Origin of the sequence: Francisella hispaniensis FSC454, assembly GCF_001885235.1 — a bacterium.
Classification (GTDB): Bacteria; Pseudomonadota; Gammaproteobacteria; order Francisellales; family Francisellaceae; genus Francisella; species Francisella hispaniensis.
In genome coordinates, this window is record NZ_CP018093.1 from 807,402 (window position 1) to 865,072 (window position 57,671).

Below are 57,671 nucleotides of genomic sequence, written 5' to 3' on the forward strand. Positions count from 1 at the left end.
AGCCTTGACAGCGATTTTATTACCAAAATTTCTAGTTGTTAGCTGAGGGGAGAAATATGTAAAAGCATTATAAGTTATAAAAACTACAATCTCTATCAAAATAAAAACCAATATAATATTATTGAATACTTTATCCTTTATATTGACTTCGAATAAATAAAATAATGCAGGTAATGTTAGTGACATTATGCACATTAGCCAACCGTATTCTAAATGTGTTGCATATGTTTGTAATATAAAAAAGAATACTAAAGGATATATTCCACACACTACTAAAGGATTAGTTAATTTTTCTAAAAAAGGTTTATTTCTATCAAAATATATTTTTTTACGTAAAACGAGGAAAATTATAAATGCTAATGGTATAGCTATATAACCTAAGCTAGATAAGTTAAACAATTGCGCGTAAAATAAATTTAGAATTATAGTTATATAATTAGTTGCTGAGCTATTTACTTCTCCAATAGCATACCTGATAGGTGCAAAGTGACTATAGAACAAACTACTAAGCAATGGTATAGCTAAAATAACAAAAATACTTAAAGATATTAACAATTTAGCAAAATTTTTTTTGTTTATATTAACTAGTAAAAAGAAGAAAATAATTAATATTAATAGACCTATTTCAAATTTAGAGTACATTCCTAGGGCTGCCACTATAGCAAGAAGTGACCAATCTTTTAGTAAATTATATTTACTTACTAAAATAAAGTAATAACAAGTCATTATCCAAAAAGGTAAAAGTATTACATTTTGGTTGAACTGTACAAAACTATAATCTCCAAATACGCTAGATAACAGCGCTAATATTATTAAAAACAAAGTTGTATTTTGATTGAAATATAGCTTTAAAAGTTTATATAAAAAGAGTATTGCTGTAAGCATACATATACAACTACATATAAGTCCAGCTAACATAGGATTAGAAGTTATATATAGTATAACCTTCATCAGTAAAGAGCCCATGATTGGATGTTTATCATAAACTATACTTAAATGATGTGACCATTTAATATTTTCTAAAACATCAACATATAGCGAATACTTACTGTATAAGGCTAGAGTTCCAAATATCCAGATACAAAAGAAAGAAAAACCACATATAATAGTTTTCTTTGAGTTTGATAACATTACAGTATATTACCTTTGAGTTAATTTCTAAGAGTTACGATACGATTAAATACTAATATGTCTTTAGAACAATCTTTTAAGTCTGCAATAAAATAACCAATTCTATTAAACTGGAAGCGTTCTTCAGGTTTGACATTTTCAAGAGATCTTTCAACTTTAGCATTTTTGATAACTTGTAATGAGTGTGGATTTACAACATCCTCAATGCGATCAGCATTTGCTGGATTTTCATGGTTAAATAGGCGGTCATAAATCCTAATTTCAGCATCAAGGCAATTATTAGCATCAACCCAGTGGATAATACCATTTGGCTTGATACCGTCATTTGGTTTTTTGCCACCTAGTGTTTCTGGTAAATATGAGCACTTTAGTTCTATAACTTCGCCGCTATTATCAGTGATTACCTCTTGACACTCAATTACATAGCCATTTAGTAAACGCACTCTTCCATTTGGACTAAGTTTTTTCATATCTTTTTCTAGTTTGAAAACAAAGTCATCTCTTTCAATGAATATTTGTGATGATATTGTGATCTCGCGGCGCCCAAATTCTGGATCTTGAGGATGGTTTGGTACATCTAAATGATGCTCTGGCATATCTTTTATGCTTACTCTTATTGGATCTAAAACAACATTTTTTCTTAAAACATTTTTATTTAAATCATCTCTAATAGCATCTTCTAAAACGGAAATATCAATAACTGAATCTTGTTTAGATATTCCTATCATTTCACAAAAATTGCGAATAGATTCTGGAGTGTAGCCTCTGCGGCGATAGCCTTTTATAGTAGGCATACGCGGGTCATCCCAACCATTAACAAGTTTATTATCAACTAAATATTTTAGTTTTCGTTTACTTGTAATTGTGTAATTAAGATTAAGTCTCGAAAATTCAATTTGCTGTGGTTTTATCTTAAATTCTGTTTCCTCAATAACCCAGTCATAGAATGGTCTTTGATCTTGAAATTCCAAAGTACATAACGAATGAGTTATTTCTTCGATTGCATCCTCAAGTGGATGAGCAAATGTATACATTGGGTAAATACACCATTTATCACCAGTTTTAGGGTGGTGTGAGAATTTTATTCTGTATAATGCAGGATCTCTGAGGTTGATATTACCAGAAGACATATCAATCTTTGCTCTCAAAGTTTTACTGCCTTCAGCAAATTTACCATTTTTCATTCCCTCAAATAATTTAAGATTCTCACTGATACTGCGTTCTCTGTATGGACTATTTTTACCTGGCTCTTTTAGTGTGCCACGGTACGCGCGTATTTCTTCTGCTGACAAATCGCAGACATAAGCTTTACCTTTTTTTATAAGCAATATAGCTAGCTCATACATTTTATCAAAATATTCAGAGGCAAAACGTGGTTGATTTTCCCATTTAAAACCTAGCCACTCTACATCTTCTTGGATTGCGTTTATATACTCGATATCTTCTTTATCAGGATTAGTATCATCAAAGCGTAGATTGCATTTACCACCAAATTCTTGTGCAATACCGAAATTAAGACATATTGATTTTGCATGACCAATATGAAGGTAACCATTAGGTTCAGGAGGAAAGCGAGTCAGAACACTTATAACTTTGTTTGTTTCAAGGTCTTTCTTGACGATATTTTTTATAAAATTAGTTTTATTTACTTTAATTTCACTAGTCATTTTTGTCTTAGAAATAATTCTTAAATAAATTTTATTTAATAGTTTACTTTATTAAAAAAACAATAACATATTTTTTTGAAAAAAAGTATATACTAGCTATAATTTTTACTTAAAATCTAATTGCTCTATAAGCTAAGGGACTTTTATTAATGGATCCTTCAACCATAGATGAGTATAAGTATCTATATACTTGTGAAAATGTGCATAAAAATCTCTCTCTCGAAGAATTAGCAAAATATGCACATAATAGTGATGGTTTTATTTGTTATGATAATAAAACATTGGTAGTTGATAGTGGTGAAATCAAGGGTCGACTTCCTGATGATAAATACATTGTTGAGACTAAATATGCCAAAAAGAATATTTGGTGGAGTGAAAATGGCTCAGATAATAAAAGATTAAAAAGAAAAAACTGGAAGCTGATTAAACAAAGATTATATCAAGAGGTAGCAACAAAAGATCTTTTTGTTGTCGATGGTTTTTATAATCATGATGAGAGATATACCATAGCAGTTAGACTGATAACTACTCAAGCTTCGGCTGCGTATTTCTTTAAGTTGATATCGATAACTCCTAATGAAAAAGAATTACAGTCATTTGAGCCGCAGTGGGTAATAATGCATTCTCCTCAAACGCAGATAGATGATTACCAAGATCTTGATTTAAATTCGTCAAAAGTAATAGCAACTAACCTTAAGCAGCGAGAAAGTATATTGGTTGGGACTATGTATCTTGCCGAGATAAATAAAGTACTATTGTCGATAATGAGCTATTACCTTTCACTAAACGATATCGGGGTGTTTTATTGTGCTGTCAGTGTTGATGCTGAAGCTAATAGTACGATGTTTTTTGGTTTATCAGGTAGTGGCAAAACAACGCTAGCTTTAGATCAAAATAAAAATCTAGTCACTAATGAGGCAATTGCTTGGACAGAAACGCGTGGAATATATAGCCTAGAATCAGGTTTGACAATTAAATCAGCAAGTTTTAAAAAAGATGATCCGCGTATTAAAGAAGCATTGGCTGGAGATCTTTTGATTGAAAATCCTAACTTTGATGATAGTCAAAATATCATATTTGGTGATAAAAGTAGTTCACAAAACAATACCTATGTAACTTTCCCGCGTGAAAATTTTGATAATGTTGTAAACACTGATAATCCTAATACGATAATCTTTTTAGTTAAAGACGCAAAAGGAGTATTGCCAAGAGTTGCAAAACTTAGTAAAGGTCAAGCAATTTACTATTTTTTATCTGGATATACTTCGACATCTATAGGTGTAGAGGCAGGTGTTACAGAGCCTAAACCAGAGTTTACAAGTTGCTATGCGCAGCCATTTTTGCTACTGAAGCCTACTAGATATTCTAATATATTGCGTCAGCGCTTAAAACATAGTAATGCTAAAATTTATATGATAAACGTTGGTTGGATTGAGGGTGATTATAAGACAGGTAGAAGAGTTCCTGTTGAAGAGACAAAAGCTATTGTCAACTATTTATTGACTAAACCAGAGAATGTTAGTTTTAAATTTACTCGTCAAAAATATTTTAATTTTAAGGCTTTAACTTCAATAAATGATAATGGCCAAGAGCTTCAGCTTACCAATAATTGGAGTGATAACTCGGAATATAAAAAAGAATATAAGTCTTTAGCAAGAGCTTTTATTAAGAATTATGAGCAGTTTGAAAATGATGATTTTGCACTAAAATATAAAAAATTCGAGCCGACTATCTAGATGTTGATTTTGACTCTATTAAAAAAATAACATATCTATTATAATATCTCGACGTAAATAAACATTTTAAACATATGCTAATTTATCTTTTTAATTGGTTAAGCGATTATTATTTCAAAGGCTTGGAAGTTTTTAGTAGTTACGTATCTGTTCGAATAATCATGATTTCGATAACATCTTTACTTATAACTCTTGCATTAGGTAGACCTATGATTAGATGGTTACAAAGAATGCAGATAGGTCAAGTTGTTAGAGATGATGGTCCACAAAGTCATTTTTCAAAAAGAAATACCCCAACAATGGGAGGTGTTTTGATTCTTTCATCGGTTGTTATTTCTTGTTTGCTTTGGGGGGATTTGACAAGTATATATTTATGGATTTTAATTTTAGTGGTTATTTTCTTCGGAGCGATTGGTTTTTTTGATGATTATTTGAAGCTAGTACTTAAGCACCCTAAGGGCTTAAGAGCTAAGCATAAGTTTGCTTTACAATCAATTTTCTCAGTAGTTTTGGCTATAATTTTATTTTATTTATTATCTAAAAATGGTCAGATGAGTTTGTCGATACCTTTCTCAAAGAGTCTATATATTCCAATGGGTATCGTAATATTCGTAGTCTTGGCGTTTTTTATTATTAATGGCAGTAGTAATGCTGTCAATCTTACTGACGGGCTAGATGGTTTGGCTATTGTGCCTGTAGTGCTTGTGGCTGCTGGGTTAGGTATTTATGCATATATTGAAACTAATAGTACTTTAGCGAATTATTTATTATTTGATTATTTAGGTAACCCAGGACTTGCTGAAGTGGCGGTTTTTTGCGCAGCTTTATGTGGTTCTGGATTGGCATTTTTGTGGTTTAATTCTCATCCGGCTGAAGTATTTATGGGTGATGTTGGTTCTTTGACATTAGGTGCTGTTTTAGGAGTAATCGCAGTAATGGTACGTCAAGAGTTGATATTTTTTATCATGGGATTATTATTTGTAGTAGAAGCCTTATCAGTGATTTTGCAAGTAGGTTCATATAAGCTTAGAAATGGTAAGAGAATTTTTAGAATGGCACCTATTCATCATCATTTTGAGTTAAAAGGCTGGCCAGAAACAAAAGTTGTGATACGCTTTTGGATAATTTCTTTGATACTTTTCTTAATTGGTTTAGCTGCTATCAAGGTTAGATAATGTTTAGTTTTTATTTTAATAATAATAAGATAACCAAACTATTAATGGTAGGTTATGGCTCTACAGGTAAGTCTGTTTGTGATTTTCTTGCGAACTTTATAGATATTACAGTTGATATATCGCAGAACGATGATGAGTTTGTTAATTATGATTTAGACAGTTATGACTTAATTACAGTCAGCCCTGGAATTCCTCTTAATAAATCTCCATACAGAATCCTAACTAAATTTAAAGATAAAATAGTTAGTGATATCGATATATTCTATCAGTATATCAAAGATACTAAAGCTAAAACAATTGCTGTTACAGGATCAAATGGTAAAAGTACAGTAGTAACAATGACCGATTTTGTCCTCAAAGATCTTGGTTATAAGAGTATTCTTGTTGGTAATATTGGTACCCCAGCTTTAAACAAAATAGGTGAGAAATTTGATTATTGTATTGTTGAAGTATCAAGTTTTCAGATAGATTTATTTAACTGTGTTAGATTTGATTTAGGTTGTGTTATTAATGTTTCACCAGATCATTTAGATAGATATCAAAATTTTGAGGAATATAAACAGTCTAAACTTAATTTAGCAAAATTTAGTAACGATTTTTTTGTTTATGATGTACATAATAATGGTATTAAGTATGCTGGAGAATATCAAATAATAAGAGGTGCTATCTACCGTAATTCAACAAAGCTATTAGATATTGCTGAGACTAACCTTTATGGTGAACATAATTTAGAAAATATAATTGTTGTATTAAATATCCTTGATAGGCTAGGGTTAGATATTAATCAAGCAATAGACTCTATTAAAAAATTTAAAGGTTTAGAACATCGCTGTAAAATTGTAAAGAAAGTAAATGGTATAACTTATATAAATGATTCAAAAGGTACTAATGTTGGTGCTACAATAGCGGCTCTCAACAGTATAACAAATTCTAAAAATATTATTCTTCTACTAGGTGGAGTAGCAAAGGGCGGTGATTTTAGTTTGATGATAAAATCGCTAGATAAATATGTTAAATATGTCTATCTATACGGAGCTGATAAAGAATATATTGAAAGCTATATCAAAAGCTATTGTAAATATCAATTATGTAATAATATGAAACAAGCTTTTGAACTAGCTAGTCAAAAAGCCGAAGCTAATGAGATAATTTTGTTATCACCAGCTTGTGCAAGTTTTGATGAGTTTACTGGCTATGTACAGCGTGGTGAAGTTTTTCAAAGTCTTGTTGCTCAGCTAGAGCAAAAAAGTTAGGAAGTAGGTAGAAGTGTTATATAGATTAAAACTATTATTAAGTGGGAAAAATTCAAAAAAAGAACGAGTAAGAGCTAAACTAGAGATTGATATTTCAATTGTCTTTATAATGCTTGGTTTGCTTACTTTTGGCTGGGTAATGGTAACTTCTGCATCAATGATTGTTGCTCTAGATGACTACAATAATCCTTATTTTTATTCTATTAGGCAAGGCTTTTTTGCCATTATTGCAATTTTTTTGTTTTTATTAGCTTTATTAGTACCAACTAAGAATTATGAAAAGAACTATAATGCTTTTTTCTTTGTGATGCTGATTGTTTTAGTTGCTGTGCTTGTGCCAGGAGTTGGAAAAAGTGTCAATGGCGCGAGACGTTGGATACCTTTACTAATTATTAATATCCAAGTTGCAGAATTAGCTAAACTTTTAGCGATTATATTCTTCTCAGGATATATTGCTGAAAATCTAAAAAAGATGGCTAATTTTAAAGAAGGAATTCTTACTCCGATTACTTTATTAGGTTGTATTGCAATATTATTGTTGATGCAGCCAGATTTTGGTTCTACAGTTGTTATCTCAATATGTGTTATGGGGATGTTGTTTGTAGCAGGTAACAAAGTGCGCTGGTATGGTTTACTTTTAGGTACTATGGTTATGATGGCAGCAATGTTAGTAATTATATCACCATATCGAATGCATAGAATTACAGGTTTTTTACATCCATGGGAAAATGCTAATGGTTCTGGCTACCAACTTGTTCAAGCGTTGATAGGTTTTGGACGTGGTGGTTGGTTTGGTGATGGTCTTGGCAATGGAATTCAAAAACAATTTTTCTTACCAGAAGCACATACTGATTTTATAACTTCTGTGATTGCTGAGGAACTAGGTGTTGTTGGTTTGATGATCCTACTTGCTGTGTATTTTTTTATTGTATTTAGAGCTATTAGTATTGCTAAAATGGCTTTTGAACTTAAGAGATACTACCAGGCTTTTCTTGCTTATGGTGTAGGTTTTTGGATCGCCTTTCAAGTTTTTGTTAATATTGGTGTTAATACAGGATTATTGCCTACTAAAGGACTTACGTTACCACTGATAAGTTATGGTGGGAGTAGCTTATTAATTATGTGTTATACATTAGGCCTCTTGGTTAGAGTTGATTTTGAGAATAAACTTCTAGCAGATACCATTAATCCACGCTATATTTATAAGAAAGTAAAATAGCAGTTATTTATAGTACAATATTATGATCTTTTTGATCTTGTAGTGCTTGTTTGGAGTTAAAGTAGGCAAACTCTTTAATACGTGAATGTGATATTGGGTCTTTTATATCAATATCTACAGCGGGATGGCACATTATTATACCACCATCTTTAATTTCCGCATAAGCTTCTAGAATAACCTTTCTAAAGTCTTGATTATTACTTTCTAATGAATAGACACCAGCAAAACTTGAATTATGTTTGATATTATTTTTTATTAACATATTGTAGAATTTTTTTGCACCACTACGATAGATTATTAGTGACTTAAAATCTGACTTATCCATTTTATATGTTGAGCGGATATAAGTTTGCTTAGTATACATATTGAACTCTTTATATAGATTTATAACGGCTTTTCTAATTATTGGAAAGTGATGAACATGTTGATGACCATCAATAAAATCAGGTAATTCACCCCAATGTTCGATAAAGTTATTTATCTGGGCTTTCAATTCATTGTAAACATCATCATAACTTATTGCTCTAAGTTTTGATTTAACAAGAAGCTTTGAAAGTGACAAAAAATTTCCATTACTAGTTATAGATTTTGGATTTGTAAAAGCATTACCCTCGGTTAAATTTAAATGTATACCAACATGACTAAAATCATTATATATTTTTTTTAATTGATCAACTCCTAATTTGAATGCAGGCATATTTGGCATACAGCTAGTGGCATTAATAATCTTTTTTTCTAAAAGATTAATAATAGCGCTATTTATATTATCACTCATACCAAAGTCATCTGCACAAATTATTATTTTTTTAACCATAACTTTTATTTGCTAATAGAATTATCACCTTTATTACTAGGTATTTTATACTTTCATAGTTATAATAGCATTAATTAAGGTTAATATATTTTGTATTTGTGATGACAAGTAGAAATGTTGATAACCCGCATATTTATGCGGTAATACCAGTTTATAATGAAGAAGCATTGATAGAATCATTTTTGAGGGAGTTAGCAGATAAGCTTAGCCAAATTAGTATAAACTATAAAATAGTAGTTGTTGATGATGGAAGTTTGGATAATTCTAAGAAAATTATTCAGTCATTAGTTGATCAGTTAAATATTAAATTTATTAGTTTTTCAAGAAACTTTGGTCAAGAGGCAGCTATTACAGCAGGTCTAGAAGCATCTAGAGATGCTGATGCTGCGATAATAATGGATTGTGACTTCCAACATCCTATTGAAGTAATAGATCAGTTTTATAGTAAGTGGTGTGAGGGTTACTCTAATGTCTATGGAGTTAGAACAAGAAATGACCAAAGTGCTACGCGAAGTTTCTTGTCGGAGACATTCTTTAAACTTAGTAATAAACTTATGGGAGTTAAGATTCCTGCTAATGCTGGTTATTTTAGATTGTTGGATAGACAATGTATAAAAGCATTTAATTCACTGCCTGAGAATAGTCGTTTTATTAGGGGACTTTTTGCATGGATTGGCTTTAACTCTTATGCTATACCATTTGAAGTTGCAGATCGTAAGGATGGTACAGCAAGTCGCTGGGGATACAAAAAGCTCTTTAAATTAGCATTTACTGGCATATTCTCTTTTTCATCAGTTCCGCTTAGATTGATATCTGTTTTAGGTATTGTAATTTCAATATTTGCATTAGCATATGGTTTTTATATTTTCGTCCAGAGCTTATTCTTTAATGTTAATGTAACAGGTTGGCCAACTATAGTCGTCAGTATTATGTTTTTTAGTGGTGTCCAGCTTATTTCTTTAGGGGTTTTAGGCGAATATATAAGTCGTATATTTGATGAAGCAAAAAAACGCCCTAGGTATATTATTGATGAGGATGAAAGTAGGAATATCTAAAGTCTTATCTTAAATTAATTAATCTTGTTAATTTAACTAACCATATTTAGCCAAAACTTTCTAAAAAATTATTCTTAGTTATATGACTTACTAGGTATAAAAGAGTAATGCCTTCTATTATGTAAAACAAGATAAGCATAATGTTTTGGTGTAAGGACTCTTATATTTGAAAAAGCTTTAGATAATAATTATTTAGTTTTAGAACGATATTTCGACAATTAGTTATTTTACAACACTAACTACAACATTTTTATTATAATTACCTTTAATTTCAAAATTTACATTAGGGTATGTTTGTTTTAATTTTTCTAACTGTTTTTCTGGAGTAAAGATAATAATGTCCTTATTAGTATTTAGCAGTTTAGTAAACTCAGGATACGTTATCAGATATTTAGGCCATTGACCATTGTGGGCTTGTTTATATTGGTTTATGCCATAGTAAAACTCTCTTGACCAGTTATCGATCTCAGGCTTATAAGTATTCCAGTTGTAAACTATATAAATATTATTATTAAGTAATATTGGTAAGTCTTCCTCGTAGCCTTTTTGTTTTAACTCTTCTTTCAAGATAAAATGCTTTGGTTGTGGTCTATTATAATAAACAAAAATAGTGTCTGAATTAGAATCTTTGAGTACCTTGGCAACTAGAGGTTCAGAAGTTCTCAGATCAAAATAAGGAATTACTAATTGTCCTAAAATATTAAGTAGCATTAGGGCAGAAATTATTAGCGTAATTGCCTTTCTAATTTGGTTCTTTAATGATAGTTTAACACTAAAAGCTATCATTAATGCAGATATTGCTATTAGAGTAGTATATGCCAAAGGCGCCGCTGTATTTAAAAGACGATTTTGTATTAAAGAAAATATGATAACAGCAACAGCGGCTACTAAAAATATAATGCTTGCAATAAGATGCATTTTTTTAAACATACAAACATTGTCATTATTTTTAATTATTTTCTCAAGTGATAATGCCATTAGTAATGATAATGGTGCAAATATGGGCAAAATATAGCTGACGATTTTTGAGCTAGGAATTGAGAAAAATATCAAAATTAATAGACACCAAAGCCCTATTAAGAAAGTAGTCGAGTCTTGCTTTCTATTCTGCCAAATTATTTTTGTACCTTTGAACAATCTATTAAGAAGCAGAATACTAAATGGCAAGAATACAGCAAGGATAATTACAAAATAAAACCAAGGCCCTATCGCATTGTTAAAACCATGACCAACAAAGCGGTAGAATTGTTGAAAATAAAAGAAAAAATACAAAAAGTCAGGATTTTGTTGCTGTGCTAATATTAACCAAGGTGTGATTATAACAATAAATAATACTGTTCCTGTAGGTATATATAATTCTTTTAATCTATACCAATTATTTGTTATGAGCATCCAAACAAAAATAGTCATACATGGAAAAACAATAGCCATAAGCCCTTTAGTTAGAAATGCTAGCGCAGAAACAAAATATGCGGCATACATAAGTATGCGTTTATTCTTATTATTAATTTGTTTTAGACTAGCTAAGCATAGAAAAAATGCGATCCAAAGTAAGTTGGCTACTATAAGATCCATATTTGCATAATGAGCCTCAAAAAAATAAAGGACATTTGCCGCTAGAATAAAACTTGCTAGAACTCCAGCAAAGCGTGAGTAGAAATATCTACCAAAAGTATATATTGAAATACATCCTAATATGCCAAATAAAGCTTGAGGTAGTCTAATTGCCCATGGATTAATACCGAAAAAATGCATTGAAGTTGCTTCAAGCCAATAGTAAAGTGGAGGCTTATCTAAAAAAGGTACACCATTTATAGTCGGAGTAACCCAGTTGCCAGAGCTTAGCATTTCGCGCGCTATTTCTGGATAACGACCTTCATCGGGTATACTAAGATGGCGCCAGCCAAGAAAAATAAAGAAATATACTATATATATACCAAGTAAAATCAATATATCAAAGTAGTAAGAATTTTTGAATTTATTCATGTTAGTAGTATTTGTCTAGCAAAAGCATGGGATTAATTTAGCGATAATTAACTAAAAACTCAAGAAAATATTAGTTTTAAACTGTTGGTAATTATATTTCGCTAAATTGTTCTGGTTTTTCTTCTTTACCTTCAAATAGAAACTTATGCATTTCTTCTTTGAGAAATTCTTTTGCTTTTGGATCAATTAGATTTAAGCGATATTCATTAATCAAAATAGTTTGATGTGCTAACCATGCTTGCCAAGCTCTATTTGAGATTTCACTATGAATCTTTTTACCTAGCTCACCAGGTAATGGCTGAAATGGAATTGCATCTAACTCTTGATGATATTTTTTACAAAAAACTTTTGTCATATGTTGTACTCCTTTAGTATTAATCAAATACATCGTTTAGGTTTTGGTAAGCCAGCTAATTTAGCTGCTTGTACTGCCGGTGAAACTGGAAATAGAGTTTGTAAATATAAACTATTGCCTATTTTTTCGCCATATTTTTCTTTTAAAGCTTTTACAAGCTCTCTAATTGCTGGTGATTTGCCGTTTTGTTGATAGAAATGCCGCAAAAACTCTATAACAACTATATGTTCTTGTGTAAGAGATATATTTTCTTGTGCAGCAGCTAAATTGCAGAAATTCATATCCCAGCTTTTAAAGTCTAATAAAAAGCCGTGCTTGTCTGTGTTGTAGTTATCCACAAATATGGTAAAATTTAATATTAATTCTTATTATTTACAATTATAGCAAACTAGAATAATTGTTTTAATCTATAAAAAGGCATATTTGATGAAAGTTACATTATATACAACAAAGTATTGTCCATATTCTCTTAGAGCAAGAATTGCTTTAGCAGAAAAGAAAATGGCAACTGATATATTAGAAGCTGGGGATTTAGAACCAGCTATGATCAAGAAAATAGCTCCTAATGGTGTTTTCCCTGTTTTGATGGAGAAAGACTATACTATCAATAATAGAAAAGCATTGCTAATTTATATTGATGAGAGATTTCCTGCTCCAAGCTTGTTACCAAATGTAGTTAATGAGCGCATAAAGATACGCTTATCGCTTGATAAGATTGATAATGAGTGGTATCCAGTATTAGATCAAATTCGCAAACACAGGTCAGATCAGAAGATGCTTGAATCAATGTTTAAAGACCTAAAAGAAAGTTTATTGGCAATGGAAAAAGCTTTTACTGGCTCAGAGTTTTTTATATCTTCTGGCTTTACTCTAGCAGATTGTTATATTGCCGCTTTGATTATATGTTTAGAAGCAGAAGGATTTATTATTGATGATGAGTATGGGGCAATTTATGAGTATAAGAAAAGATTATTTGCCAGAGACTCTGTTAAAAAAGCTAACATAAAAGGTGGTGCTGGTGAGTCATTACTCAAAACTCTAAGAGCGCACAGATAAGGTTGTAAAATATGTGGTATCAAGGTTTTATAGGTTTTGTATTTTTTACTCTGAGTACTGTATTAGTTGTTGCTGCTATTGTCATTGTGATTGGGAGTTTTTTCTCATTACTAAGCAGAGCAAAACAAGAAGCTGCAAACCTAGCAAAAGGTAGGCTTGAAATAAATGAAGTAGCAACTGAATATAAGCATACAAAACAACAGCTTTTAGAAAGTCTACTTGAGAAAAAAGAATATAAAAAGTTTTTAAAAGAGCAAAAAAAGTTAGATAAGCAAGATAAGCCAAAACAAAAGGTTTTTGTTATCAATTTTAAGGGTGATATCCATGCCTCTCAAGTTGAAAATCTACGTAATGAAGTTTCAGCTATTCTGGCAGTAGCTAATACAGAAGATGAAATTATTGTTAGGATAGATAGTCCAGGTGGTGTTGTTAATGGCTATGGTTTCGCAGCAGCTCAACTAGAGCGTATTCGTCAGGCTGGAATAAATCTGACTGTTTGTATTGACCAAGTTGCCGCAAGTGGTGGTTATATGATGTCAGCTGTTGCTCATAAAATAATAGCTGCGCCATTCGCTATAGTTGGTTCTATAGGTGTTGTTGGTACTATTCCTAATATTAGAGAACTACTCGAAAAAAATGGTATCAATGTTGAAATGCATACCTCTGGTGAGTACAAGCGAACATTAACGACAGTTGGTATTAATACTGAAGAAGGTCGTAATAAGTTTAAGCAAGATTTAGAGAGTATCCATCAGCTATTTAAAAAACATATTTTAGTCTATAGACCAAGTCTAGATATTAATAAGGTAGCTACTGGTGAATATTGGTTTGGTAAAGATGCACTTGAGCTAGGTTTGGTTGATAAAATTCAGACTTATGATGATTATCTAATAGATTTACTAAACAAACACCACGATGTATATGAAGTAAGTTATGTTATAAAAAAAGAAAAAGGATTCTTAAGGTCTAAACTTAGTATGCTTAAAAGAACAATGACAAACCTCTTGTATGCACGTAAAATAATATAGGATAAAAGTGTTATTTCTAGCCGCACATCAGCAACTTATTGATAATTTTCTCGAGCAAAAAGCTAAGCAGACACTGCATCATGCTTTTATATTTAGGGTAGAAGATGCCGTGTTGCTTGACAGTTTTATTAATTCTTTGTGTCAATTATTGTTAGGAGAGAAAATACTTAGTTATAATGACTCACCATATATCAATATAGCAGCGATTGAAAATGATGAAATTAAAGTCGCAGAAATAAAAAAAATAATCAAAAATTGTGAACTAACCGCACATAATAATTTGGCAAAAATTATCATAATCGAAGAGCTTGATTTATTAAATGAGTCAGCTGCTAATGCGTTATTGAAGACATTAGAAGAACCAACAAAGAATACTTTTTTTTTGATGTTTACAAGAAATTATAGTGATGTTTTGGCAACCGTCAAAAGTAGATCTTTAGTTTATGATATCAAATTTACTCAGAGGGATAAGTATAATTATCTAAGCTATACGTTTGATATGTCAAAAGATGCTATTGAGAAGTCGCTACAAATGACGCGTAATGATATAAATGTAATCGCCAAGATTAAACTTGAACAACATTTTTGGCAACTGCGAAATAATTTAATGAAAGTGCTAGCTAATCAAGTTAATTTAAATGTGTTTCTCAAAGAAGCTAATCCACATTTTAAAGATACTCTTTATTGGCTAACTAGTATAATTATAGATGCTTATTACTATAAACTTGATGAGCAAAACCAAGATATCGCGAACTATGATAAATTAGCAGTGATAAAATATCTTACGGCTAAGTTTGACGCTGATTATATATACAAATTGTATTCTAAGGCTCTAGAAGCACAAAGTTACTTTGTAAAATTTAAAAATGTAGATAAAGAATTAGTTTTAGAAAACTTAATATTAGAAATTATAAAATAGGTAAAGATAAAATGGATGTAAAACAACAACAAAAATTAAAAGCTCAAGCACATAGCTTAAAGCCAGTTGTACTGATGGGTGAGAAAGGACTAACAGAAAATGTAATCTTAGAGATTGATTTAGTCTTAGCGTCACACCAATTAATAAAAGTAAAAGCAGGGCGTCTGCCTAAAGAAGAAAAACAACAAATTGCCAGTGAAATTACTCAAGCTACAAGGTCAGAACTTGTGCAAATTATTGGTAATATTATAGTGTTATACAGAAGAAATCCAAATAAAGAAAAGATATAGGTGAAATATGAGTTTTCCAATATCACGCCCACGTAGACTTAGGGTTACACAAGCTTTTCGCGATATGGTTGCCGAGATAAGTTTAAATATTAATGATTTAATGTATCCAATATTTGTCGTACATGGTCAAGGTATTAAAAAAGAAATTTCAAGTATGCCAAATCAATATCACTGGTCAGTTGATATGCTTGATGAGTTAGTTGAGCAAGTTGTCAAGGCTGGAATAAAAAGTCTAATGATATTTGGTGTGCCAAAAACTAAAGATCTTGTTTCATCAGAGAATTATGATCCTAATGGTATAACACAACAAGCAATTAGAAAGATTAAACAACTTGCTCCAGAGCTTGTGGTAGCTACAGATGTGTGTATGTGTAGTTTTACTCCTCATGGACATTGTGGGATTTTAGATGAGCATGATTATGTTGATAATGATCAAACGTTAGAAATATTACAAAAAACTGCTGTTTCTCATGCTAAAGCTGGAGCAGATATTGTAGCCCCAAGTGGGATGATGGACGGGATGATACTTGCGATGCGCCAAGCACTAGATCAAGCAAGCTTTGAGACTGTAAGTATTATGTCATATTCTGTGAAGTATGCTTCGGCATATTATGGTCCGTTTAGAAGTGCTTGTAGCTCATCACTTAAGGGTGATCGTAAAACTTATCAGATGGATTATCGTAATAAAAAAGAAGCAATCCGCGAAGCGCTTGCAGATATTGAGCAGGGTGCAGATTTTATTATGGTTAAGCCAGCTTTGAGTTATTTGGATATTATTAATGAGTTAAGTCATATTGTAGATTTACCAATAGCAGCTTATCATGTCAGTGGTGAGTATGCGATGATCAAAGCAGCTGCAAATGCTGGCTTGGTAGATGAAAAAGCAATCACTATTGAAACACTTATATCAATGAAAAGAGCAGGAGCTAAAGTAATACTTACATATACTGCTTTAGATGTAGCAAATTGGATTAAGTAAGATGATAAATATAGCTTTATACGAACCAGAAATACCCCCTAACACTGGGAATATTATTCGTCTATGTGCAAATGTAGGAGCAAAGTTACATCTTATAGAACCTTTAGGCTTTGAGTTAGAAGATAAGCAATTAAGAAGAGCAGGACTAGACTACCATGAGTTTGCTGACCTTAAAATTTACAAAAATTTTGCTGAGTTTTATCAAAAAAATGAAGATAAAAAAATTTGGGCATGTACAACCAAAGCAAAGCAATATTATCATCAAGTAGACTTTAGTTGTGATGATATTTTACTTTTTGGTCCTGAAACCCGAGGGCTACCTGTAGATGTGTTAGAGTTACTAAAGCAAACACAGCTTAAAATACCTATGCATAAAAATAGTCGTAGTTTAAATTTATCAAATTCTGTGGCAGTTATCTTATATGGGGCTCTGAATAATATTGGATTTGAGAAACTAGGATTGCTATAGTGTAGCAATAAATCTATAAATTATGCCTCTTAATCTTTTATTATATTTTAGTAGTTTTTTTCTAATCTTGATGTAGAATTATGCTTCAATCAAAGTCTGATTTTAGTTAATAGTAAACATTATGCAATCGATATTTAAAAAAACTATAATTGTTATAGTCATATTTTTATCATCATATTTAGTCGCTCTATCAGCTTTACCAAATGTCTATATTATCGCAACTGGTGGAACTATTGCAGGAGTTGCAAAATCATCAACTTCTGCTGTCTATAAGGCCGGAAGTTTATCAATTAATGATATTTTAGAAAAAGAACCAGCTTTTGGTAAATTAGCGAATATAAAATCTGAACAATTTTATAATATTGATAGTGTAGATATGACAATGGTAATGCGAGTTAAGCTTGCTGAATATGTACAAAAACTAATAGATGATCCAAATGTTGATGCTGTGATTATTACTCACGGTACTGATAGTATGGTACAAACAGCATTTTTCCTTAATCAAGTTTTAGATATCAAAAAACCTGTTATTTTAGTAGGAGCTATGAGAGCTTTTACATCATTAAGTAGTGACGCACTTATGAATTTATATGATGCCTTAGTTACTGCAGTAAACAAACAATCAATTGGTAAGGGCGTCTTAGTTGTGATGAATGAAGAAATTCTAAGTGCAAATGATGTTGCTAAGACTAATACAACAAATGTTGATGCGTTTAAAGCTCCAAATTATGGTAAGTTAGGTACAGTAATAATTAATGATGTTGATTATTATCAAAGCCCTAAGTTTGTTGGTAATATATTGAGTGTTAGTGATTTACAAAAGATAACTGCCTTACCTAAAGTTGAGGTGATTTATGAATCAGCCGACATTTCACCAGAGTTTTTAGATAGTGTCTTAGCTATCAAAGGCTTGAAAGGTATAGTTCTTGCAGGTCTTGGTGATGGCAATATTCCATCTAATCAAGGAGATTTTCTTAGAAAAGCACGAGCTAAAGGTATTGTAGTGGTTCGCTCTAGTTATGTAGGTTCTGGTGAAGTTACCCATAATTATAATAATTTAGATGACAAATTTGATCTTGTATCATCAGCAACACTTTCTCCAGAAAAGGCGAGAATATTTTTGCAGTTATGTTTAATAAAAACTCATGATATTAAAAAAATTCAAAAACTATATAATAGATTTTAGTAATTGAATTAATAAGAGTTGTTTTATCGACTAATAAGTTTTTTCTTAAATGGTGATAGGCCAAAAGATATAAATGATACAATTATAATAGCAATTCCAATTATTAAGAAAAGATTTGTATAGGTATTTAGTGATAGTGATAAAGTTTCTGAAGAGACTTGCTCTTTACTAATAGCAGTTATTTGCGCAACCAAGCCGCCCAGTATTGATGCAAATGCTAAGAACACCCACCATACTCCTATCATAAAACCATTAACTTTAGCTGGCGCAAGTCTACTAAACATTGATAATCCAATCGCTGATATTAGTAGTTCGCCCAATGCTTGTAGTGCATAGCTACCACATAGCCAGTATGATGAGATTACACCATTATTAGCTGTAAATTTAGAAATATATAGTAATATGAAAGATAAGCCTATTACAAGTAATCCAGTAGAGAATTTACTATATACATTTAAGCTGAATTTTGTGTTATTAGAGTGGACATAATACATCGCTAAAACTGGGCTTAGTATGAATATCCAGAAAGGATTTAATGCTTGGAATGTCTCGGGAGCTATTATAAATCCTAAGATTGAGTGATCGGTATTTTTGATAGTAAATAAGTTTATTGATGATGCCATTTGTATATATGAGATTTTGTATACTATAGCTTCACACATTAAAATTAGTGCTAGCATCATCTTGTAGAAGTAGCCATCTTTTTTATGCTTGAAAGCTAGATATACATAGATAAATACACATGCTATAAAGCTAAGAATAACTATTAGTTTAGCTACAAATAAATAAGCTAATAGTGCTTTAACTATATATATCATCACTGCTACGCCGATAATTACCCAAAATAGATAATATAAATTAAGCTTTTTTGCACCAGCATGTGTAGAGATATGTTTCATGGTAAATCCAAAACCTACAAAAGTTACTATAGCAAAGATTAAAGCCATAGAGATAACAGCAAAACTTGTTGAATAGCCATAAGTTTTTGCAATTGTTGGAATTGCTAGACTACCAAGTAATGAACCAAGGTTAATCGCCATATAAAAAAGAGTAAAGGCATTGCTAATTTGCCCAGAGTCACTATTGTCGTAACACTTAGATAATAGACTTGTCGGATTTGATTTAAATAATCCTGTGCCAACACATATAAAAGAAAGTCCCCATAATGTTGATTCTTTGTCTGCCATTGTTAGTAAGGCATAACCAGTTAATAAAACAATAAGTCCTAAAACAATAGTTCTTTTTGCTCCTAAGATTGCATCACCAATATAGCCACCTAGGACAATAAAAGCATATACTAAGGCAGCAAAAGCTGCATAGGTTGCAATAGCATGACTTTCATTTAGGTGAATACTGCCACGCTGTAAGTAAACAACTAAAATAGCGACTAAAGCTTGATAACCAAAGCGCTCCCATATTTCTAGCATAAAAATAGTATAAAAAGCCTTTGGCTGTTTGAAGATTTTTAGCATAAATAAATTTACTCCTCAATGATATTTAAAATAGATTTTATTAATTCTACATATTATAGCCTAATAGAGATAAAGTAGTACATTCTGTCATCCTGAGCTTGGATTCAGTATCTCCTAAATTGTTGGTCAAAAGATTCCAGATCAAGTATAGAATGACAAAGAAATATAAAGACATACCCATGTGGGTGAATATCTTTTAGTTAGGGTATGATTTAGAAGATTATCTTTCTCATTATGATTGTGGATTCAAGCTCACGTTACAGTAGCATATTATTTTTCTAGGTTTCTTGCTATTAAATCACCAAGAAATCACAGTTATTTTTTTATCTAAACCACAATTCATTTTTGATTTTATTTTCTCAAGGTTTTCTGATGTTTGTAAGCCTGATTTTGCATCAGAATGTTGAATTACATGACTTGCATTGATCAAAGCAAATTTTATAGAATTTTCGATACTACATCCTTTATAAATATTTGCACAGAAAGTTGAGCTAAATGCATCGCCAGCACCAAGTGTATTTATGACATTTTTGATACGTAGTGACTCACTATGATATATTCTCTCCTTAGTAGCAGCATATACTCCATTAGCGCCATCTGTAACTACTATTATCCTTACTCCTAGATCTAGGCAAATTCTAAAGAAATCTTTGAGTCTAAAAGTAGAGTTTAAAAAGTCACTTTTTTCCTCATAAAGAGGAGTTCCTAGTCTATCTTTAGATTCGACAATATCTTTATCATCAGAAGATAATAGCGATAACATCAATTTTTGTGCTTCTTGGAAGTTTAGCACAAGGATATCAATTCCAAACATAGAGTCTTTAATAAAACTTTCACCAACACTTAGCTGACTAGAACCAGGATTAATAGCAACTTTAGTATTATTATCTGCAGCTAGTTTAACTATTTCGGGCAATCTTGCGGCGGATGATTTACTCAATGATGTGATATATATAAAATCACTCGCTATAATTGCTTGTGATGGTAAATCATCTTTTAGGATATCTTTGTTAGCACCACGATAAGCAAAAATCGTTCTATCACCACTTAGAGTAGGTACTACATATGAAGTAGCAGTGCCATATTTATCAGAGTAGCGAATATTAGAAATATCTATACCATGATTTTCTAGCTCTTGAGTAATTTGTTCACCAGCAATGTCCTTACCAATTTTGCCAAAAAAGCTGACATCTATACCTTGTTTTTTAAATGAAGCGGCAGCGTTAGTCGCACCACCACCAGAAAAAGATTTTTGATCTGTTACTTCAATCTTAGCTCCTTCTTCAAGCAGCATAAAAGATTGTGTGGTGTCTTTCTTTTGCATATTCATGGTAAACATTTCTTCATATTCGATAATTGTATCAAGAGTCGCACCACCAATTGTTAGAGCTTTGAGATTTTTCATTTCTAAGTTAGTTTAAGTTAATTGATAAATATTTATGGGATAGCATATCATCAATTATCAAGAGCGTAAATAATATTATGTACCTATCAATTTATATGCTAAAAATAAACCTTTTTATAGAAATGTTTTCAATTAATTAGTATTATTTTAGCAAAATGCTATTAGTATATTCGATTTAATATTACAAAGGAGATTTTTAAGATGCCTTCTAAGCCAGTCAAGAAAGACCATCGTGGGTATATAATGCCGATTGGTGGTGGCGAAGATAAGTTCGCAAGCCCTACGGTTCTAGAGAAATTTGTCCATCTATCAGGTGGTAGTGAAGCTAAAATTGCTGTTATTCCAACAGCATCAAAACTTCCAGATACTGGAGATATTTATGTTGATATCTTTACAAAAATGGGGGTTAAAGAAGTAAATAACCTAAAAATAGAAACACGTCTTGATGCTACTACTAATAAAGAATATCAAGATATACTTTCTGAGTGTACAGGTATCTTTATGACTGGTGGTAACCAACTCCTACTTTCAACTACTCTTGGCGGCACACCAGTAGCACAACTTATTCGTAGATTAAATGCAAAAGGTGTAAATGTTGCAGGTACATCAGCAGGCGCGGCATTTATATCTGGGTTTATGATCGCGGGTGGTCAAGCAGGACTTATGCCTAGATGTAACATGGTTAATCTAGCTCCTGGTTTAGGTTTGACAAATAAACTTTTAGTAGATCAGCATTTCTCTCAAAGAGATAGGCTAGGTAGGCTTTTAGCAGCACTTTCATATAATCCATATATGGTTGGTGTAGGCATAGATGAAGACACTTCAGCTTTATTAAACTCTGAAAATGTTATAGAGGTCGTTGGTTCAGGTATGGTAACAATTATAGATTTCTCTCATCTTAAGCACTCATCACTACATAACGCACGTAATAATGCTCCAATTAGTTTGGTTGATATTCGTATGCATATGTTACTAGAGGGTCAAAAATTTGATCTAAATACTTGTCTAGTCGAGTTCTAATATTCTATTCCAATATTTTAATTGTTTTTGTAAATATTTCAAAATCTATAAGTTTTCCTATATTTATTTCGCTATTTTTCAAGAAACGCACCTAAATATTTGTTTATATTTTTAATTTAACCCAATTACTAATCATATGAGTTTAATAGTAATTTAGCTATAATCTATTTGATGTAACTAAGTTTATAAATAGGAGATATCATGCAAAAAATTATAATTCATGGTGGTTGTGGTGCTAGAGAAGATAAAAATACTTCTTTTGGAGATTACCATAAGCATCTTTTACCAATTGTTGAAAAAGCATATAGCTATTTAAAGGAAGTCGATGATGCTAATGAAGCAGCAATTTTTGCTGCTAAACTTCTAGAAGATGATGAGATATTTAATGCTGGTACTGGCTCGCGCGTGCAGCAAGATGGACAAATCCGAATGTCTGCATCTATCATCGATAGTCAAAAACAAAAGTTTGCTGGTGTTATCAATATTCAAAATATCAAAAATCCAATAGAAGTTGCAAATAGATTAATGCAACAACATCATAGTATCCTTGCAGGCAATCAAGCTACAACATTCGCTCATGATGTGATGGGTTTACCGAATTATAATCCAATGACAGAAAAAAGATATCAAGAATATCTACAGCTTAAAAAAGGCTATACAGGAACAATAGGTGTAGTAGCTTTAGATTCAAAAGGAAAAATTTGTGCAGTAACCTCAACAGGTGGAGCTGGATTTGAGTATCCTGGAAGAGTAGGAGATAGTCCGACAGTCGCAGGTAATTTTGCTAATGAGTCTATGGGAATATCGTGTACAGGAATAGGTGAGCATATAGTTAATCAAGCAGTCGCGGCAAAGATTGCAACTCGAGTCAAAGATGGAATGTCCTTACAAATAGCTGTAGATAAATCTATAGCAGAAAGTGATAGTTTAGGTGATTACGTTGGGCTTATAGCTATCGATAAGCATGGAAATATATGTTCAGGATCAACTTCTATAGCTCAAACATTATATGCTTATGCTGATGGTGAGCAGATAAAAACTTTTTACCAAGAAAAAATGTTATAAAATACTTAATAAAAGTATTGACTTGAATATGTCTGTATATGTATAATACCTATCATTGGCCAGATAGCTCAGTCGGTAGAGCAGAGGACTGAAAATCCTTGTGTCGGCAGTTCGATTCTGCCTCTGGCCACCATTAAAATTTGAGATTGTCGGAGCATAGCGCAGTTTGGTAGCGCATCTGGTTTGGGACCAGAGGGTCGGGGGTTCAAATCCCTCTGCTCCGACCATTTTTGATGCGTCTGTAGCTCATCTGGATAGAGCATCGGCCTTCTAAGCCGAGGGTAGCAGGTTCGAATCCTGCCAGACGTGCCATTACAATGTGATATGCAATTTGTAATGGTGGTTGTAGCTCAGTTGGTAGAGCCCCGGATTGTGATTCCGGTTGTCGTGGGTTCAAGTCCCATCAATCACCCCAGTTATTGCGGACGTGGCGAAATTGGTAGACGCACTGGATTTAGGTTCCAGCGGGCAACCGTGGGAGTTCGAGTCTCCCCGTCCGCACCACATATAAATTTTAATCTTTGGTTCTATATAAATCAATTTTTAATTAGTTTGGCTTTTGCCTAATAAGTGAAATTGATTATCTGATTTAATTAATAAGCAATCATTTGCAAAGTTGTTTGTTTATATATAAAGTATAGTCTTTAGAATAATCAATTTTTTAATTAAATGAAACGCTTTTCTAAGAGACATGTTTTTTTCGCCTCAGCAAGTACTATTGTTGAGTGGTATGATTTTATGCTTTTTGCATATTTAACCCCTGTAATAGCAAGTATATTTTTCCCTGATTTTAGCAAATATACTGCAATTCTTATGACTTTTGGAGTTTTTGCTGCAGGATTTTTCATGGGCCCTATAGGTAGTGTAGTGATGGGTAGCTTTGGAGATCGCTTTGGTCGTAAAAAAGCTTTAGTGATATCTATTATTATGATGATACTACCAATGCTGGTGATAGCTATATTACCAACTTACAGTAATATTGGAGTTTTGGCACCAATTATATTAGTTATAATGAGATTACTACAGGGATTCTCTATTGGTGGCTCCTATGGTGGAGTGATGGTTTTTATGATTGAATCAACTAAGCCAAATCGTCGTGGCTTTATTGCTAGCTTTGCTACTATGTCATCTGGAACAGGTGTTTTCTTAGCTTCACTAGTTGCAATGCTGTTGTTTGGCTTATTTAGCCGAGAGATTCTTGATTTATGGGGTTGGCGAATTGGTTATATTATTGGTTTAGTATTAGCGTTAATGGCTTTAGTGATGCGCTTAATTATACCAGAAAGTTATTCTTTCGAGGAGTTGGAGGCACAAGGTGATATTTCTGTTAAACCAGTAAGAGAGATGTTTAAAAAACAGACTAAGCCATTACTTCTAGCCATTGCTTTATCAGCTTATGCTAATATCATGTATTATTTGGTACTTTCTTACTTGAGTAATCATTTTGTTGAATTACATTACTCAGAGTTTTTCTCTTTGGCAGTTGTTACAATATTTAGTTTAATTTTTTCTTTTTCAGCGCCACTATGGGGTTTATTGAGTGACTATTTAGGCAGGAAGCCTTTGATAAAGTTCTCGATTTGGATATATTTGATATTTGCATATCCTAGCTTTATCTTAATGGATATGGGAGTCTTTTACTTAGTTTTGGCTATGATTATCTTAAGTGTTCCATTAATGGCCATATGGGGAGCTTACGGAGCAGCAGCTCCTGAGCTATTTGATACTAAATATCGTTATAGTGGTAATGGACTAAGTTATAATATAGGAAACTCATTTTTTGGTGGAACTATACCATTTATAGCTACTTCATTAGTGGTTACATCAGGTAGTATGCTAACACCAGCATGGCTTTTGATAGTAGCATCTATTATTATGATACCTGTACTTTATTATATGCCTGAGACAAGATTTACTGATATTTGATTGGATTAAATTAAATTTTAATGCCTTTGTATATTATATACTCAATGATATAATCTAAATTGTAATTTATTACATAAAAGGTGACTACATTGGATTTTTGGTTAATTGTCGTCGTATTTGTTATTTTATGCGTATATCTGATACTAGAAAATATAGTGCATAATAATAGTATTAAAAGTATCCCGATTAGGATTCATGTCAATGGTACTCGCGGTAAGTCAAGTGTTGCTAGACTTATTGCAGCTGGTGTTAGAGCTGGAGGATATAGAACTGTAGCTAAAACTACAGGAACTTTAGCAAGATATATAGATGTTGATGGCTCAGAAACTCCTGTGTTTAGGATAGGTTTTAGTAATATTGCTGAGCAAGTTAAAATTATGTTTAAAGCAAGAAGAGCAAAAGCTGATGCTATAGTTATTGAATGTATGGCATTGCAGCCACTCTTGCAATCGCTGTGTGAATTAAAGCTTATTAAAGCGACACATGGAGTTTTGACAAATGCTCGTCCTGATCACTTAGATGTTATGGGCCCTACAGAAAGAGATGTTGCAAAGGCATTAGCTGCTACTGTTCCTGTTGGAGCTAAATATTTTACTGCAGAAGATATCCACTTAGATTTTTTTGAATATGCTTGTAAAGACCGAGGTTCACAGCTAATAGCAGCCACATTACAAGATGCTGAGAAAATATCTGATGAAGAAATAAATAAATTTGTTTACTCAGAATTTAAGATAAATGTTGCTCTAGCATTAAAAGTAACAGATGATTTAGGCATACCTAGAGAAATCGCTCTTAAGGGGATGTGGGAAGCAACTCCAGATCCAGGCGCGATGACGGAGTATAATTTTAATGTTAAAGGTGCTGAAGTAAATTTTGCTAATGCCTTTGCTGCTAATGATCCTGTATCAACAAAAATGCTTTGGGATAAGCTTTGTGATAAGTATTCAGGCTGTGATAAGAAAGTATTAGTCGTCAACTGTAGAGATGATAGAGAAGATCGTTCAAAGCAAATGGCAGAAGCAGCTTTAGGTTGGCAAAAACAAGATTTAATTGTTTTGATAGGTACTGGTACAGAAGTTTTTACTTCATTCTATAAAAAATATGCGAAATCACTAAATAAGCCGATGACTAAAGTTATAATTTGTGAAGAGATGACACCTATACAAATACTTGAAAAAACATTTGATTCAAATCCAGCAGATTCTTATATACTTGTTGGTGTTGGTAATATTAAAGATATCGGTATGGAATTAGTTGATTTTTGTGATACTAGTCATAAAAAGAAGCATAATTTATAGTTTTAAGATTAAACAGGAGAAAATATGGATCCGTTAACGCTCTCGATAGGAATTGGTCTTGTAGTCGGTCTAGTTTTTGTGTCGCTATTAGGATTATCTACAGGTGGTATGGTTGTACCAGGATATTTTGCTTTAGAGATGGGGGCTCCTGATAGAGTTATAGTAACTATTATCATCTCTATAATTATATTTGGCATAGTCAGATTTATGTCTAAATTTATGATTATTTACGGTAGACGAAGAATAGCTATTACAGTACTTTTATCATTTATACTAGGAACAGTGTGTAATATGCTTTTTTCGCAATATTTGACTACGAGTTTTTACTCAAACCAAGTTCAGGTAATTGGTTATATTATCCCTGGACTTATAACTTTATCTATAGATAGGCAAGGACTTATAGAAACAATAGGTTCTTTATTAATAGCTTCTATCATTATACGTTTGTTACTAATAGTTTTAATTGGACCTGAGATAGTAGGAATATAATATGAAAACGATGTACTGGCACCGTAAATTTATATCGCGCTATATAATAGTTTTTTTAAGCGCATTTATGATTATATCTTTGTATATAGTTGAGAAGAATCTAGTTGTTGAAACAAAGGGTTATACCCAAAAGCTTCAAGCTGCTGAATTAACTGATGATGCATTTGAATTTACACAACGCTTTTTTATGTCAAAAGGTTATCTTTGTAAGACAATGGGAGATGTCTCTTGTACTGGCTTGATTGGACTGTCAATGACTGAGATAACTACAGATTCTGGCGATCTTTATGCAAAGAGATCTTCGGTTAATCCAAATATGGCTGCAATATTTGTTGAATGGTTAAGCGAGCTTGATCTTAAGGAAGGCGATACGGTTGCTGTGCAAGCAACAGGATCATATCCGGCTTTAGATATAGCGATGTTGGCAGCTATTAAGACTTTGAAGCTTAAGCCATTAATCATATTCTCTGCTGGGGCATCGCAATTTGGTGCAAATAGACCAGGATTTACTTGGCCTGACATATATCATAACCTTGTCGAAAAAGGTCTATTTGATTACGATATTTTAGGTATTACTTTAGGTGGTTCTCATGATAATGGTTATGGAATGACTCCAGGAGCCATATTAAAACTTAATGATGCAATAAAGAGGAATGGCTATAAAGTCATCAATATTCCATATACACATGCAACAAATACTTCTATCGCTACACGTATGAAAATGTATAAAGAGGCCGCAGGTACTGATAACAAAATTAAAGCCTATATAAATGTTGGTGGTAACATGGCATCGATAGGACTAAAACAACCACAAATTAAATCATCAGATATAGACAGTATCAACGAGAACAAAAAATCTAAAAAATCTACTACTAGTAGTAGCGATGATGAAAGTATTATAAAGTTACCTAGCTTTCCTACTGGTGTGACTAAGAGTTTACCTCCAGAATATAAAACAGTTAATTCTGTTGCTGTTGATTTCTTAAAAGAAGGGGTGCCAGTTATTAATGTTAGAGATATAAACTCAAGTATAATTAAAAAATATGGAATGGTTTATAATCCTAGTACTGTCACACCACCAGGTCATGGTGCTGTGTTTGCACAAAAAAAATACAATACTATATTGGCGGCTATCTTACTTGTCATTGATATTGGTTTGGTAGTATTTATGGCAATTATTTCACGAAAATATCTAATTTCTTTCAAAACAAAGTAGTTATAAATTGCTTTGATTTATGATTCAATTTATCATTTAGTTAAGTGTTATAAAATATTTTGCTAAATATGTTTTGTTTCTATGACCTTAATCAATTAATTTCTAAATACCTTCCTCATCGAGAAAGGTTAAAGATAGCCCAAGCATTTATATTTGGTGCTGATGCTCACGAAACTCAAGTTAGAAGCTCAGGGGAGCCTTATTTTACCCATCCTGTTGCTGTAGCATGTATACTTGCCGAGCTTAGGATGGATGTTGATACAATAATTGCAGCCTTATTGCATGATGTTGTAGAGGATACTGAGTATACAGCTGACGATATTAGTAATATTTTTGGTGAAAAAGTTGCTCAGCTTGTCGAGGGAGTAACTAAACTTACTCAAATTAGGCATAAAAACCGAGCGGAACAACAAGCAGAAAACTTTCGCAAAATGTTACTATCTGTGACAAAAGATGTTCGTGTAATATTTATTAAGCTAGCTGATAGACTTCATAATATGCGTACATTAGCACCACTAAAACCTGAGAAAAAGCGTCGAATTTCTAAAGAAACTTTAGATGTGTTTGCACCACTTGCTCATCGGCTAGGTATCAATACTCTTAAAGAACAGTTGGAGACTCTTGCGTTTGAGGGTATGTATCCTTATCGCTACCATATTTTAGAAGAAAAAGTAAAAAAAGTTGAAAAAAATAAAGAAAAAGTTTTTTATGAGGTAAAAGAGGCGTTAGCAGAAAAGCTTAATGATTTAGTCTCATTAGAAGATATCAAAGCACGCAAGAAAACTTTGTATAGTATATACAATAAGATGCGCAAAAAAGGTGTATCTTTTGATGAAATAATGGACATGTACGCCTATAAAATTATTGTTCCTAATAGAATAGATTGTTATGTTGTCCTAGGTAGAGTTCATGAATTATATAAACCGATACCACAAAAGTTTAAAGATTATATTGCCACTCCAAAAGCAAATGGTTATCGGTCATTGCATACAGTTGTCTTAGGACCATATAATATCCCTTTAGAGATTCAAATAAAAACAGAACAAATGGATCGTCAAGCTGAATATGGTATTGCAGCGCATTGGAGTTATAAAATTGGTGAGAAAACTGACAAAGCACTACAAAGATGGCTTAAGAAGATTTCTGATATTAATGTATATACTGCAAGCTCAGTAGAGTTTTTAGAGAATGTCAAAACAGATATTTTTAATAATGATGTATTTGTATTTACTCCTCAAGGAGAGATTGTCGAGTTACCTATGAATTCAACTTGTATAGATTTTGCTTACTATATACATACTGATATTGGCAATAAGTGTATCTCAGCTAAAGTAAACCGTAAAGCTGTGCCACTTAATTATAGGTTAAAGCAAGGTGATAATGTTGAAATTATAACATCAGCAATTGCCGATCCTAATCCAGCATGGTTGAAATTTGTTGAGACTAATAGAGCTAAATCAGCTATCAAGGACTTTTTGAAACAGCAATATCGTAATATTGATTATATTCGTGGTAAGGATATAGTTGAAGGAGAGCTTAGACTTTTAGGTGTTGAATTAAGAGATGTTCCAAGTGAAATCATTGATGGAGCATTATTTAATTATGAAGGGATAGATACAATAAATCGCTTCTATTTAGATACTGGATTAGGACTTATTGATCCAAATAACTTTATTGATTTTGTTGTTAAGCATTTTGAGGATATGCGTAATGCTTATAAAAAATCATCGTTATCAAAATTACAAATTAGATATGGGGATGATCCACGTATTGCTGATTGTTGCTTACCTCTGCCAAATGATGAGATAGTTGGTATTGTTAACGAGCATGGCAAAGTTGAGGTTCATCGAAAAAGCTGTAATGAGCTATATATGAAAATTAAGGATAATCAAACTAAAGAGATACAGGCAGATTGGTTTACAAATAGTGATGATGATCCTAGCTTTAAAGCTAGACTTGCAGTTACACTCAAAAATATTCCAGGTTCGATAGCTAAAATCACAGCAACTTTGGCACGAGAAGGTGTTGATATTAGAAGTTTTGATATGATGTCTATAGATAATAAACAAGCTAAACTTGCTTGTGTAGTTGTAGTTAGAAATAGAAGAGAACTATATTTACTAATTCGTTTAGTGAGAAAATTAGATGTTTGTTTAAATATCGAAAGAATACTTAATAGATAAATGATCCTTAAATATTAGTCCTTGCATTAAAGGCATGTAGTAAAGTTTGTTGATCTAAGTATTCTAGTTCACCACCAAATGGCACGCCAAAACCTATTCGTGAGATTTTTATATCTTTAGCAATCATTTGTGAAATAAAATGAGCTGTCGTTTCACCTTCTACAGTTGGGCTAATTGCAAGAATTACCTCATCAATTTCTCTTTTGGCGATAATTTGTTCTAAAATGTCTAGTTTTAATTCACTCGGACCTATACCATCTAGTGGAGAAATTCTTCCATTTAATACAAAATATTTACCTCTATAGATGCCAGCCTCTTCAATAGCAATCATATCAAGCATACTTTCTATTATACATAGTTTAGTATCATCTCGATTAGTGTTACTACAGATATTGCAAACATCGTCTTCAGTAAGTGCTTGGCAATATGTACATTTTTTGATATTTGCTGTGGCATCCAAAAGCGAGTTGGCAATAGCTATTCCTGTTTCAGGTGATTTGTCTAGTAGATATAGAGCAAGCCTTTGTGATGATTTTTTACCAATAGTTGGTAGCTTACGCAAAGATTCTATTACAGCAGTAATTTTAGGAGAAAAAATTTTACTTGTCATTATTTAAAAGGAAAGTTAATACCGCTAGGTAAGTCGATACCTGCGTCTTTTGCCATTTTATGGATATCTGTAGATGCTGTCGAATTTTCTTCTACTTTTTTTACAGCACTATTAACAGCAGCTGCTATCAAATCTTCTAGTATCTCTTTATCTTCAGTCATAAGCGAACTATCGATACTTACAGATTTAACATCATATTTACCAGTCATTGTTACCGTAACAAGACCTGCACCAGATTCACCAAGTACTTCCATATTTTCACGCTCTTGCTGAGCTTTTTTCATTTGTTCTTGCATTCTTTGTGCTTGCTGCATTAGCTTTGACATATCAAAGTTCATTTCAAATCCTTATCTTTTATTTAAAATTTCTTTTACACAATCTAATATTTGTTCACTTGAGTTTTTTATCAATGTTTTTTTTGCCATTTTTGACATTTGCTCAAGTTTAGATCTATCTTGATTAAGAGGTTTTATTATAGCGAGTAAATTTTCTAAAGTCATCTGGTGTTGTCTTAAACAAAAGCCAGCATTATTATTAACTATATTTTGAGCATTATAAAATTGATGATCATCAACCGCTGATGGTAATGGGATAAATATAGCTGGTAGCCCAGCAATAGCAGATTCTGATACTGTTAGCGCACCAGCTCGACAAATTACCAAATCAGCCCAACTGTATGCTGCGACCATGTCGTCAATAAAAGCAGTAATATTTTTGATATGATCTTGAGGTATATCTTTATAAGCATCTTTAGTCGTTTGGAATGATAGTTTACCAGTTTGATGCCAGACTTTTATATTGATGCCTTGCTCGTTGGCTTTTTGTATTAATTTAGGAATGATTTCATTTATTGCTTTAGCACCTTGGCTACCACCTAAAACTAATATCTTTAATGTTGATGAGTCAGTGTGAATTTTTGTTTTATCATTAAGTGCAACAATATCTTTACGAACTGGATTGCCGACAATTTTTATTTTTGCTAACTGTTTAGCACTAAATTGTTTGAGGAGATTTTCAATCTCAAAACCTAGACATATCGTTGTTGCAAATTTAGCTAATATACGATTTGTTAGACCTATTTTAGCGTTTTGCTCATGGATGATTACTGGGATATTTATTTGAGTAGCTGCTAAACATATTGGTCCAGAAACATAACCACCAAAACCAATCACTAAATCTGCATTAAGCTTTTTTAACAGACTACGCGATTTTATGGTATTGTAAACAAGCTTTAGTGGAAAGGTAATTTTTTTTATAATTCCTTTTCTCCTAACACCTGATGATTTAATATATTGGATATTAAAATAACTAGGAACTATTATAGCTTCCATACTGTTAGGAGTACCAATCCAAGTTACATTAGCCTGATTTTGCCTGAGTAACTCAGCTACAGCTAGTGCGGGATATATATGACCACCTGTTCCGCCAGCTGTTATAATTATGTTTTTGTTTTCTAGACTCATTGTTTACATCATCAACTTTTATTTTACAAATTAATTTTAAAGGATTTTTATGTTATTATCATCTATTAGATAAAATAAAAATAGAGTTTTAATCCAAGAGGAATTATGGCTGAAATAAATCAAAATTACTTATATACAGATTCTAACTTATGGGTTGAGATTAAGGGTAACATTGCAAGAGTTGGTATAGATGATTACTCTCAAGATGAATTTGGTGAAATTGTCTATGTCGATTTACCTAAACCTGACCAAGAGTATGCCAAAGATGACGAGATTTGTGTTATAGAATCTGTAAAGACAGCGTCTGATATTTATACGCCGTTATCTGGGAAAGTTGCAAAAGTAAATCAACAATTATTGGATAATCCAAAACTTATAAACGAGTCTTGTTATGACAAAGGTTGGATATTTGAAATTGAAATAGCTAATCTAGATGAGCTTAATAGCTTAATAAATCCTCAAGACTACCAAAGCTATGTTAGCTAGAGTCTTATTAGCTTATAGCTTAATTTTTTTATCATCATCTAGTTTTGCTACAGAGCAATATCTTAATTATTGTAAGATATATAACCCAAAAAAAGGTATAGAGTATGAAACTCATACCAAGATATCTGTAGATTTTTGTAAGTATTACTTAGAAAAATGTAATAAAGAATACGATAATAAATGTATTGCTAAAATGAATGGCTACCAAGGACTTTATAATACTAATAATGCTTTGGCTGCTATGCATGTATTATATAATGATGATTTTGATAGTTTGAATAACTAGCTAAGTCTCTTTTAATACTATTTCATCGAGATATAGAGTTGGAGCATAAGCTGAATATAATTTCAGCTTATGTTTTATCAAAATAATTATTTGATAGTACAATTGACACTATTTAAATCGCCGCTAACCAAATATGTTATACTCGTTTGATTATTTTTAGGAAGTGGGCATTTTACATAAGCAGAACTATCATTACCACTAGCTTGAAGAGTTTTATTCCAAGCAATAATCGTTACTTGATTGTTTGCTAAGTTAATATCGCCAAGACTACTAGCCCATGCTCTAGCGGTTACAGAATCATTTGGATTAACTTGATAGTAAGGTGTGTTTGACTCTATGTTAACATTAATATCTTGGTTTGCTGGTGTAGGATTATTATTATCATCACTTGTCTCTGAACTTACGACTTTGATGTTCATATCCTTCTGCCAAGCTTCCGCTCCAGCAAGTTCACTTGAGATAATAATTTTATAGTCTCCGGCTTTGATATTATCAATCGCTAAAGCTAGATCATATGTATCCATAGGAGAGATCTGAATGTCTGTTTTTCTATAAACTTGATTACCATTTTGATCTTGTAGAACTACTGTTACATTAGCAGTTGCAGAGCTATGAGACATTATTTTTGCGTTAATATAAAGCTTGCTATCTGAGCTAATATTGTATTGGTCTTTGAAATCCATCAAATGAAGCTCATTTTTTAAGTTTTGGTTAGCTTGATGATAGTAAAAACTAATCTGATCATATGGTTTATCTGCTGTTTGGTAAATATATACAGCATTGCCATTAGGAATAACAGCATTATTACTATCTTTAACACCAGCAATAATCTGGTTATTAAGCTGTTCAGTACTAATTTTATTAATTTTTTCAGTAAGCTCTAAGAACAAATCATTTGTACTTATTGCTTTAGGAACTGTAAGTAATGGATAATCTATCATAGTTCCATCTTTGAATACTTGTAGTGTGATCTTATCACCTTCTTTAATGTTTAGTGGGTTTATTGTAAATTTCGTTGCCTCAAGAGGGAATTTATCAGAAGGATTGTTTTGATGTTGATGGTCTCTAACAAATGCCCAAGGTCCCCATTGCTCAGCTCCTGGCTGTTGACCTGGATTAGCATACCATTTGTTTTGATAAACTTTGCCATCAAAAACTACTTCTGTTCCAGGTGTTGGATATGATTTGTTAGGGTCATATGTTGATGTTGCAGATGGTTGCGAACCATTATTATTACTGCTTGAGCCATCAGGTAGGATTACAGTGCCTGCTGGTTTACTAGTTGTAAAGTCTAAGTCAAGTAAATTGTAGAAACTCATTCTAGTATCATCAACATCCCATTCTGCCATGATGATTTGATAACCTGATCTATTTGGCATTGTGCATGTAAATGTTAAACCATCTTTAGGCGGTTGGTTAGGAGCTACCCAAGTTGGCTGAGGATCATAACAATTTAGTGGCTTTTCTTCAAAGCTTTCTCGAGTAAGTAGTTTATTAGGGTCCCAGTTGGGTTTAGTAATATAAAATTTGAAATGCTTAGATTTATGATTTGCTGTGAATTGCCATTTAATCTTTAATGGTTGTCCAGGTTGAACAACAGTTTTTGCCCAACGACTTTGTTCTTGTTCATCAAGTGGTTCAAAGCCTGCTACATCAGCACTTCCGATATTATTATCTAGAGCTCCTAAATTAAATAACTCATCTGCTTGTTCTATTGATTGCGGCTCATATTGAGCTCTTTCACCACAGTCTTTATTTTTGCCTTCTTTACATAATAATGCACGAGAAGCAGGACTTTCAACATAACCATGTGAATATGCTTCTGAGCTAACTAGTAAAGCTAAACCAGTTAATATTGTAATTTTATTTAGTTTCATGATAAGACTCCTTATCTATATTATTTAAAATACACAGTTAGTAATTAAACTATCTGTAGGTTTAATCCTATCAGTTATATTTAAGAATTTAAAATGTTAAAAATAGAGTTGTTATATGCTCAAAAATTCTGTTAATATTTTGATTTTAAGGTGATTATAAGAATAATTATCAAAATTCTTATATTTATCATTAATATATGGTTAATGTTTTTATTTTTAGAGAAAAAAAATTGACAATATCTTAAATTTATATATTTTTATATATTAAGCTTATTAATTTCACAATCCTTATAATATTTATATATGGATTATTATATGGTTTGTTTTATATGAAATACTTTAACATTTCTGATAAATAATTTACATAATTATAACCATACAATATAATATAGCCTGCATATATATTCCATTAACAATATAATAAAATTAAGTATACTACAAATGATAAATATTAAATTTCCAGATGGTTCGATAAGAGAGTTCGAAAGCGGTGTAAACTCTTTGGATATTGCTAAGTCAATATCTCCGAGTTTAGCTAAGGTTACAGTAGCTGTGTATATTGATGGTCAGCTCAAAGATGCAAAAGATACAATTAATAGTGATTGTGAATTAAGATTGATAACGTTAAAAGATCCAGAAGGCCTAGAAATTCTAAGACATTCTTGTGCACATCTTTTAGCTCATGCTGTCAAAGAATTATATCCAAATACTGAAGTAACTATAGGTCCGGTAGTTGATAATGGCTTTTATTATGATTTTTCTTTCAAAGAGGCTATAGGTGAGGCAGATTTAGCAGCTATTGAAAAGAAGATGAAAGAGCTAGCAAAAAAGTCTATACCTGTTAGTTATAAAGTGGTTCCTAAAGCTGAAGCTATTGAGTTTTTTAAAGCTCAAGGCGAGAATTATAAGGTTGAGATTATCGATAGTATTGCTGATGAGCAAGTGAAAATATATACCCAGGATAATTTTAGTGACTTGTGTAGAGGTCCTCATATTCCAAATACATCGGTATTAAAAGCATTTAAATTGACAAAGCTAGCAGGTGCTTACTGGCGCGGTAACTCTAATAATGAAATGCTTACAAGAATATATGGTACTTGTTGGGCAACTAAAGAAGATTTAGATCAATATTTGAATATGCTTGAAGAGGCTGAAAAGCGTGATCACAGAAAAATTGGTAAAGTTCTTGATTTATTTCATTTCCAAGAAGATTCGCCAGGCATAGCATTTTGGCATGACAATGGCGTAAGGATCTGGCGTCAAGTAGAAGATTACATGCGAGCTTCTAATAATAAATATGGTTGTAGTGAGATTAGAACCCCGCTTATTGCTGATTTTAGTCTATGGGAGAAGTCAGGTCATGCTTCAAAATATGCTGAGAATATGTTTGCAACAAAATCTGAGAATAGGGATTTTGCTATCAGACCAATGAACTGTCCAACTTGTGTACAGGTTTATAACACAAAGCTACATAGTTATAGAGATCTACCTATAAGGATGGCTGAGTTCGGTATAGTACATAGAAATGAACCATCTGGATCGCTACACGGGTTATTAAGAGTACGTAGTTTTACTCAAGATGATGGACATATTTTCTGCACACCTGAGCAGGTTGAAGAAGAAGTAATTTTAATGGTGCAGCAGTGTTTTGAAGTATACAAAGATTTTGGTTTTAATGATTTTGCGGTCAAGGTCGCACTTAGACCTGAAAATAGAATCGGAGATGATGAAACTTGGGATAAATCTGAACAGATGCTCAAAAATGCTCTTGATGCAAATAATGTTAGCTATGAACTACTTCCAGGTGAAGGTGCATTTTATGGTCCTAAGATTGAGTTTCATCTCAAGGATGCAATTGGTAGAAGCTGGCAGTGTGGTACTATACAGTTGGATTTTTCAATGCCACAAAGACTAGGCGCTACATATATCGATAAGAATGGTGACAAGCAGGTACCGGTTATGCTTCATAGAGCAATTGTTGGCTCTTTAGAGAGATTTATTGGTATGCTTATTGAACACTATGCTGGAAATTTACCATTGTGGTTAGCACCATTCCAAGTTGCTGTGATGGGAATTAGTAATAACCAGGATGACTACTGTAAAGAAGTATTTACAATGCTTGAAAAAAATGGTATTCGCACTAAATTAGACTTGAGAAATGAGAAAATAGGGTTTAAAATACGTGAGCATACTCTTTTGCGTGTACCATACCTTGTTATCCTTGGTAAAAACGAGCAAGAGCAAAAGATTATCACAATAAGAAAGCATAGTGGTGAAGATCTAGGACAGATGTCTGTAGATGATTTTTGTGCTTTTTTAGATAAGCAAATACAAGCTAAAAAATAATAATTTCTGCGGAGGAAAAAGATTATTAAAACGGATAAAAAAGCACCTATAAATGAGCAAATTAAAGCAAAAGAGGTGCGTCTAGTTGGTGTTGATGGTCAACAAATAGGTGTTGTATCTATCAATGAGGCTTTAGCGTTAGCTGAAGAGGCTGATGTTGACTTGGTTGAAATGGTAGCAAATGCTAATCCGCCAGTCTGTCGTTTGATGGACTACGGTAAGTACTTGTTTGAACAAGGCAAGAAAAAAGCACAAGCTAAAAAGAACCAAAAACAGACGCAGGTGAAAGAGGTAAAGCTCAGACCTGTGACTGATGTTGGGGATTATCAGGTAAAACTACGCAACCTGATAAAATTCCTTGAAAAGGGCGATAAAGTAAAAGTCACATTGAGATTCAGAGGTAGAGAAATGTCACATAAAGAGTTGGGCATGGAAATGCTTCAGCGTATGGCAAATGATGCTGCTGAATACGGTGTGGTGGAACACCAACCTAAACTGGAAGGTCGCCAAATGATCATGGTTTTAGGACCAAAGAAAAAGTAGTAAATAAATATAACAATTAATATAAAATGCGGAGTATTAAATATGCCAAAGTTAAAAACTAAAAGTGGTGCTGCTAAGCGCTTTAAAAAAACTGGTAAGGGTGGATTCAAACACCGTTGTGCAAACCGTGCGCATATCAACACTAAAATGACAACTAAGAGAAAGCGTCATTTAAGAGGTATGAACCAAGTAGCTAAAGTTGATACTGCTAGCTTAGTTCAACAAATGCCTTACGCGTAAGTTTGTTTATCAATTTTTAAAGTGGAGATTAATTATGTCAAGAGTAAAAAGAGGCGTAACAGCACGCGCACGTCATAAGAAAGTTTTAAATCAAGCTAAAGGCTACTATGGTGCTCGTTCAAGAGTATATAGAGTAGCTAAGCAAGCTGTGATTAAAGCAGGTCAATATGCTTATAGAGACCGTAAAGTTAAGAAAAGAACATTCAGGTCTTTATGGATTGTTCGTATTAATGCTGCTGCTAGACAACATGATATCAGTTACAGCCAACTAATCAATGGCTTAAACAAAGCAGGTGTTGAACTAGATAGGAAAGCACTAGCGGAATTAGCTGTATACAACAAAGATGCTTTCGCAGCTATTGTAGAAAAAGCAAAAGCTGCTTTAGCTTAATCTGTCTAAATAAATTTCTTCTTTTTTAAAAAAATCTAAGTGAAACATCTAAACTCTTTACTTATTAAAAGACTCTTTTTGATATTCTTTTTAAGTTTTGGAGTGTTGTTATTTTTAATATTTAATGGTTATAAATATTTTGACTTAAATAAGCTTAACCTTACTTACATCAAGGCAAGTGCTTATGTTGACAGGCATATGGTATTAGCTTGTTTGGGTTATGCTTGTATTTATATTTTGACAGTATTTTTTTCTGTGCCTATAAAACCATTTTTGAAGTTACTAGCTGGTCTTTTATTTGGACTAGCTTTGGGTTTTGTAGTTTGTTTAGTCTCAGCTACTGTAGGGGCAATGTTTGCTTTTTTATTTATAAAATATAATTGGGGTAAAACATCTAGTAATCCAAAATATAAAATTGTCTCCAAATTTAAATCTTTAGTAGAGAATCATCCTATAACTATTCTTTTTGTTGCAAGGCTATTACCTATACCTTTTTTTGTACCAAATATATTGGCAGGTATTTTAAAGGTTAAAAATAGTATTTTCTTTTTTACTACTCTAATTGGTATCATCCCTGTGACATTTATTTATGTTTGGTTTGGAGTACATTTTAAAGAAGCTGTGATTCAAGGAAATAAAGAAAACTTTATTGATACTAAGTTTGTTGTAGCTTTGAGTATCTTAGGATTATTAACTTTGTTAGCATTGTATGTTGCAAATAAATATACCAATAGGAAAATATAAAAAGTATAAATTGCCATAACATTATTGTAAGGTTCAGAGATTGTGATTAATATTATGATTTATCATTAAATATAAATTATAGATTAATTATGATAAAGAAATACCTTGATTCAAGATCTTGTTTGATTTTAGCTGTGTTCATTGGGCTAAGTAGCCCTATAATTGTTGAATCTTTTGTTGAAGAAAAAAAGTATTCTTCAAATAAGATTGGGATTGATACACAATATATCGATGCAAGTATTAATGAGAAAGATGATTTTTATAGATATGTAAATGGCAAATGGTTAGATAATGTTAGTATTCCTGCTGATGAAAACTCATGGGGATCTTTTATGGAGCTGCGTAAAAATGTTTTATTTCAACAGCATGAGGTTATTGATGAGTTAAATTCTCAAGAGATAGAAGCCCAAACTGATAAGCAAAGAGTCTATGGTCTTTATCAAAGTTATATGAACCTAGTTACAATTAACAAACTAGGCTTAAAACCACTAGCAAATTATCTTGAGAGTATAAATAGTATCGAGGATAATAAGCAGTTAGTTGATTATTTTGCTAAACTGAATAAGATTGGTTCAGAAATTCCTCTGAAATTATCAATCAATATAGATGCGAAAAACTCATCTCAAATGATTGTTAGTATTAGCCAAGGTTCTCTTGGCTTACCCAATAGAGATTATTGTTTAGATGAAAACGAAAAGTTTGTAAAAATTCGTAATGACTATTTGGAATATATAATAAAGTTGTTACAACAAGTTAACATTAAGAATCCAGAAGAAGCCGCACAAAAAATATTAAGTCTAGAAACTCTTCTTGCGGAAATCCAGTTTAGTGAAGTTGAAAATAGAGATCTTGATAAGATATATAATAAATTTAAAGTTTCGAATCTTAATGACCTTTATCCTTATATTGAATGGAATAGCTATTTAAAATCAGCAGAGATTCCAGAAACAGAGAAGTTTATCATTATTAAGCAGCCAAGATATATAATAGGACTAGGAAATTTACTCAATGACATTCCTTTAGATACATGGAAAATATATCTTAAATATAGGTTAGTAAATGCTTTTGCTCCTTTATTAAGTGAAAATTTTTATAATTTAAACTTTAATTTCTATGGTAAAAATCTTACTGGTTTAGAAAAAGATAAGCCTAGGTCTGAAAAGGCTATAATGCTTATTAATGATTCAATAGGTGAAGCATTTGGCAAACTTTATGTGCAAAAGTTTTTCCCGCAAGATAAAAAAGAAAAAGTCCTAACACTTGTTAGATATATTATAAAAGTCTTTGATGATAGGATTGATACACTTAAATGGATGGGTCCAGAGTCTAAGAAACATGCTAAAGCTAAGCTTGATAACATGCATATTAAAATAGGTTTTCCTGATAAGTGGAAAGATTATACTGCTCTTAATATTAATTCTGATGATTTAATAGGTAACGTCGTACATATAAAGGAATTTAACTACAATCAAGATCTAGATACACTTGGTAAACCTGTTGATAAGTCAAAATGGTATATGCCTCCTCAAATGGTTAATGCTTATTATAATCCTGAAATGAATGAGATTGTTTTTCCAGCAGCTATTCTTCAGCCTCCATTTTTTGATGCTGATGCAGATATGGCGGCTAATTATGGAGGTATTGGTGCTGTAATTGGTCATGAAATAAGTCATGCTTTTGATGATCAGGGAAGTAAATTTGATTATGAGGGTAATTTGAAAGAGTGGATGACTAAAGAAGATCGCATGAAATTCAAAGCAATAACACAAAAATTGGTTGAGCAATATAGTGTATATGAGCCAATTAAGGGTATTCATGTTAACGGAGAGTTAACTTTGGGTGAGAATATTGCGGATAATGCAGGTTTGGCTGTAGCTTACGATGCTTATAAACTATCTTTAAATGGCCAACAAGCTCCTGTTATTGATAATTATACTGGAGCTCAAAGATTTTATATGGGCTGGTCACAAATATGGCGAGGTAAATTTAGAGAGGGTAGACTTTTAGAACTCTTAAAATCTGATCCACATGCACCAATTCAAATACGAGGGCAAGCTCCACTAAAAAATCAAGACGGATTCTATGAAACATATAATATAAAATTTGGAGATGGAATGTACTTAGATCCAGAGCAAAGAGTCAATATCTGGTGATAATTATTTTTTAATATTTCAATAATTATACTTATTTAGCAGATTTATTAAAGTACAACAATATTACTATCTTTTGTAGCCATAATCACAGTATCAGCAGGCTTCAAAGCGAATATGCCGTTAGTGACAACACCTGTGATTTGGTTCAGTTCAGTTTCCATTTTTATAGGGTTATCAATTTTTAGATTATATACATCTAGAATAACATTACCATTATCTGTAATTGTCTGTTCTCTATATACTGGTTGACCGCCTAGCTTTACTATTTGACGTGCCACATAGCTTCGTGCCATAGGGATAACTTCTATAGGAAGAGGAAAATTACCTAAAGTATTCACTTTCTTTGATTCATCAATAATACAAATAAACTTCTTAGCAGCAGCAACACAAATTTTCTCACGTGTCAGAGCAGCACCACCACCTTTGATAAGCTCTTTATGATTATTGCACTCATCAGCACCATCAATATACAAATCAATCTCACCAGCATAATTAAGATCTACTACATCAAAGCCTAGTGCTTTAAGTTTGCGAGTTGAGTCTTCTGAGCTTGATACTACAGTTTTGATTTTGTCTCTATAGTTCACAAGCTCCTCAATCAAAAACGCTACAGTACTTCCTGTACCAACTCCTAGGGTAATCTCTGTAGTGATACTTTTTGCAGCCTCAATTGCAGCTAGTTTTTTTAATTCATTTTGGTTACTTTTTTTATTAAAAAACATTTTAAAACTTTCTCTTATTAAATATGTTACTAAAAATACTTCCTTTGATAATATAGATAATCATACATGCTAAAGTAGCAATAAACTGCCATATTATTGGCATAGGTAAGAATATATACCCAATTGTAACAAGAATACAGATAAAAGGTATTATTATTCTCAGCATAATGTTAAAGATCGGTGAAAGTCTAGTATTTGTGTTTTTGAGTATTTCATAACTAAGTTTTTGAGCATCATAGATCCAGCCAACTACAAATACATCAAATAAAAAGATAAAAATAATCACTAAATGTAGCCCAAAAATTTTAGAGAAGTCTATATTAGCTATACCCGATTCTATAAATGTAATAGCCATAATAAATGGTATAAGTAAAACTAAAAGCTTTGTATAAAGTTTAGATCCAATTTCAAAAATATATTTTAAGGCAGCAACGAAAACAACTAAATTAAGCGTTGTAAATATTACTTCAAGAAGTAAATAATACATTGGCGAATTGAATTTAATAATTTTGAAAACAGTTGTGATTTGTATTCCTTCCGTTGGTTGTAAATAGCTTCTGTAATTGCCTAAAATAGCGTATATAGTCACGCAAATGATAAATGAGAAAATTATATTATAAAAAATACTCTTAAAAGCACTAGTTTTGAGTTTGCTATAATTATCATCACCAATATTTATTATATTTTTATAAAACGCTATCGATATAAAATTACTTAAAATTGCATACATTAGAGCTAAAGCAAACATTTGTCTTAGTTGACTAATTTTTTGGTAATTTAAGTCTAAAAGAAAGTCTTTAATACCTAACATTCCTTGCGGTGAATATATTACGATTAGCATTAAGATAGTAACTAAATATAAAGATACATGTGCACTAGTCTTTAGAGTTTCATTTAAATTTAGCTTTTTTTTATCAGCTAGAATAAACATTAGAAGAATTACAATAAATACCACAAGCAGTGAAACATATATAGGTAGGTTACTATTAAATTTGAGACTTTCGTCACTTAAGCGATCAATAGCTGGAATGTTGTCAAAAAAATCTAAGACATAGGTTGCTATATCAAACATTATCAAAGCTACTAAAATTACCATACAACCAGTTAATAAAATACTTACTGGTCTGAACTTAGAGCTTCCAGTAATTTTATTTACTAGTTTACTGTGTGAGTTTAAGTTAGGGAAAGCTTTTTGGAAATATAGCGCAGCTATATTCATTGGATAACACAGCAATATAAGAAAAGCTATATAAGCATAAAAAAATTCGAGACCATTATATTTAAAAACATTTGTAAAAAAGCCAAAACTAAAGCAAATTGAGGCAGAAACAAGACCTGTAACTAGAGGTGTCGAAGTTTGTTTGATGTTCATTGATAATTCCTATTTAGTTACTAGTTGCGCAGTAATTACCACGGAAAGTTATATTTTTAATAATCTTGGTATTTTTATCTATAGACACCCAAGTTGTACACATTAGTGCACCAAATTGGACAAAGTTAGGATTCCTATTTGCCATTATAAGGCTATTCATAGGATTGCCAGCATAAGCTGGAGTATTTGGATTAATTGCTTTGCGGATATAGACATATGTCACAATATTCGGGTTTGGTGATACTTGGATTACATTTTGTGGCATACCAAATTCTTGCATATAGCCATCAATACTTTTACCAATCCATGCTTTTTGTTGGTCTATGTATTTTTGTCTAGTAGCACAGGAAAAAAGCAAAGCGACTAAGCATGTTAATATAATTATTCTAAAGTAACTTCTCTTCATATATTTTCCTATTTTATAAAACCGGTTTTTTTCATATATATAGTCAATAATGATATAGCTGCAGGAGTTATACCTGGGATACGTGACGCTTCTCCTAGAGTGGTAGGCTTTTGTTCAGTCAATTTCTGCAGAACTTCATTCGATAACCCCTTAACTTGCGAATAATTAAAATCTGTAGGGATGGTTTTTTGCTCAAGAGTTGCTGACTTTGCAATATCTTTATTTTGACGTTCAATATAGCCAGAGTACTTTGCTGAAATTTCTATTTGTTCGATTACAGCCTCATCTTGTAAGTTTAGATTTAGCTCTGGTATTTGTTGTAATTTACTGTAATCTATTTCTGGTCTTTTGAGTAAGTCAAATAAAGTACTTTCACGTGTCATTTTCTTATCCAAGAATTTCTCTAGATCACGAGCTTTTTGTGTTTGTGGACCTATCCAAGTGTTTTTCATCATTGTGATATTTTCATTGATAGCACTTTTCTTATTGATAAAAAGTTGTTGATCTTCTTTGTTTAAAAGCCCTAGTTCACAAGCTTTATCAGAAAGGCGTAGATCAGCATTATCTTCGCGTAGAATGAGTCTATACTCGGCACGAGAGGTAAACATTCTATATGGCTCTTTTGTACCTTTAGTAATCAGATCATCAATTAATACTCCAATGTAACTATCAGCACGAGTTGGATACCATGATTTGTCGCTATCTAAACTAATAGCAGCATTAATACCGGCTACTAAACCTTGAGCACCGGCTTCTTCGTAGCCTGTGGTACCATTAATTTGTCCAGCAAAGTAGAGATTTTTTATATGTTTGGTTTCTAGTGTTGGTTTTAGATCTCTTGGATCAAAAAAATCATATTCAATTGCATAACCAGGTCTCATAATAAAGGCATTTTCGAAGCCTTTAATTGAGCGGATATAGTTGCATTGGACTTCAAAAGGCAAACTAGTTGATAATCCATTTGGGTACAACTCAATACTATTTAAACCCTCTGGTTCAACAAAGATTTGATGTCTTTCTTTGTCAGCGAATCTAACTACTTTGTCTTCAATAGAAGGACAATAGCGTGGACCAATACCCTCTATTAAACCACTGTACATAGCTGATTTATCAAGGTTATCTGTGATAATTTTGTGTGTTTCATGATTAGTGTAAGTAATATAACAAGGTATTTGTTGCGGGTGCTCTACCTTACCTTTTGAGAAAAATGAAAAGTAGGGAGTAGGACTATCACCATGCTGTACTTCCATAACACTAAAATCAACCGAGCGTCTATCTATACGTGGTGGTGTACCAGTTTTAAGTCTATCTACTCTAAACGGTAGTGATCTAAGTCTAGCAGCTAGTGCATTTGATGGCTGATCTCCCGCACGACCACCTTCCTTAGATACTTTGCCGATATGTATTTTACCACCTAGAAATGTGCCAACAGTAAGTACTACCTTTTTAGCTCTAAATGTAATACCTGTCTTTGTGATAACACCACAAACAGTATTGTTTTCAACAACCAAATCATCAACTGAGTCTTGAAAAATATCAAGATTTTCTTGGTTGTTGATAAGAGAATTTATAGCTTTTTTGTATAATACTCTATCTGCTTGTGCTCTAGTTGCGCGTACAGCAGGACCTTTGCGTGAATTAAGTATTCTGAATTGGATACCAGCCATATCAATAGCTTTTGCCATGATACCACCCATAGCATCTATTTCTTTGACTAGATGACCTTTACCGATTCCACCAATAGCAGGGTTGCAAGACATTTGTCCAATAGTATCAATATTGTGTGTTAGTAGCAGTGTTTTTGCACCGATACGAGCTGAGGCAGCAGCAGCTTCAACACCTGCATGACCACCACCAACAACTATAACATCATAACTATAATCGTAAATCATAATAAGAAAACTGTAGTATGTAATTTTTAACAGATAAATTTTACTACATTTACATAAAAAAATAACTACTCAAATGATATTAATTATCTAAGTTTTGCAATATAATTTAGCTACGCTTTTAATACCATGATATTGCTTTTTGTGCTTAGTTTAAATGAAGTTTATTCAAGATATATGGATCAAGATCCAATCAGGATTTTTCAGGATGGTGCCGTAAAATCTGCAATTATACTTTTTTCTTTTTTAGCGATAACTTCATTTTTTCATATTGATAAGAATCTGATAATTATATCTATTTTATTTATCGCTAATCTAAGTGGAAGTATTTTGCTCGGAAGTATACAAGCTAAGCGTATGGCTTTTGTGATGTATTTAATTTCAGCAATAGTCATTATCAATATTTCACCATATGTACACGATATTTTTGAAAAAAAATTTATACTAATTGTCTTTGTGGTCTTTGTGGCGTTTTGGATTAGAAGGTTTGGTGAGGCTTTTACAATTTTTCCAATAATGGTAGTAGTATTGACATGTATATGTTTTATTAGGTTTCCATTAGCACAATATAATCATCTAAGTTTTACATTTACTGCAATACTGATAGGCTTAGCTTTTTATGTTTTGATTATTAGAAACTATAAAATTATGAACTCAGAAGATATTGAAAAAATAGTTCATGAATTTATGCGTTTGTATATAAGAAATTACCTAAATGCTTTTGACAAAGCAAAGAGTCGAAAATTTACACAAACAGATATAGTAAGTGTTAGTAATTTAAAGTATCAAAATATCAACTCATTAAAAAATCATGGTTTGATGTTTTTACGCAAGAATACCCAGGATAGTTGGAGATATTTAACTCATAACTTTGTAGTTTTTAACAGATTAACACCAAAATTTATCTTAAGTTATAAAAGACTAATTTCAAACTATATCCTTTTAGGTTTTGAAGATAACCATGAGGTTAAAGAGCTTTTGCAAAGTTTAGAAAGAATATTTAAAGAAACATTATTTTTGATGTTATATATCCAAAAAAAACCAGATTTATTTAAGAAAAAAAGTGATGAAATTGAACATTGGAAATATAAATTAGAAATTGGTTATATCCAAAAATATCAGCATGATAAACAAAAAAGGAAGTTACTTTTTGATTGTATATTACTATTAGATGATATGTTTATTAGTCTAGAGAATATTAAAGAGGCATATTATGATCTTTTTTAGAGATAGAGCCATAGATAAACTATCTGATACGACACTACTAGCTTACAGGGTTTTGATTGCTTCAACATTAGGGTTGATTATTTGTTACGCTATTTTTAGTTATAGTGGTGATAGTGATTTTAGAGATAGGATATATTGGGTTGTTATAGCAGTAGTTAGTGTCGCAGCTAGTACCAGTACTAGTGTTGTATATACTCGAGCAAAAGCTATTATAATATTTTCCCTACTAGGGACATCTACAGGTTCAGTAATATTGATGCTGGTACAAAAGGGTATACCTAATAATTTCACCATAGTGGCGATACTATGTGGTATAGCTTTAGCATTATATATTTATACCTTATTTCTTAATTATGCAACTAGTGTTTTTTTTATTCATATTTATTTGGTGATGTTTTTTGGCTTATTTATCGGCTGGGATAAAGAGCTTTTTTTAGTGCGGGTTACTTGTGTGGCTATTGGAACTATTTGTATTGTTTTGATTACCTTTTTAACTCGAGGGCAGAAATATAGAATTCTCTTTAACAAGGAGATGTATATTCTATATGGTGAGCTAAAAAAGCTTGTCGATGATGTTGATAAAAGTATTAAAAACCGTAAGCTTATTTCATTGATTGAACAAACTATTAAGCTTAATGAAACACTTGTAAATGCCAAATATGAGTTTCCAACTACAAAAAAATATTACGAATACAAAAAAATAATTGTCTTGATTGATGAGTTACTAATTAATCTAAAAACATACAGAACCTTATTTATCCAACAAAAAAAACATAAAGATGATTTGTATAAAGAGCTGGTTGATCACACTAAGCAGCAAGTCAGAAGAAATTTTAAGAAAATAACAATTCGTTATGATAAGAATCTTTATCAATATTGTTATAGTAGGTAAGTTTTTATAAAGAAGTATTAATTTGTATTAAAGCTTTTCTTGATATAATTGATTAAAATGTTGCTTTAGGTATTTTATCAATAAATTTATTCTTTTAAGTTGATATTTGACTGGCAGCGAAAGAATAGAAAGTTTTGTTTCTTCTTTATATTCAGGTAATATTTCTACTAACTTACCATTTTTGATATCAGACTCTACATAGATATCTATAAGTCGAGTGATCCCTAATCCTGCTAATGCAGCATGTTTCATAACTCTACCACTAGTAACATGAATGCCATTATTATGAATATGTAGTGTATATTTATCCTTATTTGAAATTAATGACCATTGTTTGACACTACCATAAATTAGTGGTAGGTTTTCGAGCTGACGAGGATTAGTTACTTGTCCATGCTTTTGAATGAAAGCATGACTAGCAACATATTTAGTAGCAACAGTGCGTAAAGCTGAAACTATAAGGTTAGAATCTGCAAGACTACCCATACGTATTACTAAGTCGTAATCACTATCCAAAAGATTGACCCTATGACTAGAGAAATCTAAATGGATATTAACTTTAGGATTTTGTTGCTGAAAGTTGAGTAATATTGGAGCTATTACTTCTTCACCAAGTATTCCACCAACGCTATTTACTTTTATAATCCCACTAAGCTGATTACTTTCTTGGCTAGCAAGTTCAGTAGCTATATCTAAATCTTGGATAGCTTTCTTACATTTTTTATAATAATCGTGTCCTATTTCAGTAAGGCGAACATGTCTAGTACTTCTATATAGTAGTTGAACTTTAAGATGATTTTCTAAGTCTTTAATATTTTGGCTTAGATTCGATTTGGCTATACCTAGCATATCTGCTGCCTTTGTGAAGCTTTGCTGTTCAGCGACGTGAATGAAACAGTGAATACCTCGCCAATGAATATTGTTCATTATTTAATAACAATGTTTTATGATTGTTGGTATTTATCAGTTTAATGAGTTTATATACAATTTACAATCATTAAAACGATGTGAAAATTAAAACAAAATATAGGAGAAATAACATGGCTAAATCATTAGTTGTAATCACAGGAGCAAGTTCTGGAATTGGTGCGGCAATTGCAAAAAGATTTTCTGAAGCAGGTCATTCGCTTTTGCTAATAGGTAGAAGAATAGAAAAGATACAAGAGTTAAATTTACCTAATACAATGATTCGTAAAGTAGATGTGACAAATGCCCAAGCCTTAAAAGATGCTATAAAAGAAGCTGAAGCTGAGTATGGTCCAGTTGAGTTATTGGTTAATAATGCTGGTTTGATGCTTCTTGGTCAAATCGATACACAAGATCCTATTGAATGGCAAAAAATGTATGAAGTTAATGTATTAGCATTATTGAATGGTATTCAGTCTGTATTAGGTGATATGAAGGCAAGAAAAAGTGGAACAATTATAAATATCAGTTCAATTTCTGGCAAGAAATCGTTCCCTAATCACGCTGCATATGTTGGTACAAAATTTGCAGTATCTTCAATGAGTGAAAATATACGTGAAGAAGTTGCTGATGATAATGTTAGAATAATGACAATTTGTCCAGGTGCTGTAGAAACTGAGCTTTTAAGTCATACAACATCTGATCAAATTAAATCAGATTATGAAAGCTGGAAAGAGTCTATGGGTGGAGTTTTAGTAGCAGATGATATTGCTCGTACAGCCATGTTTATGTTTAGCCAACCACAAAATATAAATATACGAGAAGTTGTAATTGCTGCAACTAGACAACCTGCGTAGTTATTGCTTTAGCTATCTATTTAAGTGATATTCTCAAAAATAAAGCTTCAAAGTAGTCTAAATTACTAATCACCTTAAAGGTATGTTAAAATTCTAAATTAGTAATTTTATGAAATAAAAAAATGTATTTTAGATGTTTAGTAATCAGACTTTATTATTTTATGATTTAGAGACTAGTGGTATTAGTAATTCTTTTGATCAAGTGTTACAGTTTGCTGCAATTCGAACAGATTTGGATTTTAATGAAATCGAGAGATTTAACTTTTTTGTAAAGCTGAATCCTGATACAACACCATCACCAATTGCAACAATAACACATCATATTTCTATTGCTCAAGCAAATACTGGTATAGCAGAATATCAAGCGATTAGAAAGATTCATAAGATTATAAATACTCCGGGGACTATGAGTATTGGTTATAATACTCTTGGATTTGATGATGAGTTTTTAAGATTTGCTTTCTATAAAAATATGCTACCGCCATACAGTCATCAGTTTAAAAATGGCTGTTCAAGGGCTGATTTATTTCCAATAGTTACTTGCTATCATTTATTTTGTAATGATGTTCTTAAGTGGCCTAAAGTCACTGGTGAAGATGGACAAGAAAAAGTATCTTTGAAGTTAGAAAACCTAAATACTGAAAATGATCTATATAGTGGTGGTAGAGCTCATGATGCTATTACGGATGTAATTGTTACAGTAGAGTTAGCCAAGAAATTAAAAATAGCTAATCCTAAAATGTGGCAGTTTCTATTGGCAAAGTTTAATAAGCAAAATGATGAAAATACTCTAGCTCAATTAGATATTGGTGTAGAAGTCGGTGGTATTGGGTATAGACAAGCAATTGCTGTAAGTGGAGTTTTTGGCTTTAAAAATAATTTTATGTCGGCAATACTTGATATTGGTCAGCATAGACACTATAAAAATCAAGAGATATTTCTTCGCTTAGATAGTTATCTGTTTAGTGAGTTTATAGAAGAGTTTGGCAGTTTAGAAGCTGAGCATTGGCGTTTGACCTTAAACAAAAAGTGGGGTGATATTCCGCTAATATTACCTGCTAAAACCCGTTTTGTGGGGAGGTTACCTCAAGATAGATTAGATTTGATAAAATTAAATAAAGAGTTTATAAAAAACAATCCAGAAATATTTGCTAATTTTGTGGATTATGTATTGGAATATAAGTATCCAGATATTGAAAATGTTGATATAGACGCAGCAATTTATCAAAGTGACTTTATGAGTGCCGCTGATGAAAGAGGTTGTGATAAATTCCACACATTACCAATTCATCAGAAGTCTCAAATGTTAAATCAATTACCAAAGTCTTATTATGACAGAGCTGTTAGGATAATTGGTAGATTAGACTTTTCAAAGCTACCTGATAAAGCACAGATGGAGTTTCAAGATTATCTAAATAAGATTGTTAGCTTAGATAATGATGAGCTTTTGGTTGATCATAAAGGCAAAACTCGCAAAACTTTGGAAGATATCTATCAAGAGATGCAAGATTTACGCATGAATCGTGACCTAACAGAAGAGCAACAAGCTTTGCTGCATGAGTTAGAGGAGTATTTGTTTTAGATGAATAAATTCAACTTAGTAACAAAGTATGCTCCAGCTGGCGATCAACCAAAGGCAATTAAATCATTAGTTGAAGGTATTAATAATGGACTACAACATCAGGTTTTGTTAGGAGTTACAGGCTCTGGTAAAACATATACTATGGCTAATGTGATTCAACAAACACAAAAACCATGTTTAATTGTCGCACATAACAAAACTTTGGCAGCTCAATTGTATTCAGAGTTTAAGCAATATTTCCCAGATAATGCAGTTGAGTATTTTGTGTCATATTATGATTATTATCAACCAGAAGCTTATGTTGCAGCATCAGATACTTATATTGAAAAAGACTCATCTGTAAATGAGCATATTGAACAAATGCGTTTGTCAGCTACAAAAGCAATACTTGAGCGTAATGATGTAATTATAGTCGCAACTGTGTCAGCTATCTATGGTCTAGGTGATCCTGAGCAGTATATGCAAATGCTTTTGCACCTAAAGGTAGGCGAAGAGCTAGGGCTAAAAAAAGCTCAAACTAAGTTAGTAGAGATGCAATATTCACGTAATGATATGGACTTCAGTCGTGGTAGTTTCGAGTTAGGGGAGAGGTATTAGATATATTCCCAGCAGACTCTGAAAAAGATGCTATTCGAGTAGAGTTTTTTTGATGATGAGATTGAAGCCATAAGTGTGATCGACTCATTAACCTCTAAAAAAATTAAATCATTGCATAGAGCAACAATATTCCCAAGTACACATTATGTTGCATCAAAAGAGCGCAAAGATATAGTTATAGAAGAGATCAAAGCAGAACTGAAAGAAAGAGTTAAATATTTTGAAAAAGAGGGTAAACTACTTGAAGCTCAAAGGATAGAGCAACGTACTAAGTATGATATTGAAATGATTCAAGAACTTGGCTATTGTACAGGAATTGAAAATTACTCAAGATTGCTTTCTGGAAGAGCTCCAGGTGATCCACCACCAACATTGATTGACTATCTGCCAGAAAATGCCTTAGTTATAGTTGATGAGTCGCATGTGACATTACCACAGTTTAGTGGAATGTATAAAGGTGATCTCTCGCGTAAGGCTAACCTTGTAAACTATGGCTTTAGACTTCCATCAGCCTTGGATAACCGCCCACTAAAATTTAATGAGTTTGAGAAATTATTACCACAGACAATTTATGTATCGGCTACGCCAGCTAATTATGAATTAGAAAAATCTCAAAATACTGTGGAACAGGTAATTCGTCCAACAGGATTGTTAGATCCAGAGGTTTTTGTTCGTCCGGTAGCTATACAGGTTGAAGATGCTTTATCAGAGATAAATAAAGCTATAGCCAAAGAAGAAAGAATCTTGATAACAACCTTAACCAAAAAAATGGCAGAAAACTTGACAGAATATCTATCTGAGCATGGCGTTAATATCAGATATCTACATTCTGATATTGATACTGTTGAGAGAGTTCAAATTATTCATGACTTGCGTCATGGTGTATTTGATGTGCTAGTGGGTATTAACCTTCTTAGAGAGGGGCTTGATATGCCAGAGGTTGGTGTACTACTAATATTTGATGCTGATAAAGAAGGTTTCTTACGTTCTGAAAAATCTCTTATCCAGACGATTGGGCGTGTAGCAAGAAATCAAAATGGTAGAGCTATTTTGTATGCAGATGTTGTCACAAAATCTATGAAAAAGGCTATGGATGAAACTCTACGTCGTCGTCAACTTCAAGATGAATATAATAAGAAACATAATATAACTCCCAAAACTATTATTAAGAATATTGACGATATGCTTGATAGCTCTCCAGAGATGCAAAAACGTGCTTATAAAAATAATTTGCGTTTAAAGGTTGATGATGTTGACGTTTCGGCTATACTAGGTATGACTGAAGCTGCGAAGGTTATCAAAGCTCTCGAAAAGCGTATGCGAGCTTATGCAAAAGAGCTAGAATTTGAAAAAGCTACAACTATTAGAGATAAGATAACTGAAATAAAGCAGAAGTTTATTAAGTTGTAATTTTTGTTAGATTTTTTAAAAAGAAGTATTATTAATCATGGCAATAGAAAGTAGACTAAAAAAGAATAGGCTTTTTTTGCGCTTTACTTGGGCACGGTTGCGAAACTACCTAATTAGAGCAAGAAAAAGCTTATTTGCCTCTATTATCCTGTGTGGCTTGATAGTGGGAGTTGATTTATATTTAGGGAATGTTGAATTTGTGACTCAATCGCTAGAGATTGGTATTACTCTAGCATTTATATTATTTGTATTTTTTTTCTTAATAACAAAAGATGATAATCCTGTAGATATAATTATCTCTGGTGCTGAAGGTGAGACTACTGTACTTGATGAGTTAAAAAAGCTTGATAACAATTTTGTATTATTCAATAGAGTCGTTTTACCTGATGAGAAATCAACTGTAGGCAATAGAGAGATTGATTTTATCGCAATATCACGAAAGGGTATATATATTATTGAAGTTAAAAATAACCGTGGTTACATTGAAGTTGAAAATATGGCTGAGCGATGGAATGTATCTAAGACTTCACAAAATAATAAAATTTATGCTAAGACAATTAAAAACCCTATCAGGCAAACCTTCGCACAGAAAAAAGTTTTACAGACGTTCCTTTACAATCAAAAGATTTATATCAAAGGCGTGCCTGTAGTTACGATAGTAATTTTTGCAAATGAAGAAGCGCAATTAAGTGAAAATTTCATTGCTGACGATGCTAATCAAGCGGTTCTTTCATTAGAGAATTTAATACCTTTTATTAAGGCAAAAGAAGAATATCTTGAGAAGATGCCTACTCGTTCACGCCGAAAAATTATTAGAAAACTTGAGAAAAAATAATGCTTGATAATAGACCTATAGGTGTTTTTGATTCGGGAATCGGCGGTTTGACAATTGTTAAAAATCTTATGAATATATTACCAAATGAAGATATTATTTATTTTGGTGATATAGCTAGGATACCATATGGGACAAAATCGCGAGCTATGATTCAAAAGTTTGCGGCACAAACAGCAAAGTTTTTGATTGAGCAAGAAGTCAAAGCAATAATTATTGCTTGTAATACTATTTCAGCTATTGCTAAAGATATTGTCCAAGAGATTGCTAAAGCTATACCTGTAATAGATGTGATAACTGCTGGAGTTAGCTTGGTAGATAGTCTAAGTAAAGTTGGTGTAATTGCTACTCCAGCTACTATTAATAGTAATGCTTATGCTTTACAGATTCACAAAAAGAATCCTAATATTGAGGTGTATAGTAATCCTTGTGGTCTGTTTGTATCAATGATAGAGGAAGGCTTTGTTAGTGGTCAGATAGTAGAACTAGTAGCTAAGGAGTACCTTAGTTATTTTCATGATAAGAATATTCAAGCTTTAATCTTAGGTTGTACGCATTATCCAATTATCAAAGAAAGTATTGCAAAAATTTTAGATGTAAAACTTATAGATCCATCATTACAAGCTAGTAAGATGCTAGAGCAATTACTAATTGAAAATAATCTTTTGAATAAAAACAATTCTAATCCAGAGTATAAGTTTTATGTTACAGATATCCCTTTGAAATTTAGATCAGTTGGTGAGATGTTTCTGCAAACAGAAATGCAGCATCTTGAGATAGTTAGTTTAGACAATTACTAGTAGAAAATGCTGATTACTAACTTGACTTTGATTTATATATACTATTAAATTTATACTGAAAACACAGGGGTGCATGATTTTTTTTGAATCATGCTGAGAGGATATTCCAACCCTTTGAACCTGATCTAGTTAGCACTAGTGTAGGAAGTGTAGTTTAGTGTATTTGCTATAGTTATGATTCTATTACTGTATAAAATATACCTTTAATTTCATCTGCCTATACTAGTTTGAATTGAAAATAGGAGATGAAATGACTAACTCTAGAAATCAAGATATTCAAACTAATACAGAAAACTCAACAATAACTATTAAATATCCAAATTCCGAAAAATGTTATGTTGAATGTCTTAGTACAGCACTAAAAGTTCCTTTTAGAAAAATTGCTCAAACAAATACAAATATCGAAGGTAATATTAGTACAAATCCAGATGTTTTTGTCTATGATTCATCTGGAGAGTATTCTTCAGGTAACGCAGTTGACATAGAAAAGGGCTTGTCTAGACATAGATTAAGTTGGCTCAAAAAAAATGAAGATATACAAAATTTAGGATGTTTCTCATCATACTATACCAATGCTCAATTTAAAGAAGATAAGTTGAATTTTAGAAACAGGCATGTACCTATCAAAGCAAAATATGGTAAAAATGTTTCGCAAATGTATTATGCAAGAAAAGGTATTATAACTCCAGAAATGTATTATGTTGCAATTAGAGAAAATATTTTAAGAGCTAATTTTCATTTAAATACAGAGTATACAAATCAACATCAAGGAGTATCATTTGGAGCAAATATTCAAAGAGAAATTACTCCTGAGTTTGTAAGAGAAGAAGTTGCTGCGGGTAGAGCTATTATTCCGGCTAATATTAATCATCCAGAATTGGAACCGATGATAATCGGTAGGAACTTCTTGGTTAAAGTTAATGCTAATATCGGGACATCGGCAGTTACATCTTCTACACTAGAAGAAGTTGAAAAAATGGTTATAGCAGTAAAGTGGGGAGCAGATACTGTTATGGATCTTTCTACAGGTAAGCATATTCACCAGACGAGAGAATGGATTATTAGAAATAGTCCCGTACCTATAGGCACAGTTCCTCTTTATCAGGCTTTAGAAAAAGTGAATGGTAAAGCTGAGGATTTAACTTGGGAGATCTATAAAGATACTTTAATTGAACAGGCTGAACAAGGTGTTAGTTATTTTACAATTCATGCTGGAGTTAGAAAAGCCTTTGTTACATTGGCAGCAAATAGAATTACAGGGATTGTTTCGCGAGGCGGATCAATAATGGCTAAGTGGTGCTTACATCATAATCAGGAAAATTTTCTTTATACTCATTTTGAGGAAATTTGTGAAATTATGAAAGCGTATGATATTAGTTTTTCACTTGGTGATGGGTTAAGACCAGGATCTATAAATGATGCTAATGATAGTGCACAACTGTCAGAATTAAGAACTTTGGGGGAGTTAACTAAAATAGCATGGAAGCATGATGTACAGGTTATGATAGAGGGGCCTGGCCATGTTCCAATGCAATTAATTAAGGAAAACATGGATTATGAGTTAAAAGACTGTTTTGAAGCACCTTTCTATACCCTTGGTCCATTAGTTACGGATATTGCTCCTGGATATGATCATATTACATCAGCAATTGGGGCGGCTCAAATTGCTTGGTATGGTACTGCTATGTTATGTTATGTAACTCCAAAAGAGCATCTTGGTCTTCCTAATAAAGAAGATGTAAGAGAGGGGATTGTTACTTATAAGTTAGCAGCACATGCTGCAGATTTAGCAAAAGGCTTTCCTGGCGCTCAAATAAGAGATAATGCTCTATCAAAAGCAAGATTTGAATTTAGGTGGGAAGATCAGTTTAACTTAGGTTTAGATCCTGATAAGGCAAGATATTTTCATGATCAAACATTACCCAAAGAGGGGCATAAATTTGCTCATTTTTGTTCTATGTGTGGGCCTAGCTTCTGTTCTATGAAGCTTTCTCAAGATCTTAAGAAAATAGAATCTAAAGATGAGTAGAATAGCAATCCTTGGATCAGGACTTATGGGTAGAGTTTTAGCGCTTTATCTAGTTAAACTATATCCTAATTTAAAGATCGATATCTATACTGATAGTCTGAATTATAAGACTAGCTGTAGCTATTGTGCTGGAGGTATGCTTGCTCCAGTAACCGAGCTAATAAGTTGTCATAAGCATGTTTATGAACTGGGACTTAACAGCTATGAGCTTTGGTGTGAATTAAATGTGTTTGTTAATGAAAATCTAAGTATGGGTACCAGCTTTGTAAAAAAAATTAATACTTGTGTTATTGCACATAATCGAGATAAGTATGAGTTGGATTTAGCTATTAGAAATATAGATTTGAGACTAAAAAACTTAAATACAAAGCCTCTTATAGATATATCTTCTATAGAAAAAGTGCATACTATTAATAAAGGGTTATATTTTTCAAACACTCTTTGTGAAAAAGCTCTAATAGCAGATGAAGCTTTGATTGATGTTCCAAAATTCTTTGTATTAACACAAGAGTTATTTTTTAATCTCAAAAATGTAAAAATCTTTGAAACTACTAAAAAACAATTCTATCGAGAGCGTTTTGATAAAGAATATGAGCATATATTTGATTGTACAGGTATT

52 protein-coding genes, 5 tRNA genes, 1 pseudogene and 1 riboswitch (2 of these 59 cut by a window edge) are annotated in these 57,671 nt (G+C 32.1%); of the genes and pseudogenes, 41 read left to right on the forward strand and 17 right to left on the reverse strand.

Going from position 1 to position 57,671, the window contains the following annotated elements; all coding sequences use genetic code 11:
* Positions 1-1,131, reverse strand: partial view of a glycosyltransferase family 39 protein gene (locus FSC454_RS03965; protein ID WP_066044720.1) — the 5' portion only. Its footprint begins 327 nt before the window's first position; only the first 1,131 of its 1,458 coding nucleotides appear in the window; its start codon is at positions 1,129-1,131; the stop codon falls past the left edge of the window.
* 20 nt (positions 1,132-1,151) lie between these two features.
* Positions 1,152-2,798 carry a glutamine--tRNA ligase/YqeY domain fusion protein gene (locus tag FSC454_RS03970; protein WP_066044722.1) on the reverse strand — a complete coding sequence of 549 codons (1,647 nt, stop codon included), beginning with the start codon at positions 2,796-2,798 and terminating at the stop codon, positions 1,152-1,154.
* 149 nt (positions 2,799-2,947) lie between these two features.
* Here FSC454_RS03970 and FSC454_RS03975 point away from each other — a divergent pair, with 149 nt between their 5' ends.
* From FSC454_RS03975 to ftsW, 4 genes are all read left to right on the forward strand, one after another.
* Positions 2,948-4,534: a phosphoenolpyruvate carboxykinase (ATP) gene (locus tag FSC454_RS03975; RefSeq protein WP_014548558.1), complete on the forward strand. Its 1,587-nt coding sequence runs from the start codon at positions 2,948-2,950 to the stop codon at positions 4,532-4,534.
* A 74-nt stretch (positions 4,535-4,608) separates the two neighbouring features.
* Positions 4,609-5,709 carry a phospho-N-acetylmuramoyl-pentapeptide-transferase gene (gene mraY, locus FSC454_RS03980; RefSeq protein WP_066044724.1) on the forward strand — a complete coding sequence of 367 codons (1,101 nt, stop codon included), beginning with the start codon at positions 4,609-4,611 and terminating at the stop codon, positions 5,707-5,709.
* Positions 5,709-6,962 (forward strand): UDP-N-acetylmuramoyl-L-alanine--D-glutamate ligase, encoded by a 1,254-nt coding sequence (gene murD, locus FSC454_RS03985; protein WP_066044726.1) that lies wholly within the window; start codon positions 5,709-5,711, stop codon positions 6,960-6,962. Before mraY ends, murD begins: the two co-directional genes overlap by 1 nt.
* Before the next feature lie 13 nt (positions 6,963-6,975).
* Positions 6,976-8,181 (forward strand): putative lipid II flippase FtsW, encoded by a 1,206-nt coding sequence (ftsW, locus tag FSC454_RS03990; protein ID WP_066044727.1) that lies wholly within the window; start codon positions 6,976-6,978, stop codon positions 8,179-8,181.
* A gap of 7 nt (positions 8,182-8,188) precedes the next feature.
* On the opposite strand, the gene naxD is transcribed toward ftsW, so the two are convergent.
* Positions 8,189-8,995, reverse strand: coding sequence for an N-acetylhexosamine deacetylase NaxD (gene naxD, locus FSC454_RS03995; protein ID WP_066044729.1), 807 nt, complete (start codon positions 8,993-8,995; stop codon positions 8,189-8,191).
* Between the two features lie 98 nt (positions 8,996-9,093).
* Here naxD and FSC454_RS04000 point away from each other — a divergent pair, with 98 nt between their 5' ends.
* Positions 9,094-10,050, forward strand: coding sequence for a glycosyltransferase family 2 protein (locus FSC454_RS04000; RefSeq protein WP_156470836.1), 957 nt, complete (start codon positions 9,094-9,096; stop codon positions 10,048-10,050).
* Positions 10,051-10,272: 222 nt separating this feature from the next.
* Here the strand turns inward: FSC454_RS04000 and FSC454_RS04005 are convergent, their stop codons facing one another.
* The 3 genes from FSC454_RS04005 to FSC454_RS04015 form a co-directional block, all read right to left on the reverse strand.
* A complete protein-coding gene (locus FSC454_RS04005) occupies positions 10,273-12,036 on the reverse strand; it encodes an ArnT family glycosyltransferase (RefSeq protein WP_066044732.1) in 1,764 nt (587 codons plus the stop codon).
* Between the two features lie 91 nt (positions 12,037-12,127).
* A complete protein-coding gene (locus FSC454_RS04010; RefSeq protein ID WP_014548551.1) occupies positions 12,128-12,391 on the reverse strand; it encodes an oxidative damage protection protein in 264 nt (87 codons plus the stop codon).
* Between the two features lie 23 nt (positions 12,392-12,414).
* Entirely contained in the window at positions 12,415-12,729 is a 315-nt protein-coding gene (locus FSC454_RS04015) for a TusE/DsrC/DsvC family sulfur relay protein (RefSeq protein WP_066044734.1), read from the reverse strand.
* An 85-nt stretch (positions 12,730-12,814) separates the two neighbouring features.
* Between FSC454_RS04015 and sspA the strand changes: the two genes are divergently transcribed.
* The 7 genes from sspA (at position 12,815) to FSC454_RS04050 (ending at position 18,318) form a co-directional block, all read left to right on the forward strand.
* Positions 12,815-13,447: a transcriptional regulator SspA gene (gene sspA, locus FSC454_RS04020; RefSeq protein WP_080555350.1), complete on the forward strand. Its 633-nt coding sequence runs from the start codon at positions 12,815-12,817 to the stop codon at positions 13,445-13,447.
* Between the two features lie 11 nt (positions 13,448-13,458).
* Complete coding sequence (gene sohB / locus FSC454_RS04025; protein WP_066044735.1) at positions 13,459-14,475, forward strand: protease SohB; 1,017 nt, start codon at positions 13,459-13,461, stop codon at positions 14,473-14,475.
* A gap of 7 nt (positions 14,476-14,482) precedes the next feature.
* Positions 14,483-15,394 (forward strand): DNA polymerase III subunit delta' C-terminal domain-containing protein, encoded by a 912-nt coding sequence (locus FSC454_RS04030; protein ID WP_066044737.1) that lies wholly within the window; start codon positions 14,483-14,485, stop codon positions 15,392-15,394.
* An 11-nt stretch (positions 15,395-15,405) separates the two neighbouring features.
* Complete coding sequence (gene yhbY, locus FSC454_RS04035; RefSeq protein ID WP_066044738.1) at positions 15,406-15,684, forward strand: ribosome assembly RNA-binding protein YhbY; 279 nt, start codon at positions 15,406-15,408, stop codon at positions 15,682-15,684.
* 7 nt (positions 15,685-15,691) lie between these two features.
* Positions 15,692-16,663, forward strand: coding sequence for a porphobilinogen synthase (hemB, locus tag FSC454_RS04040; RefSeq protein ID WP_066044739.1), 972 nt, complete (start codon positions 15,692-15,694; stop codon positions 16,661-16,663).
* 1 nt (position 16,664) lies between these two features.
* The gene (gene trmL, locus FSC454_RS04045) at positions 16,665-17,132 is read left to right on the forward strand and encodes a tRNA (uridine(34)/cytosine(34)/5-carboxymethylaminomethyluridine(34)-2'-O)-methyltransferase TrmL (RefSeq protein WP_066044740.1); all 468 of its coding nucleotides are present in this window, start codon (positions 16,665-16,667) and stop codon (positions 17,130-17,132) included.
* 121 nt (positions 17,133-17,253) lie between these two features.
* Complete coding sequence (locus FSC454_RS04050; protein ID WP_066044742.1) at positions 17,254-18,318, forward strand: asparaginase; 1,065 nt, start codon at positions 17,254-17,256, stop codon at positions 18,316-18,318.
* 23 nt (positions 18,319-18,341) lie between these two features.
* Here FSC454_RS04050 and FSC454_RS04055 read toward each other — a convergent pair whose 3' ends face one another.
* Together FSC454_RS04055 and FSC454_RS04060 are read right to left on the reverse strand one after the other, a co-directional pair.
* On the reverse strand, positions 18,342-19,790 hold the full coding sequence (locus FSC454_RS04055; protein ID WP_014548542.1) for an oligopeptide:H+ symporter: 1,449 nt from the start codon (positions 19,788-19,790) through the stop codon (positions 18,342-18,344).
* 298 nt (positions 19,791-20,088) lie between these two features.
* The gene (locus FSC454_RS04060; RefSeq protein ID WP_066044744.1) at positions 20,089-21,195 is read right to left on the reverse strand and encodes a carbohydrate kinase family protein; all 1,107 of its coding nucleotides are present in this window, start codon (positions 21,193-21,195) and stop codon (positions 20,089-20,091) included.
* 201 nt (positions 21,196-21,396) lie between these two features.
* Here FSC454_RS04060 and FSC454_RS04065 point away from each other — a divergent pair, with 201 nt between their 5' ends.
* The 12 genes from FSC454_RS04065 (at position 21,397) to FSC454_RS04120 (ending at position 30,392) form a co-directional block, all read left to right on the forward strand.
* Positions 21,397-22,215, forward strand: coding sequence for a cyanophycinase (locus FSC454_RS04065; RefSeq protein ID WP_014548540.1), 819 nt, complete (start codon positions 21,397-21,399; stop codon positions 22,213-22,215).
* A gap of 201 nt (positions 22,216-22,416) precedes the next feature.
* Positions 22,417-23,280, forward strand: coding sequence for an isoaspartyl peptidase/L-asparaginase (locus FSC454_RS04070; protein WP_014548539.1), 864 nt, complete (start codon positions 22,417-22,419; stop codon positions 23,278-23,280).
* 57 nt (positions 23,281-23,337) lie between these two features.
* Positions 23,338-23,413: transfer RNA gene (locus tag FSC454_RS04075), tRNA-Phe, on the forward strand.
* A 17-nt stretch (positions 23,414-23,430) separates the two neighbouring features.
* Positions 23,431-23,507: transfer RNA gene (locus FSC454_RS04080), tRNA-Pro, on the forward strand.
* A gap of 8 nt (positions 23,508-23,515) precedes the next feature.
* Positions 23,516-23,592 (forward strand) — tRNA-Arg (locus tag FSC454_RS04085).
* Positions 23,593-23,619: 27 nt separating this feature from the next.
* Positions 23,620-23,695: transfer RNA gene (locus FSC454_RS04090), tRNA-His, on the forward strand.
* A gap of 6 nt (positions 23,696-23,701) precedes the next feature.
* A tRNA-Leu gene (locus FSC454_RS04095) sits at positions 23,702-23,784 on the forward strand.
* A 165-nt stretch (positions 23,785-23,949) separates the two neighbouring features.
* Entirely contained in the window at positions 23,950-25,206 is a 1,257-nt protein-coding gene (locus FSC454_RS04100; protein WP_014548538.1) for an MFS transporter, read from the forward strand.
* An 80-nt stretch (positions 25,207-25,286) separates the two neighbouring features.
* A complete protein-coding gene (gene pgsB / locus FSC454_RS04105; RefSeq protein WP_156470837.1) occupies positions 25,287-26,504 on the forward strand; it encodes a poly-gamma-glutamate synthase PgsB in 1,218 nt (405 codons plus the stop codon).
* A 24-nt stretch (positions 26,505-26,528) separates the two neighbouring features.
* Positions 26,529-26,993, forward strand: a complete 465-nt coding sequence (gene pgsC / locus FSC454_RS04110) for a poly-gamma-glutamate biosynthesis protein PgsC (protein ID WP_003016687.1) — start codon at positions 26,529-26,531, stop codon at positions 26,991-26,993.
* Between the two features lies 1 nt (position 26,994).
* Complete coding sequence (gene pgsW / locus FSC454_RS04115) at positions 26,995-28,209, forward strand: poly-gamma-glutamate system protein (protein ID WP_066044748.1); 1,215 nt, start codon at positions 26,995-26,997, stop codon at positions 28,207-28,209.
* A gap of 68 nt (positions 28,210-28,277) precedes the next feature.
* Entirely contained in the window at positions 28,278-30,392 is a 2,115-nt protein-coding gene (locus FSC454_RS04120; protein WP_014548535.1) for a RelA/SpoT family protein, read from the forward strand.
* A 7-nt stretch (positions 30,393-30,399) separates the two neighbouring features.
* Here the strand turns inward: FSC454_RS04120 and recR are convergent, their stop codons facing one another.
* The 3 genes from recR to murG are packed head-to-tail and all read right to left on the reverse strand — an operon-like array spanning position 30,400 to position 32,465.
* Complete coding sequence (recR, locus tag FSC454_RS04125; protein WP_066044750.1) at positions 30,400-31,002, reverse strand: recombination mediator RecR; 603 nt, start codon at positions 31,000-31,002, stop codon at positions 30,400-30,402.
* On the reverse strand, positions 31,002-31,340 hold the full coding sequence (locus FSC454_RS04130) for a YbaB/EbfC family nucleoid-associated protein (RefSeq protein WP_066044752.1): 339 nt from the start codon (positions 31,338-31,340) through the stop codon (positions 31,002-31,004). Before FSC454_RS04130 ends, recR begins: the two co-directional genes overlap by 1 nt.
* Positions 31,341-31,349: 9 nt before the next feature.
* Complete coding sequence (murG, locus tag FSC454_RS04135; RefSeq protein WP_066044754.1) at positions 31,350-32,465, reverse strand: undecaprenyldiphospho-muramoylpentapeptide beta-N-acetylglucosaminyltransferase; 1,116 nt, start codon at positions 32,463-32,465, stop codon at positions 31,350-31,352.
* Between the two features lie 105 nt (positions 32,466-32,570).
* On the opposite strand from murG, the gene gcvH reads away from it, so the two are divergent.
* Entirely contained in the window at positions 32,571-32,951 is a 381-nt protein-coding gene (gene gcvH / locus FSC454_RS04140) for a glycine cleavage system protein GcvH (protein ID WP_014548531.1), read from the forward strand.
* A complete protein-coding gene (locus FSC454_RS04145) occupies positions 32,941-33,237 on the forward strand; it encodes a hypothetical protein (protein WP_014548530.1) in 297 nt (98 codons plus the stop codon). Before gcvH ends, FSC454_RS04145 begins: the two co-directional genes overlap by 11 nt.
* 86 nt (positions 33,238-33,323) lie before the next feature.
* Here FSC454_RS04145 and FSC454_RS04150 read toward each other — a convergent pair whose 3' ends face one another.
* A complete protein-coding gene (locus FSC454_RS04150; protein WP_066044755.1) occupies positions 33,324-35,114 on the reverse strand; it encodes a lytic polysaccharide monooxygenase in 1,791 nt (596 codons plus the stop codon).
* A 441-nt stretch (positions 35,115-35,555) separates the two neighbouring features.
* Here FSC454_RS04150 and thrS point away from each other — a divergent pair, with 441 nt between their 5' ends.
* The 6 genes from thrS to FSC454_RS04180 all read left to right on the forward strand — a co-directional run bounded on the left by thrS (position 35,556) and on the right by FSC454_RS04180 (position 41,531).
* A complete protein-coding gene (thrS, locus tag FSC454_RS04155) occupies positions 35,556-37,460 on the forward strand; it encodes a threonine--tRNA ligase (protein ID WP_066044757.1) in 1,905 nt (634 codons plus the stop codon).
* A gap of 6 nt (positions 37,461-37,466) precedes the next feature.
* Positions 37,467-38,003 carry a translation initiation factor IF-3 gene (gene infC / locus FSC454_RS04160; RefSeq protein WP_003023546.1) on the forward strand — a complete coding sequence of 179 codons (537 nt, stop codon included), beginning with the start codon at positions 37,467-37,469 and terminating at the stop codon, positions 38,001-38,003.
* 42 nt (positions 38,004-38,045) lie between these two features.
* A complete protein-coding gene (gene rpmI, locus FSC454_RS04165) occupies positions 38,046-38,243 on the forward strand; it encodes a 50S ribosomal protein L35 (protein ID WP_003034330.1) in 198 nt (65 codons plus the stop codon).
* Positions 38,244-38,277: 34 nt separating this feature from the next.
* The gene (rplT, locus tag FSC454_RS04170) at positions 38,278-38,634 is read left to right on the forward strand and encodes a 50S ribosomal protein L20 (RefSeq protein ID WP_066044758.1); all 357 of its coding nucleotides are present in this window, start codon (positions 38,278-38,280) and stop codon (positions 38,632-38,634) included.
* Positions 38,635-38,673: 39 nt separating this feature from the next.
* Positions 38,674-39,378 (forward strand): TVP38/TMEM64 family protein, encoded by a 705-nt coding sequence (locus FSC454_RS04175; RefSeq protein ID WP_082810676.1) that lies wholly within the window; start codon positions 38,674-38,676, stop codon positions 39,376-39,378.
* An 89-nt stretch (positions 39,379-39,467) separates the two neighbouring features.
* Positions 39,468-41,531 carry a M13 family metallopeptidase gene (locus FSC454_RS04180; protein WP_066044761.1) on the forward strand — a complete coding sequence of 688 codons (2,064 nt, stop codon included), beginning with the start codon at positions 39,468-39,470 and terminating at the stop codon, positions 41,529-41,531.
* Between the two features lie 47 nt (positions 41,532-41,578).
* On the opposite strand, the gene rpiA is transcribed toward FSC454_RS04180, so the two are convergent.
* Genes rpiA through mnmG form a run of 4 tightly spaced genes read right to left on the reverse strand, consistent with a single transcriptional unit; the run spans position 41,579 to position 45,923 of the window.
* Complete coding sequence (rpiA, locus tag FSC454_RS04185; RefSeq protein ID WP_014548525.1) at positions 41,579-42,253, reverse strand: ribose-5-phosphate isomerase RpiA; 675 nt, start codon at positions 42,251-42,253, stop codon at positions 41,579-41,581.
* Between the two features lies 1 nt (position 42,254).
* Positions 42,255-43,625, reverse strand: coding sequence for an SLC5/6 family protein (locus FSC454_RS04190; protein WP_066044763.1), 1,371 nt, complete (start codon positions 43,623-43,625; stop codon positions 42,255-42,257).
* Positions 43,626-43,638: 13 nt separating this feature from the next.
* Entirely contained in the window at positions 43,639-44,031 is a 393-nt protein-coding gene (locus FSC454_RS04195; protein WP_066044765.1) for a hypothetical protein, read from the reverse strand.
* Positions 44,032-44,039: 8 nt separating this feature from the next.
* A complete protein-coding gene (gene mnmG / locus FSC454_RS04200; RefSeq protein ID WP_066044767.1) occupies positions 44,040-45,923 on the reverse strand; it encodes a tRNA uridine-5-carboxymethylaminomethyl(34) synthesis enzyme MnmG in 1,884 nt (627 codons plus the stop codon).
* Positions 45,924-46,064: 141 nt separating this feature from the next.
* On the opposite strand from mnmG, the gene FSC454_RS04205 reads away from it, so the two are divergent.
* Together FSC454_RS04205 and FSC454_RS04210 are read left to right on the forward strand one after the other, a co-directional pair.
* Positions 46,065-47,147, forward strand: coding sequence for a hypothetical protein (locus FSC454_RS04205; protein WP_071794839.1), 1,083 nt, complete (start codon positions 46,065-46,067; stop codon positions 47,145-47,147).
* Positions 47,134-48,039 carry an FUSC family protein gene (locus FSC454_RS04210; RefSeq protein WP_066046434.1) on the forward strand — a complete coding sequence of 302 codons (906 nt, stop codon included), beginning with the start codon at positions 47,134-47,136 and terminating at the stop codon, positions 48,037-48,039. Before FSC454_RS04205 ends, FSC454_RS04210 begins: the two co-directional genes overlap by 14 nt.
* 27 nt (positions 48,040-48,066) lie before the next feature.
* On the opposite strand, the gene FSC454_RS04215 is transcribed toward FSC454_RS04210, so the two are convergent.
* Positions 48,067-48,966 carry a LysR family transcriptional regulator gene (locus FSC454_RS04215; RefSeq protein WP_066047284.1) on the reverse strand — a complete coding sequence of 300 codons (900 nt, stop codon included), beginning with the start codon at positions 48,964-48,966 and terminating at the stop codon, positions 48,067-48,069.
* A 113-nt stretch (positions 48,967-49,079) separates the two neighbouring features.
* On the opposite strand from FSC454_RS04215, the gene FSC454_RS04220 reads away from it, so the two are divergent.
* The 7 genes and pseudogenes from FSC454_RS04220 to FSC454_RS04250 form a co-directional block, all read left to right on the forward strand.
* Positions 49,080-49,802, forward strand: coding sequence for an SDR family oxidoreductase (locus tag FSC454_RS04220; RefSeq protein WP_066047223.1), 723 nt, complete (start codon positions 49,080-49,082; stop codon positions 49,800-49,802).
* A 133-nt stretch (positions 49,803-49,935) separates the two neighbouring features.
* Entirely contained in the window at positions 49,936-51,384 is a 1,449-nt protein-coding gene (locus tag FSC454_RS04225) for an exodeoxyribonuclease I (protein WP_066047225.1), read from the forward strand.
* Positions 51,385-53,391 (forward strand): annotated as a pseudogene (uvrB, locus tag FSC454_RS04230) (excinuclease ABC subunit UvrB).
* A 37-nt stretch (positions 53,392-53,428) separates the two neighbouring features.
* Entirely contained in the window at positions 53,429-54,226 is a 798-nt protein-coding gene (locus FSC454_RS04235; RefSeq protein ID WP_044247418.1) for a nuclease-related domain-containing protein, read from the forward strand.
* A complete protein-coding gene (murI, locus tag FSC454_RS04240; protein ID WP_066047231.1) occupies positions 54,226-55,023 on the forward strand; it encodes a glutamate racemase in 798 nt (265 codons plus the stop codon). The genes FSC454_RS04235 and murI overlap by 1 nt, the downstream gene beginning before the upstream one ends.
* A gap of 55 nt (positions 55,024-55,078) precedes the next feature.
* Positions 55,079-55,187, forward strand: a riboswitch (TPP riboswitch).
* Between the two features lie 86 nt (positions 55,188-55,273).
* Entirely contained in the window at positions 55,274-57,052 is a 1,779-nt protein-coding gene (gene thiC, locus FSC454_RS04245) for a phosphomethylpyrimidine synthase ThiC (RefSeq protein ID WP_066047234.1), read from the forward strand.
* On the forward strand, positions 57,045-57,671 hold the 5' portion of the coding sequence (locus FSC454_RS04250) for an FAD-dependent oxidoreductase (RefSeq protein ID WP_071794785.1). It continues 426 nt past the right edge of the window; only the first 627 of its 1,053 coding nucleotides appear in the window; its start codon is at positions 57,045-57,047; the stop codon falls past the right edge of the window. Before thiC ends, FSC454_RS04250 begins: the two co-directional genes overlap by 8 nt.

What these genes read in the sequence shown, in the direction of transcription:
- FSC454_RS03970 (WP_066044722.1), bottom strand. Translation starts at nt 2,798, where the DNA reads ATGACTAGTGAAATTAAAGTAAATAAAACTAATTTTATAAAAAATATC.
- FSC454_RS03975 (WP_014548558.1), top strand. Translation starts at nt 2,948, where the DNA reads ATGGATCCTTCAACCATAGATGAGTATAAGTATCTATATACTTGTGAA.
- mraY (WP_066044724.1), top strand. Translation starts at nt 4,609, where the DNA reads ATGCTAATTTATCTTTTTAATTGGTTAAGCGATTATTATTTCAAAGGC.
- murD (WP_066044726.1), top strand. Translation starts at nt 5,709, where the DNA reads ATGTTTAGTTTTTATTTTAATAATAATAAGATAACCAAACTATTAATG.
- naxD (WP_066044729.1), bottom strand. Translation starts at nt 8,995, where the DNA reads ATGGTTAAAAAAATAATAATTTGTGCAGATGACTTTGGTATGAGTGAT.
- FSC454_RS04005 (WP_066044732.1), bottom strand. Translation starts at nt 12,036, where the DNA reads ATGAATAAATTCAAAAATTCTTACTACTTTGATATATTGATTTTACTT.
- FSC454_RS04010 (WP_014548551.1), bottom strand. Translation starts at nt 12,391, where the DNA reads ATGACAAAAGTTTTTTGTAAAAAATATCATCAAGAGTTAGATGCAATT.
- sohB (WP_066044735.1), top strand. Translation starts at nt 13,459, where the DNA reads ATGTGGTATCAAGGTTTTATAGGTTTTGTATTTTTTACTCTGAGTACT.
- yhbY (WP_066044738.1), top strand. Translation starts at nt 15,406, where the DNA reads ATGGATGTAAAACAACAACAAAAATTAAAAGCTCAAGCACATAGCTTA.
- hemB (WP_066044739.1), top strand. Translation starts at nt 15,692, where the DNA reads ATGAGTTTTCCAATATCACGCCCACGTAGACTTAGGGTTACACAAGCT.
- trmL (WP_066044740.1), top strand. Translation starts at nt 16,665, where the DNA reads ATGATAAATATAGCTTTATACGAACCAGAAATACCCCCTAACACTGGG.
- FSC454_RS04050 (WP_066044742.1), top strand. Translation starts at nt 17,254, where the DNA reads ATGCAATCGATATTTAAAAAAACTATAATTGTTATAGTCATATTTTTA.
- FSC454_RS04055 (WP_014548542.1), bottom strand. Translation starts at nt 19,790, where the DNA reads ATGCTAAAAATCTTCAAACAGCCAAAGGCTTTTTATACTATTTTTATG.
- FSC454_RS04060 (WP_066044744.1), bottom strand. Translation starts at nt 21,195, where the DNA reads ATGAAAAATCTCAAAGCTCTAACAATTGGTGGTGCGACTCTTGATACA.
- FSC454_RS04065 (WP_014548540.1), top strand. Translation starts at nt 21,397, where the DNA reads ATGCCTTCTAAGCCAGTCAAGAAAGACCATCGTGGGTATATAATGCCG.
- FSC454_RS04070 (WP_014548539.1), top strand. Translation starts at nt 22,417, where the DNA reads ATGCAAAAAATTATAATTCATGGTGGTTGTGGTGCTAGAGAAGATAAA.
- FSC454_RS04100 (WP_014548538.1), top strand. Translation starts at nt 23,950, where the DNA reads ATGAAACGCTTTTCTAAGAGACATGTTTTTTTCGCCTCAGCAAGTACT.
- pgsC (WP_003016687.1), top strand. Translation starts at nt 26,529, where the DNA reads ATGGATCCGTTAACGCTCTCGATAGGAATTGGTCTTGTAGTCGGTCTA.
- pgsW (WP_066044748.1), top strand. Translation starts at nt 26,995, where the DNA reads ATGAAAACGATGTACTGGCACCGTAAATTTATATCGCGCTATATAATA.
- FSC454_RS04120 (WP_014548535.1), top strand. Translation starts at nt 28,278, where the DNA reads ATGTTTTGTTTCTATGACCTTAATCAATTAATTTCTAAATACCTTCCT.
- recR (WP_066044750.1), bottom strand. Translation starts at nt 31,002, where the DNA reads ATGACAAGTAAAATTTTTTCTCCTAAAATTACTGCTGTAATAGAATCT.
- FSC454_RS04130 (WP_066044752.1), bottom strand. Translation starts at nt 31,340, where the DNA reads ATGAACTTTGATATGTCAAAGCTAATGCAGCAAGCACAAAGAATGCAA.
- murG (WP_066044754.1), bottom strand. Translation starts at nt 32,465, where the DNA reads ATGAGTCTAGAAAACAAAAACATAATTATAACAGCTGGCGGAACAGGT.
- gcvH (WP_014548531.1), top strand. Translation starts at nt 32,571, where the DNA reads ATGGCTGAAATAAATCAAAATTACTTATATACAGATTCTAACTTATGG.
- FSC454_RS04145 (WP_014548530.1), top strand. Translation starts at nt 32,941, where the DNA reads ATGTTAGCTAGAGTCTTATTAGCTTATAGCTTAATTTTTTTATCATCA.
- FSC454_RS04150 (WP_066044755.1), bottom strand. Translation starts at nt 35,114, where the DNA reads ATGAAACTAAATAAAATTACAATATTAACTGGTTTAGCTTTACTAGTT.
- thrS (WP_066044757.1), top strand. Translation starts at nt 35,556, where the DNA reads ATGATAAATATTAAATTTCCAGATGGTTCGATAAGAGAGTTCGAAAGC.
- rpmI (WP_003034330.1), top strand. Translation starts at nt 38,046, where the DNA reads ATGCCAAAGTTAAAAACTAAAAGTGGTGCTGCTAAGCGCTTTAAAAAA.
- rplT (WP_066044758.1), top strand. Translation starts at nt 38,278, where the DNA reads ATGTCAAGAGTAAAAAGAGGCGTAACAGCACGCGCACGTCATAAGAAA.
- FSC454_RS04180 (WP_066044761.1), top strand. Translation starts at nt 39,468, where the DNA reads ATGATAAAGAAATACCTTGATTCAAGATCTTGTTTGATTTTAGCTGTG.
- rpiA (WP_014548525.1), bottom strand. Translation starts at nt 42,253, where the DNA reads ATGTTTTTTAATAAAAAAAGTAACCAAAATGAATTAAAAAAACTAGCT.
- FSC454_RS04190 (WP_066044763.1), bottom strand. Translation starts at nt 43,625, where the DNA reads ATGAACATCAAACAAACTTCGACACCTCTAGTTACAGGTCTTGTTTCT.
- FSC454_RS04195 (WP_066044765.1), bottom strand. Translation starts at nt 44,031, where the DNA reads ATGAAGAGAAGTTACTTTAGAATAATTATATTAACATGCTTAGTCGCT.
- mnmG (WP_066044767.1), bottom strand. Translation starts at nt 45,923, where the DNA reads ATGATTTACGATTATAGTTATGATGTTATAGTTGTTGGTGGTGGTCAT.
- FSC454_RS04210 (WP_066046434.1), top strand. Translation starts at nt 47,134, where the DNA reads ATGATCTTTTTTAGAGATAGAGCCATAGATAAACTATCTGATACGACA.
- FSC454_RS04215 (WP_066047284.1), bottom strand. Translation starts at nt 48,966, where the DNA reads ATGAACAATATTCATTGGCGAGGTATTCACTGTTTCATTCACGTCGCT.
- FSC454_RS04220 (WP_066047223.1), top strand. Translation starts at nt 49,080, where the DNA reads ATGGCTAAATCATTAGTTGTAATCACAGGAGCAAGTTCTGGAATTGGT.
- FSC454_RS04225 (WP_066047225.1), top strand. Translation starts at nt 49,936, where the DNA reads ATGTTTAGTAATCAGACTTTATTATTTTATGATTTAGAGACTAGTGGT.
- FSC454_RS04235 (WP_044247418.1), top strand. Translation starts at nt 53,429, where the DNA reads ATGGCAATAGAAAGTAGACTAAAAAAGAATAGGCTTTTTTTGCGCTTT.
- murI (WP_066047231.1), top strand. Translation starts at nt 54,226, where the DNA reads ATGCTTGATAATAGACCTATAGGTGTTTTTGATTCGGGAATCGGCGGT.
- thiC (WP_066047234.1), top strand. Translation starts at nt 55,274, where the DNA reads ATGACTAACTCTAGAAATCAAGATATTCAAACTAATACAGAAAACTCA.